The sequence below is a fragment of the Phocaeicola faecalis genome (assembly GCF_021730445.1).
Classification (GTDB): domain Bacteria; phylum Bacteroidota; class Bacteroidia; order Bacteroidales; family Bacteroidaceae; genus Phocaeicola; species Phocaeicola faecalis.
Map to the genome: position 1 here is coordinate 57,672 of NZ_JADNRM010000011.1, position 57,671 is coordinate 115,342.

General features: G+C 41.7%; 37 protein-coding genes and 2 tRNA genes (2 of these 39 cut by a window edge). 20 read left to right on the forward strand and 19 right to left on the reverse strand.

From position 1 onward, the window contains the following. Window positions 1-247, reverse strand: the 5' portion of a protein-coding gene (locus IR173_RS11630; RefSeq protein ID WP_237039767.1) for a BlaI/MecI/CopY family transcriptional regulator. It extends 116 nt beyond the left edge of the window; only the first 247 of its 363 coding nucleotides appear in the window; the start codon lies at window positions 245-247; the stop codon falls past the left edge of the window. Between the two features lie 87 nt (window positions 248-334). Then, on the reverse strand, window positions 335-2,413 hold the full coding sequence (locus tag IR173_RS11635; protein ID WP_237039768.1) for a glycosyl hydrolase: 2,079 nt from the start codon (window positions 2,411-2,413) through the stop codon (window positions 335-337). 464 nt (window positions 2,414-2,877) lie between these two features. Between IR173_RS11635 and IR173_RS11640 the strand changes: the two genes are divergently transcribed. Beyond that, window positions 2,878-4,002, forward strand: a complete 1,125-nt coding sequence (locus IR173_RS11640) for a 6-bladed beta-propeller (RefSeq protein ID WP_237039769.1) — start codon at window positions 2,878-2,880, stop codon at window positions 4,000-4,002. Window positions 4,003-4,627: 625 nt separating this feature from the next. On the opposite strand, the gene IR173_RS11645 is transcribed toward IR173_RS11640, so the two are convergent. From IR173_RS11645 to IR173_RS11660, 4 genes are all read right to left on the reverse strand, one after another. Then, entirely contained in the window at window positions 4,628-6,196 is a 1,569-nt protein-coding gene (locus IR173_RS11645; RefSeq protein WP_237039770.1) for a peptide chain release factor 3, read from the reverse strand. 6 nt (window positions 6,197-6,202) lie between these two features. After that, window positions 6,203-7,060: a dTDP-4-dehydrorhamnose reductase gene (gene rfbD / locus IR173_RS11650; RefSeq protein WP_237039771.1), complete on the reverse strand. Its 858-nt coding sequence runs from the start codon at window positions 7,058-7,060 to the stop codon at window positions 6,203-6,205. A gap of 69 nt (window positions 7,061-7,129) precedes the next feature. Further along, window positions 7,130-7,672: a DUF4924 family protein gene (locus IR173_RS11655; protein WP_237039772.1), complete on the reverse strand. Its 543-nt coding sequence runs from the start codon at window positions 7,670-7,672 to the stop codon at window positions 7,130-7,132. 71 nt (window positions 7,673-7,743) lie between these two features. After that, window positions 7,744-8,403 (reverse strand): LysE family translocator, encoded by a 660-nt coding sequence (locus tag IR173_RS11660; RefSeq protein WP_237039773.1) that lies wholly within the window; start codon window positions 8,401-8,403, stop codon window positions 7,744-7,746. 151 nt (window positions 8,404-8,554) lie between these two features. Between IR173_RS11660 and purL the strand changes: the two genes are divergently transcribed. The 4 genes from purL to IR173_RS11680 all read left to right on the forward strand — a co-directional run bounded on the left by purL (window position 8,555) and on the right by IR173_RS11680 (window position 17,497). Beyond that, window positions 8,555-12,256 carry a phosphoribosylformylglycinamidine synthase gene (purL, locus tag IR173_RS11665; RefSeq protein WP_237039774.1) on the forward strand — a complete coding sequence of 1,234 codons (3,702 nt, stop codon included), beginning with the start codon at window positions 8,555-8,557 and terminating at the stop codon, window positions 12,254-12,256. Window positions 12,257-12,335: 79 nt separating this feature from the next. Then, window positions 12,336-16,376: a hybrid sensor histidine kinase/response regulator transcription factor gene (locus IR173_RS11670; RefSeq protein ID WP_237039775.1), complete on the forward strand. Its 4,041-nt coding sequence runs from the start codon at window positions 12,336-12,338 to the stop codon at window positions 16,374-16,376. 3 nt (window positions 16,377-16,379) lie between these two features. Continuing rightward, window positions 16,380-16,928, forward strand: coding sequence for a chromate transporter (locus IR173_RS11675; RefSeq protein WP_237039776.1), 549 nt, complete (start codon window positions 16,380-16,382; stop codon window positions 16,926-16,928). Next, entirely contained in the window at window positions 16,925-17,497 is a 573-nt protein-coding gene (locus IR173_RS11680; RefSeq protein ID WP_237039777.1) for a chromate transporter, read from the forward strand. Before IR173_RS11675 ends, IR173_RS11680 begins: the two co-directional genes overlap by 4 nt. 106 nt (window positions 17,498-17,603) lie before the next feature. Here IR173_RS11680 and IR173_RS11685 read toward each other — a convergent pair whose 3' ends face one another. The 4 genes from IR173_RS11685 to IR173_RS11700 all read right to left on the reverse strand — a co-directional run bounded on the left by IR173_RS11685 (window position 17,604) and on the right by IR173_RS11700 (window position 22,743). Then, window positions 17,604-18,989, reverse strand: coding sequence for a cytochrome c peroxidase (locus IR173_RS11685; protein ID WP_237039778.1), 1,386 nt, complete (start codon window positions 18,987-18,989; stop codon window positions 17,604-17,606). A gap of 15 nt (window positions 18,990-19,004) precedes the next feature. After that, window positions 19,005-19,790 (reverse strand): cytochrome c biogenesis protein, encoded by a 786-nt coding sequence (locus IR173_RS11690; protein WP_237039779.1) that lies wholly within the window; start codon window positions 19,788-19,790, stop codon window positions 19,005-19,007. Further along, window positions 19,787-20,671 carry a cytochrome c biogenesis protein ResB gene (locus IR173_RS11695; protein ID WP_237039780.1) on the reverse strand — a complete coding sequence of 295 codons (885 nt, stop codon included), beginning with the start codon at window positions 20,669-20,671 and terminating at the stop codon, window positions 19,787-19,789. The genes IR173_RS11690 and IR173_RS11695 overlap by 4 nt, the downstream gene beginning before the upstream one ends. A gap of 572 nt (window positions 20,672-21,243) precedes the next feature. Further along, window positions 21,244-22,743 (reverse strand): glycoside hydrolase family 10 protein, encoded by a 1,500-nt coding sequence (locus IR173_RS11700; RefSeq protein ID WP_237039781.1) that lies wholly within the window; start codon window positions 22,741-22,743, stop codon window positions 21,244-21,246. Between the two features lie 205 nt (window positions 22,744-22,948). On the opposite strand from IR173_RS11700, the gene IR173_RS11705 reads away from it, so the two are divergent. Further along, a complete protein-coding gene (locus IR173_RS11705; RefSeq protein WP_237039782.1) occupies window positions 22,949-23,653 on the forward strand; it encodes a hypothetical protein in 705 nt (234 codons plus the stop codon). Between the two features lie 243 nt (window positions 23,654-23,896). Here the strand turns inward: IR173_RS11705 and IR173_RS11710 are convergent, their stop codons facing one another. Beyond that, entirely contained in the window at window positions 23,897-25,450 is a 1,554-nt protein-coding gene (locus IR173_RS11710; protein WP_237039783.1) for an ATP-binding protein, read from the reverse strand. A gap of 209 nt (window positions 25,451-25,659) precedes the next feature. Between IR173_RS11710 and uvrA the strand changes: the two genes are divergently transcribed. The 3 genes from uvrA to IR173_RS11725 are packed head-to-tail and all read left to right on the forward strand — an operon-like array spanning window position 25,660 to window position 31,826. Beyond that, window positions 25,660-28,446 carry an excinuclease ABC subunit UvrA gene (uvrA, locus tag IR173_RS11715; RefSeq protein WP_237039784.1) on the forward strand — a complete coding sequence of 929 codons (2,787 nt, stop codon included), beginning with the start codon at window positions 25,660-25,662 and terminating at the stop codon, window positions 28,444-28,446. A gap of 17 nt (window positions 28,447-28,463) precedes the next feature. Then, on the forward strand, window positions 28,464-29,489 hold the full coding sequence (locus IR173_RS11720; RefSeq protein WP_237039785.1) for an endonuclease/exonuclease/phosphatase family protein: 1,026 nt from the start codon (window positions 28,464-28,466) through the stop codon (window positions 29,487-29,489). 27 nt (window positions 29,490-29,516) lie between these two features. Beyond that, window positions 29,517-31,826 (forward strand): family 20 glycosylhydrolase, encoded by a 2,310-nt coding sequence (locus IR173_RS11725; protein WP_237039786.1) that lies wholly within the window; start codon window positions 29,517-29,519, stop codon window positions 31,824-31,826. Between the two features lie 172 nt (window positions 31,827-31,998). Here IR173_RS11725 and IR173_RS11730 read toward each other — a convergent pair whose 3' ends face one another. The 3 genes from IR173_RS11730 to IR173_RS11740 are packed head-to-tail and all read right to left on the reverse strand — an operon-like array spanning window position 31,999 to window position 34,153. Next, a complete protein-coding gene (locus tag IR173_RS11730) occupies window positions 31,999-32,490 on the reverse strand; it encodes a hypothetical protein (protein ID WP_237039787.1) in 492 nt (163 codons plus the stop codon). A gap of 24 nt (window positions 32,491-32,514) precedes the next feature. After that, window positions 32,515-32,736 carry a hypothetical protein gene (locus IR173_RS11735; protein WP_237039788.1) on the reverse strand — a complete coding sequence of 74 codons (222 nt, stop codon included), beginning with the start codon at window positions 32,734-32,736 and terminating at the stop codon, window positions 32,515-32,517. Further along, window positions 32,723-34,153 (reverse strand): carbon starvation CstA family protein, encoded by a 1,431-nt coding sequence (locus IR173_RS11740; RefSeq protein WP_237039789.1) that lies wholly within the window; start codon window positions 34,151-34,153, stop codon window positions 32,723-32,725. Before IR173_RS11740 ends, IR173_RS11735 begins: the two co-directional genes overlap by 14 nt. An 81-nt stretch (window positions 34,154-34,234) precedes the next feature. Between IR173_RS11740 and IR173_RS11745 the strand changes: the two genes are divergently transcribed. Next, window positions 34,235-35,914: a glycoside hydrolase family 10 protein gene (locus IR173_RS11745; protein WP_237039790.1), complete on the forward strand. Its 1,680-nt coding sequence runs from the start codon at window positions 34,235-34,237 to the stop codon at window positions 35,912-35,914. A gap of 24 nt (window positions 35,915-35,938) precedes the next feature. Here IR173_RS11745 and IR173_RS11750 read toward each other — a convergent pair whose 3' ends face one another. After that, window positions 35,939-36,823 carry an AraC family transcriptional regulator gene (locus IR173_RS11750; RefSeq protein ID WP_237039791.1) on the reverse strand — a complete coding sequence of 295 codons (885 nt, stop codon included), beginning with the start codon at window positions 36,821-36,823 and terminating at the stop codon, window positions 35,939-35,941. 158 nt (window positions 36,824-36,981) lie between these two features. Here IR173_RS11750 and IR173_RS11755 point away from each other — a divergent pair, with 158 nt between their 5' ends. From IR173_RS11755 to IR173_RS11780, 6 genes are all read left to right on the forward strand, one after another. Further along, on the forward strand, window positions 36,982-38,268 hold the full coding sequence (locus IR173_RS11755) for a sugar porter family MFS transporter (RefSeq protein ID WP_237039792.1): 1,287 nt from the start codon (window positions 36,982-36,984) through the stop codon (window positions 38,266-38,268). A gap of 7 nt (window positions 38,269-38,275) precedes the next feature. Further along, on the forward strand, window positions 38,276-41,548 hold the full coding sequence (locus IR173_RS11760) for a DUF5107 domain-containing protein (protein ID WP_237039793.1): 3,273 nt from the start codon (window positions 38,276-38,278) through the stop codon (window positions 41,546-41,548). A 20-nt stretch (window positions 41,549-41,568) separates the two neighbouring features. Continuing rightward, on the forward strand, window positions 41,569-44,370 hold the full coding sequence (locus tag IR173_RS11765) for a glycoside hydrolase family 2 protein (protein ID WP_237039794.1): 2,802 nt from the start codon (window positions 41,569-41,571) through the stop codon (window positions 44,368-44,370). Between the two features lie 118 nt (window positions 44,371-44,488). Continuing rightward, a complete protein-coding gene (locus IR173_RS11770) occupies window positions 44,489-45,364 on the forward strand; it encodes an AraC family transcriptional regulator (RefSeq protein ID WP_237039795.1) in 876 nt (291 codons plus the stop codon). 108 nt (window positions 45,365-45,472) lie between these two features. Further along, entirely contained in the window at window positions 45,473-48,217 is a 2,745-nt protein-coding gene (locus IR173_RS11775) for a sugar-binding domain-containing protein (RefSeq protein WP_237039796.1), read from the forward strand. Beyond that, complete coding sequence (locus IR173_RS11780; protein ID WP_237039797.1) at window positions 48,214-50,562, forward strand: glycoside hydrolase family 3 N-terminal domain-containing protein; 2,349 nt, start codon at window positions 48,214-48,216, stop codon at window positions 50,560-50,562. Before IR173_RS11775 ends, IR173_RS11780 begins: the two co-directional genes overlap by 4 nt. 517 nt (window positions 50,563-51,079) lie before the next feature. On the opposite strand, the gene IR173_RS11785 is transcribed toward IR173_RS11780, so the two are convergent. Beyond that, a tRNA-Met gene (locus tag IR173_RS11785) sits at window positions 51,080-51,153 on the reverse strand. A gap of 64 nt (window positions 51,154-51,217) precedes the next feature. Further along, a tRNA-Met gene (locus tag IR173_RS11790) sits at window positions 51,218-51,291 on the reverse strand. Between the two features lie 206 nt (window positions 51,292-51,497). On the opposite strand from IR173_RS11790, the gene IR173_RS11795 reads away from it, so the two are divergent. From IR173_RS11795 to IR173_RS11810, 4 genes are all read left to right on the forward strand, one after another. Next, window positions 51,498-51,884 (forward strand): START-like domain-containing protein, encoded by a 387-nt coding sequence (locus IR173_RS11795; RefSeq protein ID WP_237039798.1) that lies wholly within the window; start codon window positions 51,498-51,500, stop codon window positions 51,882-51,884. Window positions 51,885-51,967: 83 nt separating this feature from the next. Then, entirely contained in the window at window positions 51,968-53,869 is a 1,902-nt protein-coding gene (locus tag IR173_RS11800; RefSeq protein ID WP_237039799.1) for an LptF/LptG family permease, read from the forward strand. A gap of 2 nt (window positions 53,870-53,871) precedes the next feature. Beyond that, the gene (locus IR173_RS11805) at window positions 53,872-55,086 is read left to right on the forward strand and encodes a bifunctional 3,4-dihydroxy-2-butanone-4-phosphate synthase/GTP cyclohydrolase II (protein ID WP_237039800.1); all 1,215 of its coding nucleotides are present in this window, start codon (window positions 53,872-53,874) and stop codon (window positions 55,084-55,086) included. 124 nt (window positions 55,087-55,210) lie between these two features. Then, complete coding sequence (locus IR173_RS11810) at window positions 55,211-56,404, forward strand: pyridoxal phosphate-dependent aminotransferase (protein ID WP_237039801.1); 1,194 nt, start codon at window positions 55,211-55,213, stop codon at window positions 56,402-56,404. 81 nt (window positions 56,405-56,485) lie between these two features. Here the strand turns inward: IR173_RS11810 and IR173_RS11815 are convergent, their stop codons facing one another. Together IR173_RS11815 and IR173_RS11820 are read right to left on the reverse strand one after the other, a co-directional pair. Beyond that, a complete protein-coding gene (locus IR173_RS11815) occupies window positions 56,486-56,653 on the reverse strand; it encodes a DUF362 domain-containing protein (RefSeq protein WP_005935882.1) in 168 nt (55 codons plus the stop codon). A gap of 117 nt (window positions 56,654-56,770) precedes the next feature. After that, window positions 56,771-57,671 carry the end of a glycoside hydrolase family 3 N-terminal domain-containing protein gene (locus IR173_RS11820; RefSeq protein ID WP_237039802.1) on the reverse strand. 2,069 nt of this gene lie beyond the right edge of the window, so only the last 901 of its 2,970 coding nucleotides appear in the window; its start codon lies off the right edge, out of view; the stop codon is at window positions 56,771-56,773.

A 57,671-nucleotide genomic window follows, 5' to 3' on the forward strand; every position in this document is an offset into this window, starting at 1 on the left:
TGATTACTCCTTTCAATGTTTTCTTTTTAAAATCATCCCGACTCACCACTGCATAATATTGATAAGTATTTCCAAACACCTCATGATGCAGGAAACCTTTTTCCTCCAATCCGCGTACTATCGTAGAAAGTGTATTGAAATGAGGACGCGGTTCATCATAGAACTCAAGCAATTGCTTCACAAACAAAGGACCTTTCTCCCAGAAATACCCCATGATTTCCTCTTCTTTTGCAGTCAACGTTTTCATAAGCTTCTGTTGTTTACCGCAAATAAACTAAAAGTTTTAGTTACTGAACTAATATTCATAGTTAAAGTAAACTAAAAGCCATAGTTTTTATTCTTCCCGCACAAATTCTATCGGGCCCTCCCAGTCCGAAGGAAGTACTTCCACTTCTATCACATTGCTTCCATTACGAAGTGCATCAGTGATATCCACTTCATAAGGAGCAGTCCACACCGTACCACAATTGATGCTATTGATACGGACAGTTGCCATATCATTCACTTTTCCCAATCTGACCATGATACGTCCTTCCCGGGGAGTCCTCCACATGAAAAGTCCTTTATAGAAAGAACGGCCAAAATAATTCTTTATCTGTTTATTCTCCTCCCGATTCCTGTCAAAAAGAACAGGACGAGTAATACGTTTATATATTTCTGAGAGATTGACCGTCCATTCGTTTATTTTCAGTGCAATCGGCATTGTCAAAGTTGGCTCCACAGCCTCAACCCCGGAATCTTCTTTCGGAAACACCACAAAGACGGAACCATAAGCAGGTAAAGACAAAGTCACTTCCGTATGACCTTCCACCCCTTTCCAATTAGCAGAACGAAATATCGTTCCTGTAACCGCATTCCATAATTCAGGCATACGGTGACTAATGGGAAAAGACACCGTAACCGTACGCATACTGTCTGCCTGACTAGCCAAGAAATAAACGTCCGTTTCTTCATCCTTACGATGTGTCCAAAGTATATCAGAGGAAATAGTGTCGTCAATAAATAATAGAGAATCATTCACCTGACGTCCATACTGCAACAAACTTCGACACCGGGAAGCATAAGCAAGGAATGGTTTGCTTTCTTCCCACCAATTCCGATTATAATTGGACACAATACGGAGACTGTCCATCCAAGCGTCATTTATTCTCTCATTTGCAATTGTATCAGAAAGACTCTGTCCTTCTGCTTCAGCGTTTAACGAAGTTTCCGCAGCTACTTCACTCACACCATTATCTATACAAAAGAAAAGCCTATCATCACCGGCAACAAAGTTGCGGTCAAGTAAAGGTTTCAACATAGCCGGACTTTCTTTCCAAGTTCCGTCAATCTTAACCAGCCCATTGTTACGAGGTACACCCTCTCCTATTATCCGACAATCGTACTGACGAAAACAATCAGCGGAAACCGTACTGAATACATCAGTCAATAATTCATTGACAGTCAATTGCACATCCCGAACGATGCTTTCCACCCGACCGGTACTTTCCATCGGAACTCCTGCCAATACAGGAAGATAGGGAATCAAATCATAACCACGCCGTTTTTCAAACTCAGCAGGAAAATTCTTTGTCCAGTTTTGATTCTCCGCAGTCCAATGATTCATATAAACATACTTCAACATACGCCGAGCCAGTTCAGTATCTGCCTTTCTATATACGTGAGCAAACCAATCCGTCCATAGTTTGTATACCGTTTCGGCACTCAGCTTATCACATTTCAGTCCTTGCACTTGTCCGGCAACACTATCAGCAGGAGCAATAGCTGTATGCCCCATGCGCAATATACGCCATTTCCCTTCAGGCAACCGGGCGGTAATACGTCCCTGATACACAGGCAACTGTATGGATTGCTCCAGCCCTACAAAGTTTTCTTTTTGTGAAGTGGCCTCCCCGGAAGCTGATAAGAGGCCGACATTATCGGAGCCCGCAGGAAATGCATAAGCTGATATATCTTCATAATATCCTTTATAAGTATCGGGTTGAGGCAAGGAAAGATTGCGCAAAGTTCCTCCGTCTACAATTGTATCACTCCACACCAACCTCTGCATAGCTTCCGAAGGAGTAATCCGTATATCATCCGGCAGCAAACCATGGTCACTCATCTGCATTCCCAAGTCCAACCCAAGCCGGTCGGCCTCCTTCATTGCAAAATTAAGCACACGCCAATATCCCGGTTCCCGATAAGCGTCGACAGCCAAAATACAACACCCACCAAAACCAACTTTGCGCATCGTGTCCAACTTATCTCTCACCGACTGAAAAGTGATATCTTTATTATCCCAACTCCAAACAGCCCACGGACAATCTGCCACAGATGGAGAAAGAAAACTTCTCTGCCGGTCATTGGGAACGGCAGCTAATGAATACTCCAGCATCAATAAAGAAAACAAAAGCAAATATTTTATCTTCATAACCATGTGAATTGTATCCTTGATTACAATTTAAAAAGTAATATATATCCAAGATATAAAAATAAAGACGACCCGCCAAAGATTGGCGGCAGATGAAATAAACTTTAACTAAAGTGAACTTTCAAGGCACAAAAAGCCAGAAGAGGTTTTCCCAAAACAGTAGTAACAGTTTATGAAAACAATGGTAACAACTTTCCCAAACAATGGGCATCGTTTAGGGGTAACTCCCCTATTGGGCATCAGGCATGATGTTCTTAACAGAGCCGAGTGCCATTTTCCCTCTCCATCATTAGATTTTAAAGGCTCATTTGTCGCATAAAGAATAAATCGCTATTTATTATCAAATGATTATCAGCCATTTATATTTTCTTCTTTTTCTGACGGATTAATTTGTGAATCAAAAACACTCTAGTATCTTTGCATGGACAAACCAAGATAATAACACCCATCAAAAGTATAAATAAATGAAAACATACATCTTATCCGCTTTTCTGCTCGGTATATGTTTCACCGCATGTACCACCGGCCAGCCCAAAGACTACCCTTCGTTTAGTCTGGAAGATATATCTGCCATTAAGCCCGACGCTGAATATCCGTTAGACTCGCTTGTGACGGATATGGAAGTGATTCCTTTAGAAACAACGGATGATTGCCTGATTGATGGAGTAGGAATCGTCCAAGAATCCAAAGACTACTATTTCATCTTTTCGCCTAAAAAGGAATCCCTGCTGAAATTTGACAAGAAAGGCAAGTTTATCAGTAAAATAAGCAGTTACGGCCAAGGGCCGAAAGAATTTATTGACATAAAGCAGATGGAGCTGGACAACGACCGGCAAGAACTGTATATCATGGACTATATGGGACGCAAAATGAAAATATTCGATTTTGACGGCAATTTTCTCCGCGACTTTCCCCTCCCGGAAGACTATAGTTTTACCAATTTTCACCTGTCTCCTACAGAACAAGCCGTGTATTATGTATCAAGCAATAACGCTGTCACTCCGGATTTATTGAAATATGACATAAAAAGCGGGACTAGCCAAGTGTTGTCCAAGCATGACAGAGAGATGGAGATAGGAGAAGCATTTTTAGGTTCTACCTATTTTACGGAAACCGATGCAGGTCTGTTTATGTATCATTATTACAATGACATGGTTTTCCTATTAAAAGACAACCAACTGGTACCAAACCATTTACTTGTGTTGGGAGACAGATGTATCCCTTGGGAAGACGTCGGCGCAAGCGCATTGACAAACCCCAAGCCCCAGGTGCTGAAAATCCAACTGAATGATTTGAAGAATATCAAAGACAAAATATGCCTGTTCTATACAGTCACCCGATATGACGGAAAATCAAGAAAAGACTTTATGGCGATGTATAACCCCGAAAAAGAAGGGATATACCCTCATGTCAATTTAGTAAGCAATCGCTTTCTCTCCATTAAAGACGCAGCCCCATTTACTAACGGCTACAATCGGGAATCCATTTTCCGTGTCATTTCACCCGAAAGTTTGGACGAAACGTTTCTTAACCGATACGGCATCACAGAAGACGACAATCCCGTTATTGTGAAATATCTGCTCAGATAACTGAATTTCAATATCCGGGCAAAAAACAAAACATGAGCACCTGCGTCTGAACTGTTATTTACATCTTGTCGACCATACTCCCGCTTTGGGGAGTATGGTCGACAGGAGATTCATACATCCCCATTAGACTTGGGAGGGCTCAGTTGTAATTCTTGGAGATTCAACCTCTACATACGTTTTAAACTCACTAAGTCGTTTCATTAGGCAGCCTAAGCGTTTTCGTCCTTTCGATTATGCCTGTCTGTCAGTCGAATTACTACAGTCTTCGGCAATGGACTGTATAGTCCGTTGCAGTGGACCGTACAGTCTGCTACAGTGGACCGTACAGTCCACTGCCGGAGTCTGTAGTAATCTTCCGTTCAAAAAGCCTTGGCTGACCCTATGAAACGGCTTACTCTTCCCTTTGTGATATGATATTTAAGCCCCCCAAGAATAATGACTGGCCTCGAATGTGTATATGTAAAAGGGAATTAAAAAATATTAAACTCCCAAGAATTACAACTGAACCCTTGGGAGCACATCATATTTGGAGTGTTCTATAGACCGAGCTTCCGAATAAAAAATCTTCCATGAATGGGTTTTGCCTGCCTCATGGAAGATGGAAGATAGAAGATATTTCTTCTTTTTAGAATTCGCTGGTAAAGTGGAATTTAATATGCTTAAAATCCATTTGAGCCATCTGAAGAACATAATTACTGTCGGCAAGAAAGACATCACGTCCGTCACGATCTTTGGCCATATACTGATACTTACGTTTTTTGAAAGCCTCCAACTCTTCGGCGTCATCGCTTTCTATCCAGCATGCTTTATAAAGACTGATGGGCTCCCAACGGCATTTTGCATTGTATTCATTTTCCAGACGATACTGAATTACTTCAAACTGCAACTGCCCTACCGTACCGATAATCTTACGTCCGTTGAACTGATTGACAAACAGCTGAGCCACACCTTCGTCCATTAATTGATCAATACCTTTTGCCAACTGCTTTTGTTTCATCGGATCAGCATTCTCGATATATTTGAACATTTCAGGAGAGAAACTGGGAATACCCCGGAAATGTAATTTCTCGCCTTCGGTCAATGTATCGCCAATCTTAAAGGTACCATTGTCTGGCAAACCAATGATATCGCCTGCCCATGCCTCATCGACAGTAGTCTTGCGCTGTGCCATGAACTGTGTCGGCGAAGAAAAGCGCATCGTCTTGTCATGCCGCACATGATAATAAGGTGTATTACGAGAGAACTTTCCCGAACACACTTTACAGAAAGCAATACAAGAACGATGATTAGGGTCAATATTGGCCGTGATTTTGAATACAAATCCGGTAAACTTTGATTCATCCGGCTCCACTTCACGTTCTTCCGTTTTGGTAGGGCGCGGACTTGGAGCAATCTCCACAAAACAGTCAAGCAACTCCTGCACACCAAAGTTATTCAATGCCGAGCCAAAGAACACCGGAGCCAACTCTCCTTTTAGATAGCTCTCTACCTTAAACTCGGGATAAACACCATCGATAAGCTCAAGCTCATTGCGGAGCTTCTCTGCCAAAGGGGATCCAATCTGATTGTCAAGTTCTTCGGTATTAATATCTACTTCCACCTTTTCCGTAACAACTTGTTTGGAAGGCTGGAAAAGATTCAGTTTTTGTTCATAAATATTATATACGCCTTTAAAACGAGGACCGCTTTCAATAGGCCATGTCAAAGGACGAACACTAATGGCAAGTTCTTCTTCCAACTCATCCAACAAATCGAACGGGTCTTTAGCTTCACGGTCCATCTTATTGACAAATATAATAACAGGAGTATTACGCATACGGCATACTTCCATCAGTTTACGCGTCTGCGTTTCCACACCTTTCGCACCGTCCACCACGATAATTACACTATCCACAGCCGTCAGAGTACGATAAGTATCTTCGGCAAAATCCTGGTGTCCCGGAGTATCGAGAATATTGATTTTATAATCATGATAATCAAACTCCATCACAGAAGTGGTAACAGAGATACCACGCTGTTTTTCAATATCCATCCAGTCGGATGTTGCAGTTTTCTTAATCTTATTGCTCTTTACGGCTCCGGCCACTTGAATCTGTCCACCGAAAAGCAACAACTTCTCTGTTAATGATGTTTTACCGGCATCCGGATGTGCGATAATCGCAAACGTTCGTCTTCTTTCTATTTCGTTGTTCATATATCATTATGCATTTAATTCCTTGATACACTGTTCCAGGCTCTCTTCCCAATGAGGTATCTCGATGCCATACGTGTGTTTTATCTTTGTCTTATCCAATACAGAGTAGTGAGGCCGGGGAGCTTTTGCCGGGTATTCATCTGTGTGCAAAGGATTTACCCTGCAATTGCCAATACCGGCTATACGGTGAATGGACTTGGTAAAATCATACCAGGAACAGACTCCTTCATTACTGAAATGATAGATGCCGGAAACGATGCCCTTACGGATAGCTGCAAAAATAGCAGACGCCAGGTCGCGAGCATAAGTCGGTGTGCCTATTTGGTCGAAAATGACTCCCAATGACTCCCTTTCCTTACCTAAACGAATCATGGTTTTCACAAAATTATTGCCAAATGTAGAGTATAGCCATGCCGTCCGAATAACCATCGCCCTACTGCAATATTCCAAAGCCTTCTTTTCACCGGCCAATTTAGTAATGCCATATACAGAATTAGGACAAGTCGGTTCGGTTTCTCTATAGGGCACATGATTGGTTCCGTCAAACACATAATCTGTAGAAATTTGAATGAATTCCGCCTGATTCTCCTCTGCTGCCTTTGCTAAATAACCGACTGCCTCACTATTTAGTTTGGCACATAACTCCTGATTATCTTCCGCCTTGTCCACGGCCGTATAAGCAGCACAATTCACAATGACATTGATAGCATTCTCCTTAACGAAAGCCATTACAGCTTCTTCATTACAAATATCCAGTTCGGCTACATCCGTAAAAAAGTAGTTATATTCTTTGTTTTCAAGCGAAAGCACACGCATTTCGTTTCCTAATTGGCCGTTAGCACCGGTCACCAATATATTCTTCATTTTCGTTTAAATTAATCTGTCACATCTTTAATAAGGGAAACACCCTACTGACAAGCAGGAGCAGTTGCGCTAGAATTCCAATTCTCCTTTTTTATCCTCTATATAATAGTTGGACAACATAGCAAGCAAACCGGAAATAGCCTGTTGTGCCTTCTTGGTTTCTTCACTGATTTCTTTCTTTTGCAACTTCAACAATAATATCCCATAAAGTGCCTCAAAACAGGTTTCCAGTTCGGGTTCCTCCTTATTGGCACCTTTGGCACGGAGTTCCACTATATAGGGCAACGCCTTATAATATGCCGCACTATAATAAGGGAACTTGGAAGAACGAAGCAACTGTAGATGCAAATCAGTCAACCAAGTAATAATATTCTTGTTTATCTGTAAATGACCTTTCTCCATCACATTTTCACGACGCATCATTTCAATCAGGTCTATATACCATTGTGTCAATTCTACTTTCTGCTCTTCCGTCAGAGGATAAGCTTCCACAATGTTTTTCTTTATCTTCTCTATATCACAGCCGTTGGCACGTATCATATCTTCCACTTGCCACATATATATAAGGTATTCGGCTATATTATTTTCTTTTAACTGTTTGGAGATAAACATTTCTTTATTTTTTAAGTTACAAATTGAAAATTATAAGGTTCAACGTGCTTCACGCAAGATATGTTTTCCTGTCAGTACATCGTTTTTCCTAATATAGTATAAATGAAGCCGACCACAGACATCAACATTACTATAACACCGATTACACGGTTCAAAATCCAAATGCCACGCAGATTGAAACGAGTACGTACTTTATTGACAAAATACGTAATACCGAACCACCACAAAAGTGCTCCTAACACAATGGCCAGATAACCGACCAACTGAAGCCCCAACGGACTACCGGGCATCACAAAAGAGAAGCGGGCAAACAAACCGATAAATAAGAAAATAATCAAAGGATTAGAGAATGTCACAAAGAATGCCGTGACAAAATTATGTAGATAACTGCCTGGTGTAGAAGATACAGGACGGATAGAATGGACAGGATTGCTACGGAAAGTATAAACACCGAATATTAATAACATAACGCTACCGACAATCTGTAAAAGCACTTGGTTCTTTGCCAGGAATTCATCCATGAAACTCATTCCATATCCTGTTATCAGAGCATAGCCTATATCACTCAAGGCTGCCCCCAGCCCGGTAACAAATCCATACCATCGTCCTTTGTTCAGTGTGCGCTGAATACAAAGTACCCCAACAGGACCCAAGGGCGCAGAAACCACTACGCCAACTATAAGTCCTTTCACCAGCAAATCGAGTATGGTTACTTGTTCTATCCAATTCATGCTGCAAAGATGGTATTTTTTTGCGAAAATACCTATATTTACACACAAAATTCTTTCATAGCCCGGCTCTTTTATGTAACTTTGCACCTTATTAATAGACTCTTGATATTACAACCTAGTTTTCAATTAACAAAACAACTATAAAAGTGCTATGATTCTATTTTTCAGAACACCCACTAAAAGTGTAATAGCAACAGAAGTCAATCATGAACTGGCTTCTGAAGATATTCAAAAACTGAGTTGGCTTTATGGAGAAGCCACTGTAGAAAACGAAGAGAACCTGAAAGGTTGCTTCATCGGACCACGTCGGGAAATGATAACTCCTTGGAGTACAAATGCTGTCGAAATTACTCAAAACATGGGTTTGACAGGTGTACAACGCATTGAGGAATATTTCCCTGTGAAAGATGAAAATGCTGAATACGACCCCATGCTACAACGCATGTATAAAGGATTGAGCCAGGACATTTTCACTGTTAACATCACCCCCCAGCCGATTGTTTACATCGAGAATCTGGAAGAATACAATGAGAAAGAAGGCCTTGCACTGTCTCGTGAAGAAATGGACTATTTGCTGAAAGTCGAAAAAGACTTGGGACGCAAGTTGACCGACTCTGAAGTATTCGGTTTTGCACAGATTAATTCAGAGCATTGCCGTCATAAAATCTTCGGCGGAACATTTGTCATTGATGGCGAAGAGATGGAATCGTCTTTATTCCAGATGATTAAAAAGACCACTGCCGAAAATCCCAACAAAATTATCTCTGCCTATAAAGATAATGTGGCTTTTGCAGAAGGTCCGGTTGTGGAACAATTCTCTCCGGCCGACCATTCTACCTCCGACTATTTCATTATCAAAGACATCAAGACAGTTATCTCACTGAAGGCTGAAACACATAATTTCCCTACTACCGTAGAACCATTCAACGGTGCATCAACCGGTACCGGAGGTGAAATCCGTGACCGTATGGGTGGTGGTAAAGGTTCATGGCCCATTGCAGGTACAGCTGTCTATATGACTTCTTATCCTCGTACAGAAGAAGGTCGTGAATGGGAAGACATCCTGCCTGTACGCCAATGGTTGTATCAAACCCCCGAACAGATTTTAATCAAGGCTTCCAACGGTGCTTCCGATTTTGGCAACAAGTTCGGTCAACCGCTGATTTGCGGTTCTGTATTAACTTTCGAACATCAGGAAAACGGTGAAAAGTACGCATACGACAAAGTTATCATGCTGGCCGGCGGTGTGGGTTACGGTACTCAACGCGACTGTCTGAAAGGTCATCCCGAGACAGGAAACAAAATAGTTGTTATGGGTGGTGACAACTATCGAATTGGTTTGGGTGGCGGTTCTGTTTCCTCTGTTGAAACAGGTCGATACTCATCGGGAATCGAGCTCAATGCAGTTCAACGTGCCAATGCAGAAATGCAGAAACGTGCTTATAACGTCGTTCGTGCATTGTGTGAAGAAGAAAATAACCCAATTGTTTCTATCCACGACCATGGTTCGGCAGGTCACGTAAACTGTTTGTCTGAGTTAGTAGAAGAAAACGGTGGCCTAATCCACATGGATAAACTGCCTATCGGTGACAAGACCTTATCTGCCAAAGAAATCATAGCCAATGAATCTCAGGAACGTATGGGATTGCTGATTGATGAATCGGCTATCGAACACGTGCAAAAGATAGCCGACCGCGAACGCGCTCCGATGTATACGGTAGGTGAAACTACCGGTGATGCCCGTTTTGCCTTTGAACAAGCCGATGGTGTTCGTCCATTTGATTTGGCAGTAGATCAAATGTTCGGTTCTTCTCCGAAAACTTATATGATTGACAAGACCGTAGAACGTCATTATGAAAATGTAACTTACGAAACTTCAAAATTAAACGAATATATCCGCCGTGTACTTCAGCTGGAAGCAGTTGCCTGCAAAGATTGGTTAACCAACAAAGTAGACCGTTCGGTAACAGGTAAGATTGCCCGCCAGCAGTGTCAGGGCGAAATCCAGCTGCCGCTGAGCGACTGTGGTGTCGTTGCTCTTGATTATCGAGGAGAAAAAGGTATTGCCACCTCTTTAGGACATGCTCCGCAAGCAGCTTTGGCTAATCCGGCAGCAGGCTCTGTATTATCAGTCGCCGAAGCATTAACCAATCTTGTTTGGGCTCCGATGGCAGAAGGGATGGATAGCATTTCGCTGTCTGCCAACTGGATGTGGCCGTGCCGTGCACAGGAAGGTGAAGACGCGCGTCTTTATACGGCTGTCAAGGCATTATCTGATTTCTGCTGCGCACTGCAAATCAATGTACCGACCGGCAAGGACTCCCTGTCTATGACTCAGAAGTATCCAAACGGAGAAAAAATCATCAGCCCGGGAACTGTAATCGTTTCAGCCGGCGGTGAAGTTTCCGATGTGAAGAAAGTTGTTTCTCCTGTATTGATAAATGATGCCAAGAGCACCATTTATCATATCGACTTCAGTTTTGACAAGTTGCGTTTGGGCGGTTCTGCTTTCGCACAGTCTTTAAATAAAGTAGGAGATGATGTTCCGACAGTTCAAAATCCCGAATATTTCCGCGACGCTTTCCTTGCGATACAAGAACTTATCAACAAGGGCTTGATTATGGCAGGTCATGATATCTCAGCCGGTGGTCTCATCACAACACTGCTCGAAATGTGCTTCTCAAACATGGAAGGCGGTATGGAAATCAGCCTTGACAAAATAAAGGAAGACGATATTATTAAGATTCTGTTTGCCGAAAATCCGGGTATTGTCATTCAAGTGAAAGATAAAGACAAAGCTGAAGTTAAGAAGATATTGGAAGATGCCGGTATTGGCTACGTGAAGTTGGGTACACCGACAGACGAACGCCACATTCTCGTAACAAAAGGAGATGCTACCTACCAATTCGGCATTGACTATCTGCGTGATGTTTGGTATTCTACTTCTTATTTACTTGACCGCAAACAAAGTATGAATGGTTGTGCCAAAAAGCGCTTTGAGAATTACAAAGAACAACCGTTGGAATTTGTATTCGATAAATCATTCACTGGAAAACTTTCACAATACGGAATCACTCCAGAGCGTCGTACTCCGACCGGCATCAAGGCTGCCATCATTCGTGAAAAAGGTACCAATGGCGAACGCGAAATGGCATATATGCTCTACTTGGCAGGATTCGACGTGAAAGATGTCACAATGACCGACTTGGTAAGCGGACGCGAAACACTGGAAGATATCAATATGATTGTATTCTGTGGAGGATTCTCCAACTCTGACGTTTTGGGTTCTGCAAAAGGATGGGCAGGTGCATTCCTATTCAACCCGAAAGCCAAAGCAGCATTGGATAATTTCTATGCACGCAAAGATACCTTGTCACTGGGCGTATGTAACGGTTGCCAGTTAATGATTGAATTAGGATTGATTAATCCTGAGCATAACAAAAAAGCCAAAATGCTGCACAATGAATCACATAAATTTGAATCTAAGTTTGTTGGTGTAACAGTCCCGATGAACAGAAGTGTTATGTTCGGCTCATTAAGCGGCAGCAAGCTAGGTATTTGGGTAGCACATGGAGAAGGCAAATTCTCATTACCTTATGAAGAGGATAAATACAATGTGGTATTGAAATACTCATACGACGAATATCCCGGTAATCCGAACGGTTCAGACTATGGCGTAGCCGGATTAGCAAGTGCAGATGGACGCCATTTGGCAATGATGCCGCATTTGGAACGTTCTTGTTTCCCATGGCAGAACGCTTACTATCCTTCTGATAGAATAAACAATGACCAAGTAACGCCATGGATTGAAGCATTTGTCAACGCAAGAAAATGGGTTGAAATGAACAAATAATAAAACAATTTGTTATATTTACTAAAAAAGCGGTATATCATACTGATTGCCGCTTTTTTTGCATATAATAGATTTTGAAATGACAAGAAAATTTGCGAGCTTTGTGAGGTTTTCGCGTCTAAATACCATTATGAAAAGGACTCTTTTACTTATATATTTTGCGATTACTTTTATAACATCTGTCTCTGCCCAACTTTATCAGTATCTAGATACTAACGATGGTTTGAGCAGTCGTAGAGTCCTGTCCATACAAAAAGACAACAAAGGATATATGTGGTTCCTCACCCATGAAGGAATTGACAGATACAATGGCAAGCAATATGTTCATTATGACTTATCGGTAGACGGACACCCCAACATGAAATCCTTTCCCAACCTGAATACTCTGGAAATAGATACAACAGGTGTCATTTGGGAAATAGGAAAGAATGGATATATTTTTAAATACAACTCGCTACAAGACAAATACGAACTAGCCTGCAATTTTGCCAGCAAAGATAAAAGTAACAGTGGACTTCCACTCACTAGCACTTATTTGGACAATAAAAACAATATCTGGCTTTGTACCAAAGAGAAGCAATATATTTTTAACATCAACCAGGAAAAGCTGATCCATCTGACCAGTTCTATCCAGGAAGAAATCACCTGCATCACAGAAGCCGGAGACAATCAATATTTTTTAGGAACAAATCATAATGTATTTTGCGTTAAACTAATTAACAATCACCAACTACAGATACAAAGACATCCCCAATTGGAACAATTTCAGGTTGTCACCTATCTGTATTTCCACAAAAACACTCAAACTCTAATCATAGGAACACTGAGAGACGGTATATATCTATATAATATCAATACTCAACAATTAATGGATGTCCCCACAAAATTGTTGGACATTACAGTCAATACAATCATAGCCAATCCTAAGAAAATAGACGAAGTCCTGATAGCGACCAATGGAACCGGTGTTTATAAACTCAATTTGTTCACCCGTGAATTATCCCCTTTTCTGATTGCCGACCACAACCATTCAAATAAAATGAATGGGAATATCGTGAATGACATATTCATTGATAAAGATGACAAATTATGGATGGCCATTTATCCTGTCGGAATTACTTTATTCTCGAATAAATATCCCGGATATAAATGGATACAACATTCTTATGATAATCCAAACTCACTAATAGATAATCAAGTAAACTCCATTCTGGAAGATTCAGAAGGCGATATTTGGTATGCGACAAGTAATGGCATCTGTTTCTACAATTCTAAGAACAAACAGTGGAAGTGCCTACTATCCACTTATCAAAATGACACACAAAACCAGAACCATGTCTTTATCTCCATGTGCGAAACAGTCCCTGGCACCATATTGGTAGGAGGATATATGTCGGGAATGTATCAAATCAATAAAAAAGATATGGTACCCAAATATTTTTCTCAGCATTCCACGTTGGGATGGACTACTATTCGTCCTGATAAATACATACGTTGCATCTACAAAGACAATGATGGAATCATTTGGGCAGGCGGCTATTATAACCTAAAGAGCTATAATATGCAAACGAAAGAAATACAGTGTTACAGCATGGATTTCCCAGTTACCTGTATCAAAAATAAAGACCGACACAACTTATGGATAGGTACCATCAACGGATTATACCAATTCAACAAACGAAACCAAACACTGAAACCGGTCAATCTGGATTCAGAAATCGGATGTATCAATACTCTTTATCAAGATACCGTTGCTCATATTACCTATATTGGTACTCATGGTTCGGGCATGTGGGTATATAATAATAACACCGACAAAGTCGTGCGTTATCACATGAAAAACTCAGCATTGATTTCCAACAATATCTATTGCATTCTACCGGCTTTGGGAACAGATCTGATTATCAGTACAGAAAATGAGCTCACCCGTTTCAAAGTAAAGGAAAGAATATTCTCTAATTGGACAAAAGAACAAGGATTGATGGCTGTGAACTTCAACCCTTCAGCAGGTGTACACACCCAATCAGGACATTTCATATTCGGCACAGGGAACGGAGCCATTGAAATAGCAGACACCGTAAGCCTGCCAAATCGTTTCAAGTCTAAAATGATATTCAGTGACTTTAGCATCTTATATCAAAAGGTTTTCCCCGGCGAAAAGGATTCTCCTTTAACCCAAGGAATAGACGATACGGAGCACATTACTTTAGATTATAGCCAAAATATATTCTCTTTGAATGTATCTTCCATTAATTACGACAACCCGTCTAATATTCTATACACTTGGAAGCTAGAAGGATTTTATGATGAATGGACAACGCCCACGGCAGACAATCTGATACGTTATACCAACATCAATCCCGGAAATTACAAACTGAGAGTGAGAGCCATTCTGATGGATGATGAACATGTATTAGAAGAAAGAGCAATAAAAATAACCATAACGCCGCCTTTCTGGGCAACTTTTTGGGCCGGCATTATTTACCTCGTTATCATTATATTGGTAACAGTAAGCATTTTACGTTTCTTATGGTTAAGAAAAGACAGGAATAATTCTAAAGAGAAAATTCAATTCTTTATCAATACCGCCCATGACATACGTACACCGCTGACACTAATAAAAGCGCCGTTGGGAGAAATCCTGAAGAATGAACAACTGACAGAACAGGGTAAGATTAATGTTAACCTTGCCATTCAGAATACAGACAACTTGTCCGAGTTGGCCAGTAATCTGATTAATTTCGAAAAAGAAGAACTTTATACATCCAACGTTTATGTATCCAGATATGAATTGAATTCATATATCAAGTCTTATCTGAAGCAATTCAACCTATACGCTGAGAAAAAACAAATCAAAATTCATTTTGAATCCAATTTTACTTCTCAGGAGGTATGGCTGGATAAAAACAAAATGGATTCCATCATCAGAAACCTGATGACTAATGCGCTGAAATACACTCAACAGGGAGGAAATATCAAAGTCCAGACTTCTAAAAGCAAGAGCCATTGGTTTCTGCTTATCACTGATACCGGAATCGGTATTTCGTCCAACGACCAGAAGAAAATGTTCAAAGAACTGTTCAGAGGAAAAAATGCCACTAATTTACAAATTACCGGCAGTGGTATCGGTATGATGCTTACTTACAAACTCATCAAAAACCACTGTGGAAAGATTAGTATGAACAGTATAGAGAATGTGGGTACTACCTTTAAGTTATCATTTCCCATAAAAAGCAGTAAATACAACAACAAACTCTTCCCAAAAACTGATGTCATCGATCCGCTTCCAATCGTGAGGGAAGAAAGCAAAGAGGAAGTCACTACTCCCCCCATCTCCCCACTTAAACAGGGAGACAAAAAAGCTCCTTATATTCTGGTAGCCGAAGACAATGTGGAGTTACGTACTTTCTTATTACAAATATTATCTGACGAGTATCAAGTAACAGGTGTCTGCAACGGACAAGAAGTAATTAATTCTATCAAGAACAAACAGCCCGACCTCATTCTTTCGGACATCATGATGCCGGAACTGAATGGAGAACAAATGTGTCGCATTGTGAAAAATGATGTAGAGACAAGCCACATTCCTGTCATTCTGCTAACCGCATTGAATGATAAAGAAAGTATTATCAAAGGATTACAAAGTAAAGCAGACAGATACATCATTAAACCGTTTGATGTCAGTGTATTAAAAGCTAACATAGCCAACGTACTTGCCATCAGAGAACTAATACGCAAACGTTACAGCCAATTCCAATTCACCACAGAGGAAGAAAGTATGCCTCACCCGCCATTGGACTTAGATCAGGAATTTATTATAAAAGTAACCGAAACCATTAAAAGTAATCTGAGCAAAGAACTAAATGTAGACACTTTATGCGCTGCCTTTAATATGAGTAGAAGTAGCTTTTATAACAAGATAAAAGCATTGACAAATTATTCGCCCAGTGAGTTTATCCGTAAAGTGCGCATGAATGAAGCTGCCATATTATTGAAAAGCAAGAAATACACAGTATCCGAAGTTTCGGATATGCTGGGCTTTGGCGACCCGAAATATTTTACAGATAGTTTTAAAAAGTACTTTGACGTACCGCCAAGCGTTTATATGAAACAAAATTAAGACATGAATTTCTATTTAAAATCATTCGCCATCTTTTTTAAGATTGGCCTGTTTACCATCGGAGGAGGTTATGCGATGGTTCCACTCATACAAGATGAAATAGTGGATAAAAGAAAGTGGATTGACAAAGACGACTTTATCGATTTATTAGCACTTACTCAGTCTGTTCCAGGCGTATTTGCCGTAAACATCGCTATCTTTATAGGATATAAGTTGCGCAAATTCAGAGGAGCATTGGCCATGGCACTCGGAACAATACTCCCCTCCTTCATCATTATTTTGGCCATTGCCCTATTTTTCCAACAATTCAAGAACTATGAAGTAGTAGAAAATATATTCAAAGGAATCCGTCCGGCAGTGGTCGCATTAATTGCCGCTCCCACTTTCTCAATGGCAAAATCGGCAAAGATAAGCCGCTATACTATATGGATACCTATCGTATCGGCACTTCTTATCTGGCTGTTGGGGGTATCCCCCGTTTATATTATCATCATTGCCGGAGCAGGAGGTTTTTTCTATGGCAAGTACAAACATAAACATACATCAAAATGATATTCCTCTATTTATTCTATACATTCTTTAAAATAGGCCTCTTTGGTTTTGGAGGCGGTTATGCCATGCTTTCCTTAATTCAAGGAGAAGTAGTAACACGTTATCACTGGATTAATGCCAGTGAATTTACCGACATCGTGGCCATCAGTCAGATGACTCCAGGCCCTATCGGTATCAATTCCGCTACCTATGTAGGATATACTGCCGTACTGAATGCGGGATATAGCGAAGCTTTCGCCGTCATCGGTTCCATTGTAGCAACATTTGCTGTAGTCTTTCCATCTTTTATATTAATGATTGCCATCAGCAAATTCTTCCTGAAATATCAAAAGCACCCGGCTGTTGAAGCTGTATTCAGCGGATTGCGCCCGGCAGTAGTAGGTTTGCTGGCTGCCGCAGCCCTCGTTTTAATGAACAAAGAAAACTTCGGCAGTTATAAAGTAGATTGGTATCAATTCATTATAAGCGTCCTCATTTTCCTTACAGCTTTCCTCGGAACGCGTAAGTACAAGATAAATCCTATATTAATGATTATACTCTGCGGACTAGCGGGATTCCTCCTTTATTAATCCGTAAACAAGAATGTCTCAAAAGTAATCGTATCTATTCCGATTACTTTTGAGACATTCTTATCCTACAAGCATCTCCTCGGTGTTCAGAGCATTCTCCGACCTCCTAGATACTCATATTTTTATTTGTCAGCGTCTGTCCTTTATACTGTCCGGTTAAAGTACGGAGGAAAGATACAATCTTATCTACTTCCTGTTGCGGAAGGTCGATGCCCAACTGATACTTGGCCATCGCACGTACAGCATCCTCCATTGTCTTCATGCTTCCGTCGTGAAAATAAGGATAAGTGAGCTCCACATTTCTCAGTCCCGGCACTTTAAAACGATGACGGTCACGCTCTGCTTTCGTCTGCTTAAACCGGCCATTGTCTTCTTCCGTCATTTCAGCCTCACGGTCTGCAAAATAATCATGCTGCACACCGATTAATTCGTATGACTGTCCACCCAGAATTTCACCCACATGGCAAGTTGCACAATCATACTTTTTGAAAAGTTCATATCCGGCAAGCTCATCGGCTGTGATGGCATTCTTATCACCTTTCAGATAAAGGTCGAAACGTGAATTGGGAGTCAACAATGTCTTTTCAAACTCTTGAATCGCATCAGTGATATTCTTCTCATTCAGTCCGTCCGGATATACTTCTACAAATGCTTTTACAAAGTCTTTATCTTCAGCTAACTTGGCAGTAATCTGTTCGAAAGATTCGCAAGCCATTTCAACCGGATTCAAAGGAGGACCCGCAGCCTGTTCTGCCAAAGTACCGGCACGGCCATCCCAAAACTGCACAAAGTTGTAAGCAGCATTGTAAACAGTCGGAGCGTTTACTCCACCAAACTGTCCACCCACTCCTTCCGAATACTGCTTATTGTCCACACCACCTGTATCCAAACCATGACAAGAAGCACAAGACACCGTATTGTCGGCAGATAAACGAGTGTCATGATAAAGCATATCACCCAATACCACCTTGCGCACATCAACCGAAATAGAATCAGCAATCGGACGAATAGGCTCATTAACAAATTCAGGAGCCACATTAGTGTCCGTCATCAGCCCCATGCGATGATTCTTCACCCAGTTAAGGGCCAATTCCTTTTTCGCATCGCTGATAGAAGCTCCCCAATGCACCAAATAGTATTTAGCCTGAGGCATCTTGCCATCCAAAATAACTTTTTCCACTTTCGCCAAAGTCACCTGATCCACCTGATTTCCAGCTTCCAGGTCTTGCGCCATCTGAGTCATGTCAAAAACACGATAAGCCTTGCTCACATCCTCCATCACAATCTTCCCAGCCACGGGCATACCGGCATAGAACGGCAAGTCAGGATTTGAGGTGTGACATCTCAAACATCCGGCATCCGTAATGATTTGCTGCATCTGCGCATTTGCTTCCAAATCGGCAGACGGCACACGGTTCATCAGTCGGTAAGTAACTGCTAATGCTGCCACCACAACCAACAGTGCCACAATTAGTTTTGTACTTTTCTTCATGTTACATTGTTTTAGTTAGTTATTACGATTATATAAATGTACACTTTGCTGCGCTGCCGGAAGGTAATTCACTCCATACCAACACATTTGCAACGCAAAAAATGAAAGAATAAGCAACACATACAATGGTTTTCTGCCTATACGCCCGAACAGGCGAAGATGCACATACATTAAATACCCCATCCACGTTATGACTGCCCATGTCTCCTTCGGATCCCAACTCCAATAATTACCCCAAGCCTCTTTTGCCCAAAGAGAACCAAGCAACATCCCGATAGAAAGGAAAGCGACTCCTGCATAAACCAGATTATCAGCCGTCTGCAAATATTCCTCTTTATGACGAAACAATCCGCTGACGGCCACAATGAATGCACACCCCAACACCGAATAAGAAAACATATACACAGTGACATGCGGAATAAACCACACACTCTGCAAAGCCGGCATTAATGACTGGTCATGTATCTCCGGCTTCAACAAATTAATCACGACAAATACAGTAGACAACAAAGTGGAAAACGACAATATCCATCGATATCTCCATCGCATATATGTCAAGAGTCCGGCTATTCCCATAAAAAATGAATACCACAGACGTGTTTCCCCCATTGTCCGCAAAGGCGGCCGTTGCAGGTATTCCCATAATCCGGCAATAAAAATGCCCAATACCATAATTCCGGCAACAGTAAAGCCAACAGCCATCCTGCTCCTCATTGAAGAACGGAGTGCAAACACTGCCCCTGCCAGCCACAGACCGACGGACACCGCCGCAAATACATAGAAATTATCCCAATTTATCATACCTCTTTCGGATTTACACGTCTTTCCGGACCATTTATAAACAAGAGAACAGCTCCCGCCAGCATCATCAGAATACCGGTCACCGTTATATATTTCCACGGTTGCATCACAACTTGCAAAACACAATATCTACTTTCATTGCCACTTGCCATATCATACCCCGTGAGATACACATCTTCCCCTAACCGATAACTGTATGGATGATTCACCTCCAGCAATGCTTCATCGTCACCTAAACGCACTGTGGCAGCAAAACGAGAAGGACGTCCGTTAGGATAATATTCCACAGAAAAAGAACGCAGTTCCATCTCATAGTCCAAATGATAAGAAGCACCGTTCATGTCAAAAGCCTCACGTGCCGGTTCTCCTTTATAAAGAGGAATACGTAAGGTTTGTGTATCACTGCTCCCAAAGAATCCGGCAAAAAGCGCCAACCATAATCCTACATGATTCAGCATAAAACGCCAACGGGCAGTTTTCCTATGATAATAGGCATGTAAAGTAATCATTGCCAAATTACTTAACAACAAAAATAAGATAGCAATAAATATCCAGGAAGTCATAAAATTATAGAAGCCCAGCGAAGCCCCAATATTGGTACGCATAGCAGCTTCAACATCAGACAATTGGGGGAATAATCCAATAACCAGACTACCTGCTACGAACAGGATAATGGATAAAATACTTGTTTTAGGGGAGGAAAGGAAACGTGTAAAAGCTGATTTTCGACTTTCTTTATATAGTTTCCACAACAAGAACAGCCAAATAACCGCAAAAACAATATTTAGCGGAAATGCTATAAACGACAATGGGAAGTTTCCCATTAGCAGTTGTATGATAGCAGCCAGTAATAGATAGCCCGTTATGTACACATATCGCATATTCGTGTTCCTTTTTGTTATCCGGATACAAAGTAACGAAATAAAAACGAATTAACATATAAATTTCTTGTTAATTTGTAACAGTTACAAGATAATAATCAGATGTTGTCTCTTCCGGTTTTCAACTTCTGCATACGTTTTAAACTCCCTAAGTCATTTCATTAGTCGGACTAAGCGTTTTCGTCCTTTCAATTATGCCTGTCTGTCAGTCGGGTTACTACAGACTCCGGCAATGGACTGTACGGTCCACCGTAATGGACTGTACGGTCCACCGTAACGGACTGTACGGTCCGCTGCCGGAGACTGTAATAATCTTCCGCTTAAAAGACCTTAGCCAACCCTAAGAAACGGCTTATTCTTCCCTTCGTTAGTGATATGGTATGTTAAGTGTCCAAACGATTCCCCAAATTACAAAACCACGCATCATACATGTCATGTACGTAATCCGTTGCTCTCGGCGGTTTGACTTAAACCTTTCACCTTAAATACCGGTGAAACAACGCATTAGCCCCATGACACGTGTGAAACGTGGTTCTTACTTACTAATCTCTCAGTACTATTATGCTGTTTGTCTACAGTTTTACTTTCTTCTTTGCCCCTTTGGACTCATTATGCAGACGGTCAAGAGCTGTTACAACATAGTTATATTTTATCTTTCCACTTTCGTAAGGCAACTTATAATATGTGTCACGTGTGATAGCAACAATGTGAGAAGGATCCTCCAGATTCACTTTTTCTTTTTTATCAAAGCGATAAACCACGTATTGCACAGCCTTATCCATTTCCGTTTTTGCTTTCGGTGCCTGCCAGAAAAGCAACAAGCCATCCGGTGTCCAGACATCTTTTACTTTCTTTACTTTACCCGGAGCCTTGTCATCCATAAATGGCGATGTAGGCGGCAAAGCCGGATAACGGTGGTAATCTTTTACAAGCATAGTGCGATAGTTTCCTGCATTATCCACCACTGCCGAAGCATACCACTGGCAACTTCCCTGCACAGTAGGCAAAGCACGCTGAAGTTTCATCTTGGCAGGCATCTGATTGATAAGCGGATTATGGAGGTCGGGCTTATTCACCGTACGCATCACATCCTGACCTATATAGAGAGGACGGGCGGAAGCATTCTTTGCCCACCAACGAATCAAGGTGTCATAATCAGCGGCCGGATGACCAATTTCCCAATAAATCTGGGGAATATTATAATCCACCCAACCGTTGTTCACCCACATCAGCACATCAGCATACAAGTCATCATAATTTTGCAAACCACGTGTGTTGCTGCCATTGGGGTCACTCTTTACATTACGATAAATTCCGAAAGGAGAGATACCGAATTTCACCCACGGCTTGCACTCGCGCACCGTCTCATGGATTTCCTTTATCAACACATTCACGTTGTCACGGCGCCAATCGGCTTTATTACTGTATCCGCGACCATACTGTGCAAAACTGATATTGTCGGGAAAATCCTCTCCCGGATTAGGATAAGGATAAAAATAATCATCCATGTGAATGGCATCCACATCATAACGAGTTACAATGTCGCGCACAATCTTACAGATGTATTTCCGATTCTCGGGCAACGCAGGATTAAAATAAAGTTGTCCGGCATAATTCACGAAACGTTCGGGATTCTTGTTATAAGGATGAATGGGCGACAAGGCGGCCGTTCCTTTCGTCTTGGCACGGTAAGGATTAATCCAGGCATGGAACTCCATTCCCCGCTTGTGGCATTCATCAATCATGAATTGCATCGGGTCCCAATAGGGTGAGGGCACCCTGCCCTGCACTCCGGTAAGGAAACGGCTCCACGGCTCGTAAGAAGATTTATACAAGGCATCGGCTTCCGCACGTACCTGAAAAATTATCGCATTAATACCTGCACCTTGCAGACTGTTCAGCTGGTTTATTAATAACTGCTGCATCTTCTCTACCGGCATTCCCTGAAACTGTCCGTTCACGCACTGAATCCATGCACCACGGAACTCACGCTTCGGATAACGTGTCTGAGCACTGACACCCGAGGTAAAAAGTAGTGCTATCAATAAAAGGAGAATCGTTTTTGCTCTCATTTCTAAGTCTTCGCTTTTTAATAGTTTTGCGGACAAAGATAGAAAGAAAATATGAACCAGCGAGATAACAGACCGGTAAAAAAGGTTTCATCATCCCTATCTTCGAATAAATTAGCGATAATTCTTGGCTTTTAATTTAAATTCCATAACTTTACGCTCTATTTTCGGCACCTGATATAGCCAAAGAAGGAATAAGAATGAAAATATGAAGGAAACAACTTGGACTAAAGTAAAAACGACTGTCAAAAGTTGGCGAGTAGGAGATTACATTCGTCAATTCAGTATCGTGGTTGCAGGAATCATTGTAACTTTTTTGGGAAGTGACTTAATAACCGAACATACCCGCCAGAAGGAAGTGCGTGCCACGATGCTGTTGGTAGCGGAAGAATTGGAATATAACAGGGGGGAACTTCATAGAATAAAGAACTTGTTGGACATTGACATACACATGAGCCGATTATTGGTGAATCAGGCTATGGATATATCCGAGATACCTGGAGATACTTTATGGAAATATGGCAAGCTTTTCAATAATATGGATGACTTCATTTACAGGACCGATGCTTTGGAGGTGCTGAAAGGTTCTTCATTGATGCAGTATATTTCCGACAAACGTGTATTGCAGGATGTGTTACAAACCTATTTTGAGTTGGGAAGAAAAAAGAAAGATATCGGTGATTATTACGCAACAAAAACCAATGTATTGATGAGTCTTGCCCTGTCTGCGTGCAGAAAAGATATTTTAAACGATAACCGTACTTTTCGGGGTGAAATTTCCTTTCTATTGAAACATGATAATTTTGTCAACTTTGTCATCATGGTTCCCGGCTTCTTGAATTGGTATGAGTTTGATGAACTGGATGAGATGTTAGACAAGCAAATTCAGGTTTTAAAGACCAAATATAAATAATCTCCTTCTTTATAATCTCCCTCCGGCATTCATTCAGCGGTATTTTCTATTTTGATTCCCTTATGAATGTTGGTAAAGCACCTCCGTCGTCTTGACAAAGGACTTCCTGAAAGGGCATAAAAAACAGATTCCAACAGAAATTCAAAGAGGCCCTTAAATGAAAAGAACCTATCCCATCTTCTCCACAGCTCAATCTGAAGCAGTCATTCAAAAAGGCGACGGATTTCAATATCCGTCGGCCGCTTATTCCTCCACTATCCACTTCTCTATATTTCGGGTCCGGTCACTGAAGTTCACCCCTATCTTGAATAATTTACGCGCATCGCTCTGGAAAGGCCGCGCATAATGCTTCTCATTAATTTGTCGTAAGGCTTCTTCAGCCGTACCGTTAAACTTGAATTCCATGAGATAAACAAACTTATCAGTCTGAAGAACCAAATCGATGCGCCCCTCGCCCGTATGGTATTCCGCTTTTACATAAAATCCCATCAGTTTGAAGATGATAAAGAGTACATTCTGATAATGCAGCTCCCGGTCGCGGATGATTTCGTAGGGAGTGTCCGCAAAAAAACTTTGCAGACGACGGAAGAAGGAGTCATAGTCACCAGACTCTACTTCGCGGACGAACTTTAAGATTTCAAACGGAGTTTCCACCTTCGTTACTTTCGCATAATAAGGAAGCAGGAAACGCATGAACCCTTCCTCCACTTCCCGGTTGGGGAAGCCTAACTGATAGATGCCAAAACGAGAATCATACTCTTTAATCGTGAGATAGCCGCTCTGATAAATGACCGGAATGGGATTGGTGGACTCGGAATCCACACTGTTCAACGTATCGGCATCCGTTTCCACCTGCGCCATGCGGTGAAGGTCGTAGTCATGCTTCTTCAGCAACTCCACCAGATAAGTGGGCGTACCCGTCTCGAACCAATAGTTGCCGAATTCCTTCCGCTTGAAGGCATTGAGCAGACTGAACGGATTGTAAATGCCGGGGGAATTGTGTGTAAAATGATAACCGTCATAACATTCCTTCAGTTTATCGCATAGTGCCTCGTCACTCATCCCCTGCGCACGGGCAAACTCATGAATCTCCGGTCTCAGATTGGCATGAAGTTCCGCTTCACTGATACCGCAAACTTCCACAAACTCATTCCACATCGAAATGTCATCCAGATTGTTCAACGCACTGAACACACTCAGTTTGCCAAACTTGGTCACTCCTGTAAAAAAGCCGAGTTTGATATAAGCATCCATCGTCTTGACGACACCATAAAAAGGCTGTAAGGTCTTTCGGAATTCATCTCGCAGCGTCTCATTGCCAATGGCCTGCAGCATGGGCTTGTCATATTCGTCTACCAGAATGGCGACACGGTGTCCGCTCCTTTCAACAGCACGCTGAATAATTCCTTTAAAACGGAGTGCAAAGGTTGTTTCCGTAGGGCGCGTTCCATACTCCTGTTCCCAGCTGGCAAGGTTATCGTCCAAAATCCGGTCCAGACCTTCGGGCGTATCATATTTCCCGATATTCAAATCCAAGTGCAGCACAGGCCGTACCGTCCAGTCCTTTTCCAGTTGCTCCATCGCCAATCCTTCAAACAGTTCGCGCTTCCCTTGAAAATACGCTTCAAAGGTGGAAATAAGCAGACTTTTACCGAAACGACGGGGACGGCTCAAGAAATAATAACGTCCGGTTTTAACCAAACGATAAATCCAAGCTGTCTTATCAATATAGAAATACCCGTCTTTACGGAGTGTCTCAAAGTTCTGGATGCCAATAGGATAAATTTTATCACTCATACTCTTCCGCTTTTGTATAACATCAAAACAAAGATACACATTTCCCGCTTATTCTCAATCTTTTCACAAGAAATATTCCTCTAAGCACGATTCATCCCGCATCATTTTAAAGAAGAATTTCCATTGAGAAACATTTTTTCACCTTACGGAATGAAACGTATCCGAGTAGGATTGACTATCTTTGCATATTCAACTAAATGCAACAAAGAATGTCCGAAAGTAACTATATATCTATCAAAGGAGCCAAGGTCAACAACCTCAAAAACATTGATGTGGATATTCCCCGTAATAAACTGGTGGTTATTACAGGCTTATCCGGTTCCGGAAAATCATCATTGGCTTTTGACACGTTATATGCCGAAGGCCAGCGTCGCTATGTGGAAAGTTTATCTTCTTACGCCCGCCAGTTCTTGGGCAGAATGAGTAAACCGGAATGTGATTTTATCAAAGGTATTCCTCCGGCCATTGCCATCGAGCAGAAAGTAAACAGCCGCAATCCGCGTTCCACAGTAGGAACTTCGACCGAAATATATGAATATTTACGATTGCTTTACGCACGTGTGGGGAAAACATATTCCCCCATCAGCGGTCAATTGGTGAAGAAACACAGTGCGGAAGACATCGTGAATTGTATGCTTTCTTTTCCCAAAGGGACTAAATATACCGTACTCGCTCCACTATTGCCACGCGAAGGACGCAGCATTGCCGAACAATTAGACATTGACTTGAAGCAGGGATTTACACGTGTGGAAGTGAACCGCGAGATTATGCGTATCGAGGACTTCCTGCAACAAGTGCCGGCCGAAGGAAAGAAACAAAATATCTACCTTTTAATAGACCGTATGACGGCCGACGACAGCAAAGACAGCATCAGCCGACTGACTGATTCTGCCGAAACTGCCATGTATGAAGGTGACGGAGCTTGCATGCTTCGCTTCTATTCACCGGACGGCAGCACACAACTTTTTTCCTTCAGCACGAAGTTTGAAGCAGACGGTATCACCTTTGAGGAGCCCAACGACCAGATGTTTTCTTTCAACTCTCCCATCGGCGCCTGTCCCAGTTGCGAAGGTTTTGGAAAGGTAATCGGAATAGACGAACACCTTGTCATCCCCAACCGTGCTCTGAGTGTGTATGACGGAGCGGTGATTTGTTGGCGCGGCGAGAAGATGGGCGAATGGTTGAAAGAGTTTATCCATGAAGCTCCGAAACATGATTTCCCTATCTTCACACCTTATTATGAATTGACGCAAGAGCAAAAAGACTACTTGTGGCATGGCCCGAAGGAGAAAGCTTGTATCGATTCTTTCTTTAAAATGCTGGAAGAGAATCAATATAAAATTCAGTATCGCGTGATGTTGGCACGCTACCGGGGAAAGACGCTTTGTCCGGTGTGTCACGGAACCAGACTGAAAAAAGAAGCCGGATATGTAAAAGTAGGCGGACGCTCTATATCCGAGCTAGTGGATTTGCCGATTCATGATTTAAAGGAGTTTTTCCGCACATTAGAATTAGACGCACACGATGCTGCTATAGCCAAACGTATACTGACGGAGATTAATAACCGAATCAACTTCCTGATGGATGTCGGTTTAGGCTACCTCACATTAAACCGTCTTAGCAATACACTGTCAGGTGGTGAAAGCCAACGTATCAATCTGGCAACTTCTTTGGGAAGCAGCCTGGTGGGATCGCTCTATATATTGGATGAACCTAGCATCGGACTTCACAGCCGTGATACTGAACGCCTTATCAAAGTATTACGCCAATTACAAGAGCTGGGGAATACTGTTGTAGTGGTAGAGCATGATGAAGAAATCATCCGTGCCGCCGACTACATTATAGATATCGGCCCCAAAGCCGGACGCTTGGGAGGGGAAATCGTCTACCAGGGAGACATGAAAGATTTGAAAAAGGACAGTAACAGCCATACGGTTCGTTATTTACTTGGGGAAGAAACCATCGAAATACCCAAATCACACCGTCCTTGGAATAATTATATTGAAATAAAAGGAGCCAGAGAGAACAACCTGAAAGGAGTGGATGTACGTTTTCCTCTAAATATAATGACGGTAGTTACAGGTGTCAGCGGTTCGGGAAAGAGCACATTGGTGCGTGATGTTTTCTATAAAGCACTAAAACGGGAATACAGTGAAAGCAGTGAACGACCGGGTGAATTCGTTTCTATCAGCGGCGACATACAAATGGTTAAGGACATTGAGTTTGTCGATCAAAATCCAATCGGGAAGTCATCACGCAGCAATCCGGTGACTTATGTAAAAGCATACGATGAAATCCGTAAACTTTACGCAGAGCAACCCTTGGCCAAACAAATGGGTTACACAGCCGGATACTTTTCTTTCAACACCGAAGGAGGACGTTGCGAAGAATGTAAAGGCGACGGAACGGTTACGGTGGAAATGCAATTTATGGCCGACTTGGTGCTGGAATGTGAGTCTTGCCACGGCAAACGCTTCAAAAGCGATACGTTGGAAGTGAAATTCCAAGATAAGAATATATATGATATATTGGAAATGACCGTGAATCAGGCCATAGAATTCTTTACTGAACACGGACAAAAAAAGATTGTGAAGAAACTCACTCCGCTGCAAGACGTGGGATTGGGATATATTAAATTGGGACAATCTTCTTCTACGCTGTCCGGTGGTGAGAACCAACGTGTGAAGTTGGCTTATTTCTTGAGCGTGGAAAAGACTCAGCCTACTATCTTTGTCTTCGACGAACCCACCACCGGTTTGCATTTCCATGATATCAAGAAATTATTGGAAGCTTTTGACGCACTTATCAGCCGGGGGCATACGATTGTTATTATCGAACATAATCTGGATGTGATAAAATGTGCCGATTATGTTATCGACCTGGGACCGGAAGGTGGAAAGATGGGGGGCAATCTGGTAGTGGCCGGCACACCGGAAGAGGTGTCAAAATGTGCTGCATCTTATACCGGTCATTTTTTAAAAGAGAAATATTTATAATCTTAAATAAATAAACAATGAAAAAACTACTTTATCTATCAATGCTCCTGTTATTTGTTCTCACAGGATGTACAGAAGAAAAAAAAGAATTCACCGTCTTACAGTGGAATATTTGGCAAGAAGGAACCATGATACCCGGAGGTTATGATGCTATTGTTGATGAAATCATTCGCCTCCGCCCCGATTTCGTAACCCTTAGTGAAGTACGCAATTATAATAACACCAATTTCACTGCACGCCTTACCCAATCATTAAAAGAAAAAGGAGAAACGTATTACTCCTTCTACACATACGATACCGGTTTACTTAGCCGCTATCCTATTACCGACTCACTGACTGTCTTCCCCGAAAACGGTGACCACGGAAGCATCTACCGTTTGACCGCCGACATGAACGGAAAGAAAATGGCCGTTTATACCTCTCATTTGGATTATCTGGATGATGCATATTATAATGTACGCGGATATGACGGTTCTACCTGGGAAGAGATTCCTATCCCCACTACAGTGGAAGAAGTATTGGAAAGAAATGTAGCATCACAACGTGATGATGCCATCAAGATGTTTATTGAGCAGGCAAAGAAAGACCGCGAAGCTGGATATACCATTATTCTGGGCGGCGACTTCAACGAACCCTCGCACCAAGATTGGACAGAAGAGACCAAAGACCTTTACGACCACCACGGATTGGTAATCCCTTGGACAGTACCTGTCTTGCTGGATGAAGCCGGTTTCGTTGATGCTTACCGTTCTTTCTATCCTAATGTGCTCGACTATCCCGGTTTTACCTATCCTTCTGACAACTCGGCTAAACCTGCCGAAAAAATCACTTGGGCTCCCAAAGCCGACGAACGCGACCGCATCGACTATATTTGGTTCTATCCCGAAGAAGGGCTGACCGTAAAAGATGCAGCTATCTTTGGTCCCAAAGGTTCTATCGTACGTTCAGAACGTGTGCAGGAAACCTCTAAAGACAAATTCATCGAGCCGCAGAATGTATGGCCGACAGACCATAAAGGTGTTTTAGTGACATTCCAATACTAATATATTAACAATCTAAAAAATTACCTTATGATTAAGCAGACTTATAAAAAATGGATTGCTGCTTGTACCGTGACAGGCTCATTGCTGTTGGGTGCTTGTACTTCTACCCCTCCCTCTGTCAGAGACGTTTCTATCGTCCCGCTGCCGAACAGTGTTCAACAAGACAGCAGCGCATTCGTTCTCCCCAAAAGTTGCACCATCGGTATCACTGATTCCCAGCTGGCTCCGGCTGCCGAATATCTGGCAGGAATACTTTCTCCTTCCACCGGATATAATGTAAAAGTACAAGAGGGAGAAGGAACCATCACCCTCTCATTGGGGGAAGTTGAAGGCAAAGAAGGTGCATACCAACTGAAGGCTGACACTAAGAAAATCAGTATAAAAGGAAACTCTTATGGTGGGGTTATTGCCGGCATAGAGTCTTTACGCCAATTATTCCCTCCCCAGATTGAATCCAAACAAATAGTGGACGGTGTAGACTGGGCTATTCCAAGTGTGGAAATCAATGATGCTCCCCGCTTTACTTGGCGAGGTATCATGCTGGATGTTTCACGCCACTTCTATTCTAAAGATGAAGTAAAAGAGCTATTGGATGTGATGTCACTTTATAAGATGAATAAGTTCCACTGGCATCTCACCGATGACCAGGGCTGGCGTATCGAAATAAAAAAATATCCTTTGCTGACCGAGAAAGGTGCTTGGCGCAAGTTTAATTCTCATGACAAAGAATGTATCCGCCAATCAAAAGCGAACAACAATCCCGATATGGCTATTCCCGAAAATAAGATTCGCATTGTAGAAGGTGATACACTGTATGGCGGCTATTATACTCAGGAAGATATCAAAGAAGTAATTGCATACGCCAAAGTGCGTGGTATCGACATTGTTCCCGAAATAGATATGCCGGGACATATGCTGGCTGCCGTAAGCAATTATGAAGGTGTATCTTGTTTCGATGAAACCGGTTGGGGAACGACCTTCTCCTCTCCTGTTTGTCCCGGAAAAGATTCGGCTATAGAATTCTGCAAGAATGTATATAGTGAGCTTATTGAGCTCTTCCCCTACAAATATGTACATATCGGTGGCGATGAAGTAGAGAAAGCCAACTGGAAAAAATGTCCCGACTGCCAAAAGCGTATGCGTGACAATAATCTGAAAACTGAAGAAGAACTGCAATCATGGTTCATCCATGATATGGAGAGATTCTTTAACGATAAAGGAAAAGAAATGATTGGCTGGGATGAAATTATTGAAGGGGGACTTTCAAAAACAGCAACCGTCATGTGGTGGCGCAGTTGGGCTAAGAATGCTCCTTCTAAAACGACCGGGCAAGGCAATCCTATCATTTTCACTCCTAACGGACAGTTCTATCTAGACTATCAGGAAGATAAGAATTCAGTTGCCAATATTTATAATTATAATCCGATGAGCGAAATTCAGAGTACTGAAATGCAACCGTTGGTACTGGGTGTACAAGGTAATATTTGGTGCGAATGGATTCCTTCACGTGAACGTATGCAGTATATGGCTGTTCCGCGTCTGTTGGCTATCGCCGAATTGGGTTGGAGCAATCCTTCACAAAAAGACTGGAATGCATTTGCCCAACGTCTTGCCAACCAATTTGAACGCCTCAACATTATGAATGTCAACTACCGTATTCCTGATTTGGAGGGTTTTAACAAGACAAATGCCTTTATTGGTGAAGGTGTTGTCAATATCACCTGTCTTGACCCAAGTGCAGAGATACACTATACCACAGACAGTTCTGTTCCCACTTTACAGTCGCCTAAGTATGACGGTCCGTTAAAAGTAACCGAAACAACCGATTTCACATTCCGCACTTTCCGTCCGAATGGTAAACCGGGAGATATCACCACCACTCGTTTTATCAAAAGCGAATATGCCCCGGCTGTTACTGCTGCTCCATCCAATCCCGGATTGAAAGCCACTTGGCATGAATTCAAAGGAAATAAATGTGCCGAAATAGAGAAATCACCGGTAAATGGAAGTTATTCCATCGAAGATGTAATGATTCCGAAGAAAGTAAAAGGCAATATCGGTCTAATTATCAAAGGATACATTAATGCTCCTCAGGATGATATTTATACTTTTGCCCTCCTGTCAGACGATGGTAGTACGTTAGTGATTGATGGCGAACAAATCATTGACAACGATGGTCCTCATGGTCCTCGCGAAGTAGTAGGCCAAAAAGCTTTAGCTAAAGGATATCACCCGATTGAGATTCGTTACTTTGACCAAAACGGTGGTCAACTGAAAATGAAAGTTAGTGGAAACGACGGTAAGGAGATTCCGTTTACTCATTTATATGCCCACTAAATAAAGAAGGAGAGACAAGACTCTGACAATTTATCATTTGCGGAGATGTGTCAAAACTCCCCTTTTATCGAAATCACCCTCGCTACAGGTAGCTGTAGCGAGGGTGACTTTTAGTTTATGAGAGTTTCGACACACCCTCGTATTTTTTTAACCTTATTATACTTGTTATCAACTAGAAATAAAGTCCGAACCCTATTTTGAAGCCCAATTTACTGTATTCAGAAGTATGGTTAAAACTCAAATCATAATATACAGCAGGTTCTACGGTCAGATTTCGTCCCAGAAAGAATGCATAACCCACTTCCGGTGTCAGGCAAACAAGATTCTTCTTATAATCCCCATTAGAAAGATGTTTGTAAGCCATTCCAAGTCCGCCATATATCCCACAACTAGATAAATAATAACGTCCTTGTGCTCCAATACTTGTCTCATCTGTTCCATGTTCCACATACTGTCCTTTGAAATTTAACAGTATCGCAAAGTTGTCGGCAACAAAAGCACCACCTCCCAACGTAAAGCCAAAATTGGTTCCCTCATACTTGCTATGAGAGAGGTCAAGCCCTGTCAATGAAGCATTCACATACCAAACATCCTTTTCAAACTGTGCATGTGCACCTAATGTCGTTACTACCAACATCACCAAGCTGACTAAAAATTTCTTCATAAAGTTGTCGTTTAAGTAAATATTCTATTTCTTGTTCTCCATGTTCTGCCTTTCCTGTTCTCTACGCTTTTCCTGCTTACGAAGAACAATCCAAAGCAAGGCAATGATAAGATAGGATACCCCTATCGTTACATATTTTTCCGTATTACCAATCTCTGTATTCCGCGGAATAAAATAAATAGCCATTATTGTGGTGTAAATAAATAACGCCATGGGCAACCTAGTTGATTTCTTATATTTTCTCATATACTATACTACTTTGTTTTTTATACCAAGTTATAAATCCTATAGCTGCAACCAGCGTACATATTCCTCCCAACACATACGAGATATGACCGGAAAGTGCCAATCCTTCGGGCGCAATACAAATATAAGTAGAACAAACCGCTGTCATAAACAGAGCCGGCAATAACGTAATATAATAATTCTTTTTCATACGCACCAAATATACGGTTATCGCCCATAAAGTAAAGACAGACAATGTTTGATTACACCATGCAAAGTAACGCCAAATCATATCAAATCCTGCCGCATCGCGTTGGCTATACAGCAAAATACCAATAGTCACAGCAAAGATGGGAATGCAAATCAATAAACGTTTTGTTACACTTTTTTGTTCCAAATGCATAAAGTCGGCAACAATCAACCGGGCCGAACGCAATGCTGTGTCTCCACTGGTGATAGGTGCTGCAATCACCCCTAGTATTGCCAGCAACCCTCCAACTGTTCCCAACCATTCTTTTGTTATACTATCCACTATTATCGAAGCATTGCTTTCTTCCATACCATTCCGATGGAAGAAGTAAGTAGCGGCAGCCGCCCATATCAATGCCACAATACCTTCTGTTACCATTGCTCCATAAAAAATCGGACGACCATATTTTTCGTTCTTCATGCAACGGGCCATCAAAGGAGACTGTGTAGCATGGAAACCACTAATGGCACCACAAGCAATAGATACAAACATGATGGGAAAAATAGGCAAACCGGCAGGATGAGTATTTTGTATGCCGTCTGTTATTTCGGGCAAAGCCGGATGATGCCATATCAACATAGCTAAAATTCCGACTGCCATGAACAACAAAGCAATGGCAAACAATGGATAAATCTTGCCAATAATCTTATCCACCGGCAGCAGGGTAGCCAACATATAATAAACGAAAACAATAATAATCCAAAAAGTTACATCCATATAATCAGGCGTTAACTTGGCCAATAAACCGGCAGGCCCGGCAACAAACACCGCTCCAACAAGTATCATCAGAACAACAGTAAAGCCACGCATCAACTGTTTGGTAGGAAGTCCCAGATAACGGCCGATTATTTCGGGAAGACTCTCACCATTGTGCCGTAGAGAAAGCATTCCTGATAAATAATCGTGTACAGCACCGGCAAAAATAGTTCCCAATACAATCCATAGATAAGAGGCCGTGCCGAATTTTGCTCCCATAATAGCTCCGAAGATAGGGCCTAGACCTGCAATATTAAGAAACTGAATCATGAAAATCTTCCAAGTGGGAAGGGGAATAAAGTCTACGCCATCCTCCATAGTCAGAGCCGGTGTTTTTCTATTCTTATCAGGGCCGAAAAGACGCTCTACATAGCTTCCATATAAAAAGTATCCGCCTATAAGAACCAATAATGCAATAATAAAGGTTATCATATACTCTATTTAATTGTTTTGTCATCGCAAAAATAACGATTTAAATGATTACTTCTTATCTTTGCAACAAAATTAAAGCGAATGCGAACACTATTTCTTACTTTATTACTGGTAATGCTAACATCTTTACCGGTTATATCACAACCTAAATACGAAATTCGTGCTACTTGGCTCACGACCTTGGGCGGAATGGATTGGCCGCGCACCAAAGCAGGAAACGCAACAGGCATTCAACGCCAGAAAAAAGAATTATGTGATATACTCGACTGTTTGAAAGCTGCGAATTTCAATACTGTATTATTGCAAACCCGCCTGCGTGGGGATATGATATATCCGTCCTCCATCGAGACTTTTGCCGAATCGCTGACAGGATATACCGGACGTAATCCGGGATACGACCCATTGGCTTTTGCCATTGAAGAATGCCACAAACGAGGCATGGAACTGCACGCTTGGATAGTGACCATCCCGGCCGGAAACACCCGGCAAGTAAAGCTGTTGGGACGAAACTCCATCGTACAGAAGAACAGAAAAATATGCAAGCTATATAAAGGTAACTGGTATCTGGATCCGGGCAATCCTGAAACCAAAGAATATCTATCCCGCATCGTGAAAGAAATCACTTCACAATATGACATAGATGGCATCCATTTCGACTATATCCGTTATCCCGAACAGGCTGATAACTTTCCGGATAAAGATAGCTACCGCAGATATGGAAAAGGAAAAGAGTTGAGACAATGGCGTCGGGATAACATTACCGACATTGTACGCCGCCTTTATACTGATATCAAGTCTATCAAGCCATGGGTAAAGGTAAGCAGTTCACCCATTGGTAAATACCGTGACACAAACCGTTACCCATCCCGCGGTTGGAATGCTTATCATGTAGTCTACCAAGATGCACAAAAGTGGTTAAAAGAAGGAATTCATGATGCTTTGTTCCCAATGATGTATTTCCAAGGAAACAATTTCTATCCTTTTGCATTAGACTGGAAAGAAAATAACGGCAACCGTTGGATTATTCCCGGACTAGGAATCTATTTCCTCTCTCCTCGTGAACAAGATTGGCCATTGGACGAAATAGTTCGCCAAATTCATTTCACCCGTCAGATAAAGCTAAACGGACAAGCTTATTTCCGCAATCGCTTTTTACTTGATAACACCAAAGGAGTACTGGATGAACTAAAAGAAAACTTTTATACGACTCCTGCACTGATACCTCCTATGAAATGGGCAGACAGTATTCCACCTTCTGTTCCGTCTACTCCTTCGGTACAACAACTGCCCAATGGTAAACTTCGCATGAGTTGGCAAGCATCAACCGACAATAGCAACCAAGCTGTTGTTTACCATTTATATGGTTCCAATACATACCCTGTGGACATTAACCAATCCCAAAATTTAGTGGCTACACATCTTATTGCCAATGAATATGAATACGCAGCCATTATCCCTTGGTTGCAAAAACAATACTTTGCCGTCACCGCAGCCGACCGTTTCGGTAATGAAAGTGCTCCACTGGCTCTGAATACTGTTTCGGATATGGATATACCATTATTAAATAAAGGAGATATGCTCTACCTGCCAGAAATAGAGGATGCGCAAACTATCATTATCTATAATGTCACCAACGAAGAAGTATGGAAAACCGATTATGTCAATAAACTGTTTCTAGCATCATTACCCGATGGCTTTTATACAGTAAAAGTATTCAATCGACAAAGTAAAAGCCTATTTGCAGGAAGTATTATGAAGTAAATATTCACAAAATAACATCTTGTTTCATCCTTTCTTATGTTTTCTATACTCGCTGGGAGACATTCCCATTATCTTGGAAAACAAACGAGAAAAATAATAGCAGTCCTCTATTCCTATTTTATGGCAAACCTGATTTATCTTGATATCTGTACAGTCTATCAGATAGCAGGCATGCTGTATCTTCAACAAATTGAAGTAATTGACAGGTGAGTGTCCTGTACGGTTATTAAAAATGGTAGAAAAATGAGAGACAGAATATCCCGTATGCCCGGCTATTTCAGAGATACTGAGTTTTTTTCCTATATTTTCTTTCATAAAGTGAATAGCCGCATCTACTAAATCATTTGAAATATCATTGACTGTAGCATTTCTATATTCTTGCAAATAACAAATGGTACCAAGAAAATGATGGAAAGCCGAACAAGCATACAACAGATTTTCTTTACTGTATCCCAATTCTAATGTATGATATATTTCTTCAAATAAATTCAACCGTCCATTGATACGTGAATAAATGGTAGGTTTGATATCAATAGGAGTCAATAGACGTGAAGCGTAATACTCTGATAAGTCTCCTTTGAAATGTATCCAATAGATTGTCCATGGATCTGTATCATCGGCTCCATAACTATGGGATACATTAGCAGGCAAAATAAAGCATTGATTACTTTTTATTTCGTAACGCTCATTATTCACGTCAAACCATCCTCTCCCCTCCACGCAATAAATAAACACATATTGTGAAATGGGAGTTTCACGTTTTCTGAAATGATGTTCTGCCCGTGGATAATATCCTATATCCGTAATATGCAACGCATTGGCCAAAGGATTATTTTCCATCGCATGTATGATTGATGCAGGAAGTACCAAAGCTCTTTCACCCGAAAATCCATCTTTGCGTTTAATCATCGTTGCAGAAGTTACAGTTAACGGTAGCAAAGATAATGGCTTTCATGCAGACAGCAAAGTTATTATCATAAGATTATCCATCCAATTCAAAAGTTTATCTATTCCCTATTCAAGAAAAATACAATTCCTTTGCGATATGATTTATATAACAATACACAATGAAAAACATTAATTCAAAGAATTTACTATTTATCTGCTTCATTTCTGCAATGGGCGGCTACTTGTTTGGTTATGACTGGGTAGTCATTGGCGGAGCCAAAATTTTTTATGAACCATTCTTCATTATCGAAGATTCAGCAACGTTGCGTGGTTGGGCAATGAGTAGTGCCTTGTTAGGCTGTTTGGTCGGAGCAGGATTCTCCGGCAGTTGGAGTGATAAATATGGTCGCAAAAGGCTGTTAATATTATCCGCTTTGCTATTTTTAGTGTCTGCTGTCGGTACTGGAGCTGTCGATAATTTTTCCTGGTTCATTTTTTATCGTATTGTAGGTGGATTGGGTATTGGAATCGCTTCAAATGTTTCACCTATATATATAGCTGAAGTATCACCGACTGAAATACGCGGAAAACTGGTATCTTTAAACCAACTGACCATTGTATTAGGCATATTGTCTGCGCAACTGGTCAACTGGATGATAGCAAACATATTTACAGAAGGGAGTTCACAACTCTCTGCAGAAGGAATAGAACAGGCATGGCGATGGATGTTTTGGGCGGAAGCATTACCGGCTGCCTTATTTTTCACATTGGCTTTCATTATCCCTGAAAGTCCACGTTGGTTAGCCACCAAAGAGGTGAAAGAAAAATATGATTGGCGGGCTTTGTCACAACCGGGCGTGTGTCGGGTATTAATATTAGGAATCGTTTTGGCTGTTTTCCAACAGTGGTGTGGTATCAATGTTATATTCAATTATGCTCACGAAGTCTTTTCGGCTGCCGGTTATGAAGTATCGGATGTCTTGATGAATATCGTGATAACAGGAGTAACGAATGTAATTTTTACTTTTGTTGCCATTTACACTGTTGACCGTTGGGGAAGAAGATCATTGATGTTAGTAGGCTCGGCAGGACTTGCCGCTATCTATCTGCTGATGGGATGTTGTTACTTTCTAGGGATGAGCGGTTGGATAATGCTGGTACTGGTAATGATGGCAATTGCTTGTTATGCCATGTCATTAGCCCCCATTGTATGGGTTGTGTTATCCGAAATATTTCCACAACAAATCCGTGGAACAGCTATGGCTATCTCTACCCTCTTCTTATGGATAGCCAGCTTCATCCTCACTTATAGTTTTCCTCTCTTGAATGAATCATTACAGGCTGCCGGAACGTTTTGGCTGTATGGAGGTATTTGCTTAGCGGGATTCTTCTTTATTCGTGCCCGACTACCGGAAACAAAAGGAAAAAGTCTGGAAGATATAGAAAAAGAAATAACAAAAAAATAAAACTGATATGGACATCAAAGTAAAAGTTTGGGAAGAAGACATTCAGCTTCCTACCTATGGTATTGGCAAACCGGAAAAGAATCCGATGTTTTTTGAAAATAGAGTTTATCAAGGAAGTAGCGGGGTGGTTTATCCTTATCCTGTTATAGAAAAAATCTCAGATACTTGTCAAAATCAAACGTATCATGCTGTTTATCTGGAGAATGAGTATGTTAAGATTATGATTCTTCCTGAATTAGGCGGGCGTGTACAAATGGCTTATGATAAAATAAAACAACGTCATTTCATTTATTATAATCATGTAGTAAAACCTGCTTTGGTGGGACTGACGGGACCGTGGATTTCCGGTGGTATTGAATTCAATTGGCCTCAGCATCACCGTCCCAGCACTTATCTACCCATAGATTTTACAATTGAAGAAAGTGCAGATGGAAGTGCCACTGTATGGGTGAGCGAACGAGAACGTATGTTCCATCAGAAAGGAATGGCAGGTTTCACTCTGCGTCCCGGCAAAGCTGTACTCGAAATTCAAGGAAAACTATATAACCCGACTCCTGTTCCGCAAACCTTTTTATGGTGGGCTAATCCGGCTGTTGCAGTCAATGAAGCCTATCAATCGGTTTTTCCGGCTGATGTCAATGCCGTATTCGATCATGGTAAGCGGGATGTGTCAAAATATCCTATTGCTACCGGCGTCTATTATAAAATGGATTATTCGGCCGGTGTAGATATCTCACGTTATAAGAATATACCGGTACCCACTTCATATATGGCTATCCGTTCAAAATATAACTTTGTGGGTGGCTATGAAAACGATACTCAAGCGGGAGTATTGCATGTAGCCAACCACCACATCTCTCCCGGGAAAAAACAATGGACTTGGGGAAACGGGGATTTCGGACAAGCATGGGATCGTAATCTGACAGACACAGATGGGCCCTATATCGAATTAATGACCGGAGTTTATACCGATAATCAGCCTGACTTTACTTGGTTGCAACCTTATGAAGAGAAGATTTTTACCCAGTATTTTATTCCTTACCGTGAATTAGGAGTGGTAAAGAATGCCTGTTCGGATTTGCTAATGAACATAGAACCGGAAGGTACTATGGACGCAGTGCTGAAGCTTTTTGCTACATCCGTACAGAAGGACTTGCGAATTGTAGTTAAACGCCAAGGAGAGATTATTTGGGAAAATGTTACAAATCTGGCTCCTGAAGCAGTATTTACTCATACCATTAAGAATATATCGCTTGATGAAGCGGAGATTTATATTTATCGTTCAACCGGCAAACTACTGCTTTCATGGGAAGCAGAACCGAATGAAATCAAACCGGTTCCCGAACCTGCAAAGCCTGCATTACCTCCTTCAGAAGTCCGCTCTACAGAACAACTTTACCTGACTGGATTACATTTGGAACAATATAGGCACGCTACCTACAATCCGACTGATTATTATTTGGAAGCCTTACATAGAGACAATAGCGACATACGCAATAACAACGCTATGGGGTTGTGGTTATTCCGTAAAGGACAATTCAAGAAAGCCGAAGCTTATTTACGTAAAGCTATTAAAACCCTGACCGAGCGTAATCCGAATCCCTATGATGGAGAACCTTATTATAATTTAGGTCTTGTATTGAAATATCAAGGTAAGACCGTTGAGGCATACGATGCATTCTATAAAGCATGCTGGAATGCTGCTTGGCAAGATTCAGGCTATTATTCTTTGGCCCAATTGTCGGCTGCACGTGAAGAGTGGGATGATGCACTGAACGAAATAAATCAGTCATTGGTACGTAACTGGCATAATCATCGCGGACGCCATTTAAAAGCAATGATACTTCGCAAATTAGGACGAGAGGAGGAAGCCATAAAACTGATTGAAGAGTCACTTAATATAGATAAATTCAATTTCGGATGTGGTTTTGAAGCATGGCTTCAGTCCGGTGAAAAAGAAATGTCACCTAGTTTAAGAATATTAATGCGCAATGAATCACGCAATTATGAAGAATTAGCAACAGACTATGCCCAAGCCGGCAACTGGAAAGATGCATTGACTGTGGTAAATACAGCACTAGCCAACATATCCGTTCCTTCAACAATGCTATTATATTATAAAACATGGTTCTTATGTCAGATGAACCAACAGGATGAAGCTATCCGTGTAGTGACCCTAGCTGAGAAGAGTCCGTTAGACGAATATTTCCCCAATAGTCTGGAAGCCATTTTAGCTCTTCAGTGCGTAACCAATTTACCGGTACATGCACCAAAAGCTTTTTATCTATTAGGTAATATATGGTATGACAAGCGTCAATATCAGGAAGCTGTCAACGCATGGGAACGCTCTAAAGAAATGGACCATTCCTTCCCTACTGTATTGCGTAATCTCTCATTAGCTTATTTCAACAAACTCGGAAAGAAAAAAGAAGCAGTGCAATTACTGGAACAGGCATTTCAGCTTGACAGAACAGACGCACGTATCTTAATGGAATTAGACCAATTATATAAACGGATGGATTATTCTCCGAAAGAACGTTTGCTTTTATTAGACAGTCATAAAGAAATAGTAGTTACTCGTGATGACCTCTATTTGGAATACGCTACGTTACTCAATCTGACCGGTAAATACGAACAAGCGATGCAACTCATTGACCGACGTCAATTCCATCCTTGGGAAGGAGGAGAAGGCAAAGTACCTGCCCAATATCAATATGCACGTATGCAATTGGCAAAGAAATCTTTAAAAGCAGGAGAATACGAGCATGCACTTGCCTTGATTGAAGACTGTTTTGTCTACCCTCATCATCTAGGAGAAGGAAAACTATATGGTGCACAAGAAAATGATTTCTTTTATTATAAGGGATGCATTTTGGAAGCAATGGGTAATCATGACGAAGCACATTTATTGTTTATAAAAGCTGCTTCGGGCAATGGACAACCCACAGCTGCCATGTATTATAATGACCAAAAGCCCGATAAAATCTATTATCAAGGCCTAGCCTTACGAAAATTGGGAAAAGAGACAGAAGCACGCGGAAAATTCAATTGTCTGATTTCTTATGGTGAAAAACATTTGTACGATACTTTTGTGATGGATTATTTTGCTGTGTCTTTACCCGACTTACAGATTTGGGAAGATGACATGAACAAGAAAAATCAAATCCACTGCCACTATCTCATGGGGTTGGGACATTTAGGATTAGGCAATAAAGAAAAAGCTGCCAAATGCTTCAACTATATAAAAGAAATGAATCCTAATTTCCAGGTTTGGATATAATGGCATAAAACGAATACAATATGAAACGATTGAATCAATTATTGCTTGCTCTACTGGGGACAATATTTTTAGCAGGATGCAGAGAAAGTACATCTGTCCTTTCTTTGGCAGGAGAATGGGAATTTGCCATAGACAGCACGGATATAGGAATTGCAAAACACTGGTATTCCCAATCTTTTCCTGACAAAATAAAATTACCCGGGACTATGGATGATGCAGGATACGGTACCCCAAATCAGCTGTTACCCTCAGTAAGTAAACCACAAATATTGCATCTCACCCGTAAACACAGCTATATAGGTCCGGCTTGGTACATACGCGAAATATCTATTCCTTCAGATTGGAAGGAAAAGAACATAGAACTGAAGTTGGAGCGTGTAATTTGGCAAACAAATGTATGGATAGACGGTAAAGAAGTGAATGGAGAGCAAGAAAGTTTGATAAGCCCTCACTGCTTTGACCTAACAGAATATCTGTCACCGGGGAAACATCGGATAGCCATTCGAGTAGATAACAGAAAAAAATACGACATCACTGCCGGTGATATGGCACATGCATATACCAATGAAACACAAATCATGTGGAATGGTATTTTGGGAGAAATCTCTTTGCGGGCGAAAGATGCTGTCTTTATGAAAGATATACAGATATATCCCGATATTCAAACCCGGGAAATCCATGTGAAAGGGAAACTACAAAACACAGGGAATAAAGCTTCGGGGACATTGACTGTTCATGTAAAAGAGAAAAACACAGGCAAATCTGTTACGGAAATAGAACAGCAAATGGACCTTTCGGCAGGCGAAACAATGCTGGACTTTGTTTGTCCCATGGGCGAGGACGTACGGCTTTGGAGTGAATTTACTCCGATAATGTATGAGCTGGAAATAAAGATGAAAACCAAAGAGAGTCTGGCGCAAGAGAAAATTGAATTCGGAATGCGCCAAATTGGTCGTAATGGAGCCGATTTATTAGTCAATGGTAAAAAAGTGTTCCTCCGTGGTACATTAGAATGCTGTATTTTCCCATTGACAGGTTACCCCCCAACCACTAAAGAAGGATGGTCAAAAGTCTTTCGTTCTGCTAAAGAATGGGGATTGAACCACCTTCGGTTTCACTCTTGGTGTCCTCCTAAAGCTGCATTTGAAGTAGCGGATTCACTCGGTTTTTATCTGCAAGTAGAATTACCACTTTGGTCTTTGAACGTAGGCGAAAATCCTGCAATGAACCAATTCTTGTATGATGAGGCAAAACGAATTTTATCGGAATATGGCAACCATCCCTCTTTCTGCTTTTTGAGCCTTGGCAATGAATTGCAACCGGACTTTGTTTTTTTGGGAGGTTTATTGGATACGGTTAAATCCCTTGATTCCAGACATTTGTATACAACAACTTCTTTTACTTTCGAAAGAGGACATGGCAATTGGCCTGAGCCGCACGATGATTTCTTTATCACTCAATGGACTAAAAAAGGATGGGTGCGCGGACAAGGAGTTTTTGATGTAGAAATGCCAAACTTCAATAAAGATTATTCTGCTTCTGTAGATAGTATGCCTGTCCCGGTCATCACGCATGAGATAGGGCAGTATGCCGTATATCCCGATTTAAAAGAAATAGCAAAATACACAGGCGTATTGGAACCTCTCAATTTCAAAGGAATCAAACAAGAACTGGAAAACAAAAATCTACTAGAGAAAGCAGATGATTACTTGTCGGCATCCGGTCGTTTGGCTGCCATTTTATATAAAGAAGAAATAGAACGTGCTATGAAGACTCGCGGCATCAGTGGTTTTCAACTCTTAGACTTACATGATTTTCCCGGTCAGGGAACAGCATTAGTCGGTTTACTAAATGCTTTTTGGGAAAGTAAAGGCGTAGCCAATGCTACAGACTTTCGTCAATTCTCTGCTCCGGTTGTCCCATTAGCCCGCTTCCCAAAAGCTGTATACAAAAACAACGAACTGTTTACAGCCAGCATTGAAGTTGCTAATTACAGTTCCGAAGAAATCAACAACAAGAATATCAAATGGACATTGACTGGCCAATCCGGTCAATCTTTAAAAGAGGGTATTTTCCCTCTGGCAAACATAAAGAACGGAGGGGGGAATATAATAGGTGAGATTTCTTGTTCCTTATCAGAAGTGACCAAAGCCGAGCAATTAAAATTAACGGCTTCCATTGATGGCTCCAATTATAAAAACACTTGGAATATCTGGGTATATCCGGCCACTCTGACAATAGAAAAAGGAGATATTATAGTAACAGACAAACTTACCGAAACACAAAAAGCTCTTGCAGCCGGTAAGACTGTATTATTCAATCCGCCTTATCAAACGTGTGCAGGCTTACAAGGTAAATTTGTTCCGGTTTTTTGGAGTCCTGTCCACTTTCCCAAACAAGCGGGTACAATGGGGTTGCTGTTAAATCCTAATCATCAAGCTTTCACCCATTTCCCTACAGAGGGACATACCAACTGGCAATGGTGGAGTCTAACAACCCAGTCGCGTACTTTAGTAATTGACAGCATATATCAACACGTTACCCCATTGGTGGAGTGTATTGATAACTTTTCCAATAACCGCCGATTAGCAACTCTTTTTGAGACCAATTGTCTGAATGGGAAATTAATGGTATGCAGCATGGATTTACTAAACCGTCAGGATATATTTCCCGAAAAGAGGCAGTTATTATATAGTTTAATCAGCTATATGAAGTCCGATGCTTTTGTTCCTGTCAAATCCATTTCATTTGAAGATCTTTGCTCATTAGTGACACCAAATACAAAAACTAATAAGAAAGAGACTCCCCAATCTGTCTATTAATAGGTTTAGTTAAAATAAGGGCCCGACTATTGGGACATAGGACACTAGCATTCTACCGAATAAAACCGGCAGACTCTAGTGTCCATGCAAACTCTGTTTTACACAAAATTTAAATACTATGAATAAAATAACGGAATATTCCCTTTGGGAAGTGCTAGAACAAATTAAGTCAAGCCTAAAGAGTAAACGATTGGCAGATGTCTTCCGTTTTACTTCTTTCTATCCTTCCGAAACTTATGGTCCCCATAAGCATATGCGTATAGAAATTAATTATGTAAAGAAAGGAAATTGTATATTACATATAGATAAAGAAAGTATAAATTTCCATGAAGGTGATATCATGATTATCTCTCCTAATGTAGAACATCAATTTGAGGCTGGAGTAAACGGTACGATATTGATGCAATTGGAATTCCTGCCCGAAATATTTTCCCACCTTCATTCAAATATCAGAATTGATACAGAAGCCATGCCTACACCTTCTTTTTTATTTTCCAAAGAAAACAGATTGATTAAAATAGTAAATAATATAAATGTAATACGAACAGTACAGCGTATTATAAACGAGTTAGAGCATAAAGGGTCACATTATCAATACTTAGTAATAATGTATTATGCAGAATTATTAATCTTTCTCTACAGATATATGCATGAAACCTATCTGTCTATTTGTACAAATGACTTGCTAAGGAAAGCAATTTGCTATATTCAACACAACTATCAAACGGACATCAATGTCAATGATATAGCTGGACATGCAAGTATCAGTGAACGTTATTTAAGGAAATTATTTTCTCAAAACTTAAATCTTTCTCCCTTAGATTATCTGAACCAGATTAGAATCAATAAATCGATTGAACTGCTAAAGAATACTGAAAAGTCCGTCAAAGAAGTTTGCTTTCTTTGCGGTTTTCAGTCGCCACAATATTTTTCACGTATTTTTAAGCAGCAGATAGGACTCTCTCCCCGCGAAATAGCCAAATCTCTGCCGTAAAATAATCCATTCACTTATTTATTTAATCTATCTTTTAATCAAGGAAAAAAATGTTTCTTTGCATTCACAATGACATCTTAATCTAATTCTTTTAATAAAGACTATATCATGAAAAAAAATTTCTTACTCGCCGTGATGCTGTGCTGTGCGCAACTGCTGTCTGCACAACAAGAAAGAATCGATTTATCGGGAACATGGCGTTTTCAAACTGACCCTATGGGATTCGGAAAGACACCGGGGTCAGAACTCTATCAAGCAAAACTCACCGAATCTATCCTGTTGCCGGGCAGTACTGATGAGGGCGGAAAAGGTATGTTGACAACCGCCCGATATGTAGATCGCCTTACCCGTAAATTTGAATATTGCGGACAAGCGTGGTATCAGCGTGAAGTCGTTATCCCCAAAGAGTGGAAAGATAAAGAAATCATGCTCAATCTGGAAAGATGCCATTGGGAGACAACAGTTTATGTAGATGGAAAAGAAATTGGTTCTAAAGAGCATCTTAGTACTCCCAACCGCTTTTTGCTGAGCAAAGAAATGACTCCGGGCATGCACATTCTTACGATTTGTGTAGACAATCGCTTGAAATATCCAATGGATCAATGGAATCATGGAACGACAGAATACACACAAACCAATTGGAATGGTATAGTAGGAAAGATAGAATTAACCGCATACGAAAAAACAAACATATATGCCTTAAAAGCATACCCCAATATAGAAGCACAAACCGTAACATTAGATATCACTGTAAATAATACCACCGGACAACCGGCCGAGGGAGCATTACAACTGGCTATCAATGAAAAAGGTGGTAAAACCGTCAGTGAACAATCCATTCCCATTCGTTTAGAGAAAGGAGAAAACCGGCTGGTTAAAGAAATCAGCATAGGCAAAAATATAAAACTCTGGAATGAGTTTACCCCTAATTTATACGAAGTAAAAGCAATGCTTACCACTGACAACCGACGAGACTGCAGAAACATAACTTTCGGTATGCGCAAAGTTACGCAAGGTAAACATCATATTCAGGTAAACGGACGTAATGTGCACTTAAGAGGAGCATTGGATTGCTGTGTCTTTCCTTTGACCGGATATCCGTCAACAAATATCGAAGACTGGAAACGCATCTTCTTGACTGTGAAAGATTATGGCATGAACCATATCCGTTTCCATTCATGGTGTCCACCCGAAGCTGCTTTCTATGCTGCCGACGAGGTAGGAATATACCTGCAGGCAGAATTGCCTATGTGGATTAAAGATGTCGGTCAGTACCCCGCACGACGTGATTTTTTTGAAAAAGAGATGTACGCCATATTGGAAGAATATGGAAATCATCCTTCCTTTATTTTAATGTGCAACGGAAATGAAAATGAAGGCAACTTTGATGTCTTGGAAGACTTGGTAAAGAAAGCTCAAAAGCATGACAATCGCCGGCTCTACTCCGCATCTACCGCCCGTACACATACTCCATCCGACCAATATTATGTATCACACGTGACTGAAAAAGGATGGATAACCGTATACGAAGGAAAGCCGTCTACAGACTGGGATCGTAAAAAAGAATCGGATATTGACTGCCCTGTTATCGCACATGAAACCGGACAACGCTGTATGTATCCCAACTTTGCAGAAATGGAAAAATATACCGGAGTCGTATCTCCCCGCAACTTTGAAGTATTCAGAGAAAGATTGGCGCGTAATGGAATGTTACACCAAGCAGACGACTTCTTCCACGCAACCGGCGCTCATACGGTTTTACAATACAAAGAAGTAAACGAATCATTACTCCGCACCGCAAATTCAGGTGGTTTCCAACTATTAGGACTTGCAGATTTTCCGGGACAAGGAAGTGCTTTTGTCGGTATTCTTGACGCCTTTTGGGAAAGCAAGGGATTAGTCAGCCCTGAAAAATACCGCGAATCCTGTGCACCTACCGTTCTTTTGGCACGTATGCCGAAACGTACTTACATGAACAATGAAACTTTCACAGCCAAACTGGAAGTTTATCATTATGGAGAACATCCGTTAAAACGTGGAAAACTGAACTGGGAACTGAGGGACAGCAAAGGTAACAGTGTAAAAAAAGGAAGTATATCAACTCCGGCTATACCCTGTGCCACTGTCGACTCTTTAGGTAAAGTAAATATAAGCCTCAACAATGTGGGCCGTGCCGAGAAATTGACCTTACACACCACTCTAAATGATACCTATCATAACGAATGGGACATTTGGGTATATCCCGGCCAACCAACAACAATAGCCGATGGATATGTATATGCACGCACGTATGACGAAAAAGTAAAGACTGCTTTGCAACAAGGAAAGAAAGTACTACTTATCCCCGAAAATGTAAAAGGACGCAAAGCTAAATTTGCAAGCCACTTTTGGAATCCGATTATGTTCAACTGGAATCCTATGATTGTCGGTACACTCATAGACAGCGTCCATCCGGCCTTTGGAGAATTCCCAACCGCCTCTTATGCCGACTGGCAATGGTGGGATATCTTAAACTATGCCACAGCCATGGAACTTAACCAACTGACCGATATCACTCCCGTCATACAAAGTATCGACACTTATGAATACAACCAGAAACTGGGTATTGCCTTTGAAGCACGCATAGGCAAAGGCAGCTTATTTGTCTTATGTGCCGACCCGGATAAAGACATAGAGAAACGTCCTGCGATGAGACAATTAATCCATTCCGTGAAAAACTATGTAGCATCAGAGGCATTTACTCCCGCTCAAGAGTTGAAAATGTATCAATTGGACGCCTTGTTCGAACTTCCTGCCAAAAATAAAAAAGGAACAGAAAGTAATGCTGCCATCAAACAATTATTAAATCAATGAATATAAAGACTGTATTAACAACTTGTTTTATGATTTGTGCCGTCCATGTGCCGGCACAAACCCCTTTATACAAACAACCCGCCGCATCCGTCGAAAGCCGAGTGAAAGATCTGCTGGGACGTATGACTGTAAACGAAAAGATTGGCCAGTTATGCTGCCCGTTAGGATGGGAAATGTATACCAAGACATCCAAGGGTGTAGTACCTTCCGAACTATATAAAGAACGGATGAGGACTACACCCATCGGTTCTTTTTGGGCAGTGCTGCGCGCTGATCCATGGACACAAAAGACTTTGGAAACCGGGCTAAATCCCCAATCCGGTGCAAAGGCGCTGAATGCATTACAAAAATATGCCATCGACAGCACCCGTTTGGGCATTCCCATTCTCTTTGCTGAAGAATGTCCACATGGCCATATGGCTATCGGCACCACTGTCTTCCCTACTTCATTGGCACAAGCCAGCACCTGGAATGAAAAGTTAATGTACACGATGGGTGAAACAATAGCATTGGAAGCACGCTTACAAGGAGCTAATATCGGATACGGTCCGGTGTTGGACATTGCACGTGAGCCACGATGGTCGCGCATGGAGGAAACCTTTGGTGAAGATCCGGTACTGACCTCTACTCTAGGCGTCGCTTTTATGAAGGGCATGCAGGGAGAAGCGCAAAATGACGGAAAGCACCTTTTCTCCACCCTCAAACATTTTGCCGCTTACGGCATACCCGAATCCGGACACAACGGCGCGCGCGCCAATATCGGTATGCGACAATTATTTTCCGACTACCTGCCTCCTTTCAAGAAAGCTGTAGAAGCCGGAGTAGGAACTATCATGACTTCCTACAATTCCATTGACGGCATTCCCTGCACGGCCAATAAATACTTACTAAGTGACATACTGCGTAAAGAGTGGGGATTCAACGGCTTCGTATATTCCGATTTGTCAAGTATCGAAGGCATTACCGGCGCCCGGGTAGCACGAAATCATAAAGAAGCCTCAGCATTGGCTTTAAAAGCCGGGGTAGATATGGACTTGGGAGGAAATGCTTATGGGAAAAACCTTCGGCAAGCATTGAAAGAAGGACTTATCGGCATGCAGGATATAGACAGGGCCGTTGCCAATGTACTCCGCCTTAAATTCCGTATGGGACTATTCGAAAACCCATATGTGTCTCCAGAAAAGGCCGGCCGGACAGTACGTTCACAGACACATAAGAAATTGGCACGCCAAGTAGCGCGCGAAGGAGTGGTATTACTGAAGAACGAAGGCATATTGCCTTTAAGCAAGCAACTGAAAAACATTGCAGTTATCGGTCCGAACGCCGACAATATGTATAATCAGCTGGGAGATTACACGGCACCTCAGGAACGTAAGGAAATCACCACCGTTTTAGACGGTATACGAAATGCAGTCTCCTCTTCCACACAAGTGACTTACATAAAAGGATGTGCCATCCGTGATGTCACAGTCCATCATATTCCCGATGCTGTAGAAGCCGCACAAAAAGCAGATGCCGTCATAATGGTGGTAGGAGGTTCGAGCGCCCGTGACTTTAAAACCAAATATATTGAAACCGGAGCAGCCACAGTCGCTCAAGAAGAGGACCAACAATTATCCGATATGGAATGTGGAGAAGGTTATGACCGCAGCACATTGAAACTATTGGGACATCAGGAAGAACTCATTGAAGCGATAACCTCCACAGGAAAGCCGGTGGTAGTAATTTATATCCAAGGACGTCCGCTCAATATGAATCTGGCAGCAGAAAAAGCACAAGCCTTATTAACCGCTTGGTATCCCGGTGAACAAGGAGGCGCAGCCATAGCCGATATTTTGTTTGGAGACTATAATCCTGCCGGACGCTTGCCTGTATCCATTCCCCGCAGTGAAGGACAACTGCCTCTGTTTTATTCACAAGGAGAACAACGGGCCTATGTGGAAGAAGCAGGGAGCCCACTCTATGCATTCGGTTACGGCTTGAGCTATACTCAATTTGATTACAGTCACTTAAAACTGGAAAAAGGGAATACTCCGGACGTCTTGCAAAAAGCAAGTTGCACGATAACCAATACCGGCAACAGGGATGGTGAAGAGGTAGTTCAGCTCTACATCTGTGACAAAGTAGCTTCCGTATCGCAAGCCCCTATCTTGCTGAAAGGATTCCAACGCATTTTTTTAAAGAAAAGAGAAAGCAAACAAGTCACCTTTGTTTTAGGAAAAGAAGAACTGTCGCTTTATAATATGGAGATGAAACAAGTCGTAGAACCAGGTGAGTTTAAAGTGATGATTGGCGCAGCTTCCAACGACATACGGCTAAATGGAGAGTTTGTCCTTACTCCTTAAGGGAGGGGAGCTTCTATCAAACTCCACAGACCTGTCAGCGGATGTTGTCTCCTCCGTTTTTTTAACTCTGCATACGTTTTAAACTCCCTAAGCCGTTTCATTAGCCAGACTAAGCGTTTTCGTCCTTTCGATTATGCCTGTCCGTAAGTCGAATTACTACAGTCTCCGGCAGCGGACTGTATAGTCCGTTGCAGTGGACCGTACAGTCTGCTATAGTGGACCGTACAGTCCACTGCCGGAGTCTGTAGTAATCTTCCGTTTAAAAGGCCTTAGCTGACCCTATGAAACGGCTTACTCTTCCCTTTGTTAGTGATATGATAGGTTAAGTCCCCAAGAACAATGACAGAACTACGCGTTCAGGACATCGTTTCGGAAAGTAATAGATACGAAATTCTTCCTTTTAAGATTAGCAAAAGTATATGCATAAATCGTGGAGCTTGATTCCCAAAAGGAGTGAGTGCCCGGGGGAACAAAAAAAATACCATTAAGTAATCAATACTTAATGGTAACTTCTTTGTAGCGGGACCCGGGATTGAACCGGGGACCTCATGATTATGAATCATGCGCTCTAACCAGCTGAGCTATCCCGCCATCATTTTCTTTAAAAAAGACCGCCAAGAGTGGAAGCCTCTCAACAGTCTAAATCTTTACTTTGTAGCGGGACCCGGGATTGAACCGGGGACCTCATGATTATGAATCATGCGCTCTAACCAGCTGAGCTATCCCGCCATCATTTCTGATTTGCGGGTGCAAAGATAGAGCTTAATTTTGAATTTCACAAGCCTATTCTAAACTTTTTCTTCATAATAATGTTTTTTATCTCAATAAATACTACGTTTCTGACAACTACAAAGCAAAAAAACAATGCATTTATTATGTGAATATAGAAAATTTGGTTTATTTTGCCTGCAGAAACTTTAAATAAGCTAACACCTATGGGAAAAGAAAAGATTCGTTTAGAGTATATGTTAAAAGCCGGCTCCGGCAATGTCGTCTGGTCCATAATAAGCACCCCATCAGGCCTAGAAACTTGGTTTGCAGACAAAGTAACATTCAAAGATAAAGTCTTCACCTTTAAATGGGGTAAAACAGAAAGCCGTGAAGCGGAAGTGATAAACTTCAGGGCAAACAGTTTCATACGGTTTCACTGGCTGGACGATGAAGAACCGAAAGCTTACTTCGAACTGAAAATGGTATATAACGAACTGACCGGAGACTATATGCTGGAAATTACAGATTGGGCGGAACCTGATGAAAAAGAGGATGTTAAGGAGCTGTGGGACTCTGAAATAGAGAAACTGAAACGAGTTAGTGGACTGTAATTCTTTAAAAATATTCAAAACATAACTCTGCTCTCCATTTTTTATGCTAATTTTGTACCTTGATAGTTGCACAAAATGGAATAATGCTACGCATAAAAAAATTAGATATATTTATCCTTAAGAGCTTTTTAATGCTCTTTATTGGAACTTTTTTCATTTGCCTCTTCATCTTCATGATGCAGTTCTTGTGGCGATATGTAGATGAATTGGTGGGAAAAGGTTTGGAGATGAGTGTATTGGCTCAGTTCTTTTTTTACTCGGCCCTTACATTGATACCTTTGTCATTGCCTTTGGCCATCTTGTTGGCGGCACTGATGACCTTCGGTAACTTCGGAGAACGATATGAATTGTTATCCATGAAAGCAGCAGGCATCCCTCTGCTGCGAATTATCCGCCCCCTCGTATTTTTCTGTCTGTTTCTCAGTTGTATCTCTTTCTACTTTCAGAATGTAGTTGCACCAAAAGCACAGATGAAGTTGTGGACACTATTGGTATCTATGAAACAGACTTCGCCTGAACTCGATATTCCGGAAGGAGTCTTTTATGATGAAATTGAAGGATATAATATATATGTAAAGCAGAAAGACCGCAAAACAGGGATGTTGAAAGATGTGCTCATCTACAACTTTTCCGACGGATTTGAGAATGCACATATCATTTGGGCTTCAGAAGGCAAGATGGAGATGACTGCCGACAAACAGCATCTTTATCTCCATTTATATAATGGTGAACAGTTTGAGAACCTGAAATCGCAAAGCATTTCTTCGAATAATGTTCCCTACCGACGCGAAACTTTCAGGGAAAAACATACTATCATTGAATTCGACGGAGGCTTTAACATGATTGACGGAAGTTTTCTTAGCGACCGTTCAGACAGCAAGAATATGGCAGAAATCAGTCATTCCATCGACTCTCTGACCTTTCGGGGAGACAGTATCGGGCGAAGCCTCTATTCGGAAATTAAATCGTCTGCTTACCGAGACATTGATTTGACTCAAAAGGACTCTATTAAAATGGTAGAAAACCACATGACCATTATCAATGCAGACAGTTTATTCAATTCATATACTTTATCCGAAAAGGACAAGACGCTGGGCAATGCTGCCGAAAGAGCCGAATCTCTTGCTTCGGAATGGAACATGAAAAGTTACTCCACCACAGATGTGGACAACAATATCCGCAAACACGAGTCAGACTGGCACAAGAAAATCACCCTTTCACTCAGTTGCATGATTTTCTTCTTTATCGGCGCACCGTTAGGGGCTATTATCCGAAAAGGCGGATTGGGTATGCCGGTGGTGATTTCCGTATTGATTTTTGTTATCTATTACATCATTGACTCCGGTGCTACGCGTGTAGCAAAAAGTGGCGAGATGAATATGGTATTGGGGGTATGGATGAGTACGCTGGTTTTGGCTCCATTAGGTGCCTTCTTCACCTACAAGTCCAATAACGACTCTGTGGTGTTCAATGCCGAAGTGTACATCAACTTCTTCCGTATGCTGTTGGGCTTACGTCCGTCACGCCATGTATTCAAGAAAGAAGTTATCATAGAAGACCCAGATTACCCGAGTATCCTGAGCCGACTCGACGACTTGTGTAATGAATGCCGGATATATGACACTGAGCATAAACTTTCAGGTGCTCCCAACTATTATCGTATATTCACCAATAGCGGACACGATGACAAAATTGCCAGAATCAGTGAAAAAATGGAGCATCTCATAGAGGAACTTTCGAACAGTAAAGACGGCACATTGCTGAACCTTATGAATAAATACCCCATCCTGTCTACCAAGGCCCATAAGAGTCCGTTCGACAGCCGATGGCTGAACTTGCTGGCAGGTCTTATTTTCCCGATAGGCATATTCTTCTATTTCCGTATCTGGCGTTTCAGCCTGAGACTGGACAAAGATTTGAAGAATATCATTAAGACCAGCCGAGAAATTCAAGATAGAATAAAAAATGAATCATTTATAATTTGACTATGGAAGATTTCAAACTGAATACCATTGAAGAAGCAATAGCTGACTTCCGTGAAGGTAAATTTATCATTGTAGTAGACGATGAAGACCGTGAAAACGAAGGCGACTTCATTATTGCTGCCGAAAAGATAACTCCCGAAAAAGTGAACTTCATGCTGAAAGAAGGTCGTGGCGTGTTATGCGCCCCTATCACGCTGGAGCGTTGCGCCGAGTTGGAACTTGATAAACAAGTTAGTAACAATACCTCTATATTAGGAACTCCCTTTACAGTGACCATCGACAAACTGGAAGGCTGTACAACAGGTGTATCGGCCCATGACCGTGCTGCTACCATTCAAGCATTGGCAGACCCCAATTCAACTTCCGCCACCTTCGGACGCCCGGGACATATCAACCCTTTGTATGCACAAAACAAAGGTGTGTTGAGACGTGCGGGACACACCGAAGCGGCTATCGACATGGCACGCTTGGCAGGACTTCAGCCGGCTGCAGCCCTTATCGAAATCATGAACGAAGACGGCTCAATGGCACGTATGCCCCAACTGATTGAAAAAGCCAAAAAGTTTGACCTGAAAATCATCGCCATCCGTGACCTCATTGCTTATCGTTTGAAAAGCGAATCACTTGTAGAAAAAGGTGTAGAAGTAGACATGCCTACCGAATACGGCCACTTCCGTCTGATTCCTTTCCGTCAGAAAAGCAACGGTTTGGAACATATCGCCATTATTAAAGGCGACATAAAAGAAGGCGAACCGGTATTGGTACGCGTACACTCTTCATGCGCCACCGGCGACATTTTCGGTTCCATGCGCTGCGATTGTGGCGAGCAGTTGCATAAAGCCCTTCAGATGATTGACAAAGAAGGTAAAGGAGCTATAGTATATCTGAACCAGGAAGGAAGAGGCATCGGACTGATGGAAAAGATGAAAGCCTATAAACTGCAAGAAGACGGGATGGACACCGTGGATGCCAATATCTGCCTCGGACACCAGGCCGACGAACGCGATTATGGTGTAGGAGCTGAAATTCTGCGCAGTATCGGCATCACCAAAATGCGCCTTCTCACCAATAATCCTGTAAAACGAGTCGGGTTAGAGTCTTACGGTTTATCCGTCGTAGAAAACATCCCTATCGAAACGACGCCCAATGAATACAATGAGCGTTACCTGAAGACAAAGAAAGACAGAATGGGACATACTTTACACTTTAGCAAATAATATTTCTGCATATCGGGCAAAATCATATCTTTTTTAATATGATTTCGCCCGATTCACTTTCATAATTGAGATATAATAACTTATTTTGCAGCACGTAAACTTAAACACATAAAAAACAATAGCAATGAACCAATTATCAGACCGCCTGAATCGTTTGTCTCCATCAGCAACGTTGGCAATGTCACAAAAAAGTAGTGAGTTAAAAGCTCAAGGAGTTGATGTAATTAACCTGAGCGTGGGTGAACCGGATTTCAATACCCCCGACCATATCAAAGAAGCAGCGAAGAAAGCAGTAGATGATAACTTTTCAAGATACTCTCCCGTACCGGGATATCCTGCACTTCGTAATGCTATTGTGGCCAAGTTGAAAAACGAAAACGGATTGGACTACACTGCAACGCAGATTTCTTGTGCCAACGGAGCCAAGCAATCGGTTTGCAACACCATCATGGCTCTAGTCAACAGCGGTGACGAGGTCATCGTTCCGGCTCCTTATTGGGTAAGTTATCCTGAAATGGTAAAACTGGCAGACGGTACTCCTGTGATTGTAACCGCCGGCATTGAACAAGACTTTAAAATTACTCCGGCTCAACTCGAGGCAGCTATTACTCCGAAGACCAAAGCTATCATTCTTTGTTCACCGTCTAATCCGACAGGTTCTGTTTACAGCAAAGAAGAACTGGCTGGCCTGGCTGCAGTATTGGCAAAGCATCCTCAGGTATATGTGATAGCAGATGAAATCTACGAACACATCAACTATATCGGCAAACACGAAAGCATTGCCCAATTCCCTGAAATCCATGACCGCGTGGTTATTGTGAACGGTGTATCAAAAGCATACGCAATGACCGGATGGAGAATTGGTTTCATTGCCGGTCCGGAATGGTTGGTTAAAGCAGTGAACAAACTGCAAGGACAATATACATCAGGCCCTTGCTCTGTGTCGCAGAAAGCGGCAGAAGCAGCATATACAGGAACACAAGCTCCGGTAGAGGAAATGCGTAAAGCATTCGAGCGTCGTCGTGACCTGATTGTAAAATTGGCAAAAGAAGTGCCGGGATTTGAAGTAAACAATCCTCAAGGTGCTTTCTACCTGTTCCCCAAATGCGATTCATTCTTTGGAAAAGCAGCAGGCGACCGCAAAATCAACAATTCAGATGATTTAGCCATGTATTTGCTCGAAGTGGGCCATGTGGCTTGTGTAGGCGGTACTTCATTCGGTGCTCCCGAATGTATCCGTATGAGCTATGCAACTTCCGATGAAAATATTGTCGAAGCAATGCGCCGCATCAAAGAAGCGTTGGCAGAACTAAAATAATCGTTCATATCCCCCATCAACATAAAATGGCTGTTCTCAATGAGGACAGCCATTTTTTCTTTTTAAACCTGACGGATTGTATTATCCCTGGCTAATAGCTTCTGAAGGGCATACATCAGCGCAAGTTCCGCATTCTGTACACATGTCAGGATTGATAGAATACTTATCACCTTCAGAGATTGCTCCTACCGGGCATTCATCGATACAAGTACCGCAAGCGATACAATCGTCACTAATTACGTAAGCCATTTTCTTTAATTATTAAATTATTAGTACTAATTGATGGAACAAATATACAGCTTTTATCCATTAGTTGTCATATCGGCATTACAATATTACACTAATTTGTATTTAATCTAAATACGTTTACTTTGTCATTGCCTGATACATAACTTGTTGGATGCGCGGACGAATATTTAACCTCATCAACTGTTTATGATCAAAAGGACGAGGATAAATACGATTACTCAGAAAAACAAAGATTAATTTATTCTTCGGATCAGCCCATGCACATGTGCCCGTAAAGCCGGTATGTCCTACTACTTCTGCCGGAGCTTCGGCAGCACAAGGACTTTTTGCCTCATTTTTCTTGTCCGGCTTATCAAATCCAAGTCCCCTGCGACTTATCTTAGAGGTGTGGGTAAGGAACAAGTCACAAGTCTCCTTACTCAGATAACGCACTCCTTCATATACTCCACCATCTATCAACATCTGATACACCTTAGCCACATCACCTGCCGTAGAGAACAGTCCGGCATTGCCCGACACCCCACCCAAGAATGCAGCCGACTCATCGTGCACATACCCCTGCAGCATACCTCCCTTACGCAGATAATCAGCTTTCACGGTAGGCACTATTTCATCTTTATCGAAACGTCGCAAAGGCAGAAATAAGGTATGCTCCATCTTCATCGGTTTATAAAATTCTTTTTGAAGGAAAATATTCATCGGTATCTTTGTTATATTCTCCACCATCTCTCTCAATAGCATGAAGTTCAAATCACTGTAACGATACCGCCTGTCTTTCAAAGGAACCTTGGCTATTTGTTGTAATACCGAATCACGGAAAGAACGGTGCACATACATGCTGTCCGACACCAATAAAGGATAATCTGATGAAAAAACTTTCGACACCAGTTCTTTTTTATACCCGAAATGATCAATCACAAACAGACGTGTGTCTATCTGCTTATGATGGTTAGCATCCGGCCTTGCCTTATAAAAGGCTCCTGTATAGCTTTCTTCATCTATCGTTTTCTTATAGAAC

Bases quoted from the DNA above. Each gene is read 5' to 3' on its own strand.
- IR173_RS11635 (WP_237039768.1), bottom strand. From the start codon at position 2,413: ATGAAGATAAAATATTTGCTTTTGTTTTCTTTATTGATGCTGGAGTAT.
- IR173_RS11640 (WP_237039769.1), top strand. From the start codon at position 2,878: ATGAAAACATACATCTTATCCGCTTTTCTGCTCGGTATATGTTTCACC.
- IR173_RS11645 (WP_237039770.1), bottom strand. From the start codon at position 6,196: ATGAACAACGAAATAGAAAGAAGACGAACGTTTGCGATTATCGCACAT.
- rfbD (WP_237039771.1), bottom strand. From the start codon at position 7,060: ATGAAGAATATATTGGTGACCGGTGCTAACGGCCAATTAGGAAACGAA.
- IR173_RS11655 (WP_237039772.1), bottom strand. From the start codon at position 7,672: ATGTTTATCTCCAAACAGTTAAAAGAAAATAATATAGCCGAATACCTT.
- IR173_RS11660 (WP_237039773.1), bottom strand. From the start codon at position 8,403: ATGAATTGGATAGAACAAGTAACCATACTCGATTTGCTGGTGAAAGGA.
- purL (WP_237039774.1), top strand. From the start codon at position 8,555: ATGATTCTATTTTTCAGAACACCCACTAAAAGTGTAATAGCAACAGAA.
- IR173_RS11670 (WP_237039775.1), top strand. From the start codon at position 12,336: ATGACAAGAAAATTTGCGAGCTTTGTGAGGTTTTCGCGTCTAAATACC.
- IR173_RS11675 (WP_237039776.1), top strand. From the start codon at position 16,380: ATGAATTTCTATTTAAAATCATTCGCCATCTTTTTTAAGATTGGCCTG.
- IR173_RS11680 (WP_237039777.1), top strand. From the start codon at position 16,925: ATGATATTCCTCTATTTATTCTATACATTCTTTAAAATAGGCCTCTTT.
- IR173_RS11685 (WP_237039778.1), bottom strand. From the start codon at position 18,989: ATGAAGAAAAGTACAAAACTAATTGTGGCACTGTTGGTTGTGGTGGCA.
- IR173_RS11690 (WP_237039779.1), bottom strand. From the start codon at position 19,790: ATGATAAATTGGGATAATTTCTATGTATTTGCGGCGGTGTCCGTCGGT.
- IR173_RS11695 (WP_237039780.1), bottom strand. From the start codon at position 20,671: ATGCGATATGTGTACATAACGGGCTATCTATTACTGGCTGCTATCATA.
- IR173_RS11700 (WP_237039781.1), bottom strand. From the start codon at position 22,743: ATGAGAGCAAAAACGATTCTCCTTTTATTGATAGCACTACTTTTTACC.
- IR173_RS11705 (WP_237039782.1), top strand. From the start codon at position 22,949: ATGAAGGAAACAACTTGGACTAAAGTAAAAACGACTGTCAAAAGTTGG.
- IR173_RS11710 (WP_237039783.1), bottom strand. From the start codon at position 25,450: ATGAGTGATAAAATTTATCCTATTGGCATCCAGAACTTTGAGACACTC.
- uvrA (WP_237039784.1), top strand. From the start codon at position 25,660: ATGTCCGAAAGTAACTATATATCTATCAAAGGAGCCAAGGTCAACAAC.
- IR173_RS11720 (WP_237039785.1), top strand. From the start codon at position 28,464: ATGAAAAAACTACTTTATCTATCAATGCTCCTGTTATTTGTTCTCACA.
- IR173_RS11725 (WP_237039786.1), top strand. From the start codon at position 29,517: ATGATTAAGCAGACTTATAAAAAATGGATTGCTGCTTGTACCGTGACA.
- IR173_RS11730 (WP_237039787.1), bottom strand. From the start codon at position 32,490: ATGAAGAAATTTTTAGTCAGCTTGGTGATGTTGGTAGTAACGACATTA.
- IR173_RS11735 (WP_237039788.1), bottom strand. From the start codon at position 32,736: ATGAGAAAATATAAGAAATCAACTAGGTTGCCCATGGCGTTATTTATT.
- IR173_RS11740 (WP_237039789.1), bottom strand. From the start codon at position 34,153: ATGATAACCTTTATTATTGCATTATTGGTTCTTATAGGCGGATACTTT.
- IR173_RS11745 (WP_237039790.1), top strand. From the start codon at position 34,235: ATGCGAACACTATTTCTTACTTTATTACTGGTAATGCTAACATCTTTA.
- IR173_RS11750 (WP_237039791.1), bottom strand. From the start codon at position 36,823: ATGATTAAACGCAAAGATGGATTTTCGGGTGAAAGAGCTTTGGTACTT.
- IR173_RS11755 (WP_237039792.1), top strand. From the start codon at position 36,982: ATGAAAAACATTAATTCAAAGAATTTACTATTTATCTGCTTCATTTCT.
- IR173_RS11760 (WP_237039793.1), top strand. From the start codon at position 38,276: ATGGACATCAAAGTAAAAGTTTGGGAAGAAGACATTCAGCTTCCTACC.
- IR173_RS11765 (WP_237039794.1), top strand. From the start codon at position 41,569: ATGAAACGATTGAATCAATTATTGCTTGCTCTACTGGGGACAATATTT.
- IR173_RS11770 (WP_237039795.1), top strand. From the start codon at position 44,489: ATGAATAAAATAACGGAATATTCCCTTTGGGAAGTGCTAGAACAAATT.
- IR173_RS11775 (WP_237039796.1), top strand. From the start codon at position 45,473: ATGAAAAAAAATTTCTTACTCGCCGTGATGCTGTGCTGTGCGCAACTG.
- IR173_RS11780 (WP_237039797.1), top strand. From the start codon at position 48,214: ATGAATATAAAGACTGTATTAACAACTTGTTTTATGATTTGTGCCGTC.
- IR173_RS11795 (WP_237039798.1), top strand. From the start codon at position 51,498: ATGGGAAAAGAAAAGATTCGTTTAGAGTATATGTTAAAAGCCGGCTCC.
- IR173_RS11800 (WP_237039799.1), top strand. From the start codon at position 51,968: ATGCTACGCATAAAAAAATTAGATATATTTATCCTTAAGAGCTTTTTA.
- IR173_RS11805 (WP_237039800.1), top strand. From the start codon at position 53,872: ATGGAAGATTTCAAACTGAATACCATTGAAGAAGCAATAGCTGACTTC.
- IR173_RS11810 (WP_237039801.1), top strand. From the start codon at position 55,211: ATGAACCAATTATCAGACCGCCTGAATCGTTTGTCTCCATCAGCAACG.
- IR173_RS11815 (WP_005935882.1), bottom strand. From the start codon at position 56,653: ATGGCTTACGTAATTAGTGACGATTGTATCGCTTGCGGTACTTGTATC.